General features: G+C 63.8%; 53 protein-coding genes (1 of these 53 only partly in view). 29 read left to right on the top strand and 24 right to left on the bottom strand.

Going from position 1 to position 55329, the window contains the following annotated elements; translation table 11 throughout:
• Positions 1-460, bottom strand: partial view of a penicillin acylase family protein gene (locus HU750_RS24605; RefSeq protein WP_186682877.1) — the start only. 1904 nt of this gene lie to the left of the window's left edge; 460 of the gene's 2364 nt are visible here — the first part of the coding sequence; its start codon is at positions 458-460; the stop codon falls past the left edge of the window.
• An 86-nt stretch (positions 461-546) separates the two neighbouring features.
• On the opposite strand from HU750_RS24605, the gene HU750_RS24600 reads away from it, so the two are divergent.
• On the top strand, positions 547-1113 hold the full coding sequence (locus tag HU750_RS24600) for a sugar O-acetyltransferase (RefSeq protein ID WP_027592276.1): 567 nt from the start codon (positions 547-549) through the stop codon (positions 1111-1113).
• Here HU750_RS24600 and HU750_RS24595 read toward each other — a convergent pair.
• Positions 1092-1661 carry a DUF6436 domain-containing protein gene (locus HU750_RS24595; protein WP_099455657.1) on the bottom strand — a complete coding sequence of 190 codons (570 nt, stop codon included), beginning with the start codon at positions 1659-1661 and terminating at the stop codon, positions 1092-1094. The two genes, HU750_RS24600 and HU750_RS24595, sit on opposite strands and share 22 nt — an antisense overlap.
• 143 nt (positions 1662-1804) lie before the next feature.
• Between HU750_RS24595 and bipL the strand changes: the two genes are divergently transcribed.
• On the top strand, positions 1805-2731 hold the full coding sequence (gene bipL / locus HU750_RS24590; protein WP_186682876.1) for a phospholipase BipL: 927 nt from the start codon (positions 1805-1807) through the stop codon (positions 2729-2731).
• Here bipL and HU750_RS24585 read toward each other — a convergent pair whose 3' ends face one another.
• The gene (locus HU750_RS24585) at positions 2732-3484 is read right to left on the bottom strand and encodes a DUF2059 domain-containing protein (protein WP_027592279.1); all 753 of its coding nucleotides are present in this window, start codon (positions 3482-3484) and stop codon (positions 2732-2734) included. It abuts the gene before it with no gap.
• A 113-nt stretch (positions 3485-3597) separates the two neighbouring features.
• Here HU750_RS24585 and HU750_RS24580 point away from each other — a divergent pair, with 113 nt between their 5' ends.
• Positions 3598-4230: a 2OG-Fe(II) oxygenase gene (locus HU750_RS24580; protein ID WP_027592280.1), complete on the top strand. Its 633-nt coding sequence runs from the start codon at positions 3598-3600 to the stop codon at positions 4228-4230.
• The gene (locus HU750_RS24575; protein ID WP_186682874.1) at positions 4217-4720 is read left to right on the top strand and encodes a 2-thiouracil desulfurase family protein; all 504 of its coding nucleotides are present in this window, start codon (positions 4217-4219) and stop codon (positions 4718-4720) included. Before HU750_RS24580 ends, HU750_RS24575 begins: the two co-directional genes overlap by 14 nt.
• 123 nt (positions 4721-4843) lie before the next feature.
• On the opposite strand, the gene HU750_RS24570 is transcribed toward HU750_RS24575, so the two are convergent.
• Positions 4844-5320, bottom strand: coding sequence for a transporter substrate-binding domain-containing protein (locus tag HU750_RS24570; RefSeq protein ID WP_186682872.1), 477 nt, complete (start codon positions 5318-5320; stop codon positions 4844-4846).
• A gap of 199 nt (positions 5321-5519) precedes the next feature.
• Between HU750_RS24570 and HU750_RS24565 the strand changes: the two genes are divergently transcribed.
• The gene (locus HU750_RS24565; RefSeq protein ID WP_099455655.1) at positions 5520-5996 is read left to right on the top strand and encodes a DUF4399 domain-containing protein; all 477 of its coding nucleotides are present in this window, start codon (positions 5520-5522) and stop codon (positions 5994-5996) included.
• 56 nt (positions 5997-6052) lie between these two features.
• Here the strand turns inward: HU750_RS24565 and serA are convergent, their stop codons facing one another.
• Positions 6053-7282 (bottom strand): phosphoglycerate dehydrogenase, encoded by a 1230-nt coding sequence (gene serA, locus HU750_RS24560; RefSeq protein WP_027592284.1) that lies wholly within the window; start codon positions 7280-7282, stop codon positions 6053-6055.
• Positions 7283-7453: 171 nt separating this feature from the next.
• On the opposite strand from serA, the gene HU750_RS24555 reads away from it, so the two are divergent.
• From HU750_RS24555 to HU750_RS24540, 4 genes are all read left to right on the top strand, one after another.
• Positions 7454-8851 carry a D-2-hydroxyglutarate dehydrogenase gene (locus tag HU750_RS24555; protein ID WP_186682870.1) on the top strand — a complete coding sequence of 466 codons (1398 nt, stop codon included), beginning with the start codon at positions 7454-7456 and terminating at the stop codon, positions 8849-8851.
• Between the two features lie 25 nt (positions 8852-8876).
• Positions 8877-9542, top strand: a complete 666-nt coding sequence (locus tag HU750_RS24550; protein ID WP_099430720.1) for a fumarylacetoacetate hydrolase family protein — start codon at positions 8877-8879, stop codon at positions 9540-9542.
• Positions 9543-9697: 155 nt separating this feature from the next.
• Positions 9698-10618: an SdiA-regulated domain-containing protein gene (locus tag HU750_RS24545; protein WP_027592287.1), complete on the top strand. Its 921-nt coding sequence runs from the start codon at positions 9698-9700 to the stop codon at positions 10616-10618.
• A 92-nt stretch (positions 10619-10710) separates the two neighbouring features.
• Positions 10711-11613, top strand: coding sequence for an SdiA-regulated domain-containing protein (locus tag HU750_RS24540; protein WP_099455652.1), 903 nt, complete (start codon positions 10711-10713; stop codon positions 11611-11613).
• Between the two features lie 155 nt (positions 11614-11768).
• Here HU750_RS24540 and rpiA read toward each other — a convergent pair whose 3' ends face one another.
• Entirely contained in the window at positions 11769-12443 is a 675-nt protein-coding gene (rpiA, locus tag HU750_RS24535) for a ribose-5-phosphate isomerase RpiA (RefSeq protein ID WP_027592289.1), read from the bottom strand.
• Positions 12444-12593: 150 nt separating this feature from the next.
• On the opposite strand from rpiA, the gene ilvA reads away from it, so the two are divergent.
• Complete coding sequence (gene ilvA, locus HU750_RS24530) at positions 12594-14108, top strand: threonine ammonia-lyase, biosynthetic (protein ID WP_027592290.1); 1515 nt, start codon at positions 12594-12596, stop codon at positions 14106-14108.
• A gap of 38 nt (positions 14109-14146) precedes the next feature.
• Positions 14147-14572 carry a DUF2269 family protein gene (locus tag HU750_RS24525; protein ID WP_186682869.1) on the top strand — a complete coding sequence of 142 codons (426 nt, stop codon included), beginning with the start codon at positions 14147-14149 and terminating at the stop codon, positions 14570-14572.
• A 129-nt stretch (positions 14573-14701) separates the two neighbouring features.
• Here HU750_RS24525 and HU750_RS24520 read toward each other — a convergent pair whose 3' ends face one another.
• The gene (locus tag HU750_RS24520) at positions 14702-15358 is read right to left on the bottom strand and encodes a histidinol-phosphatase (RefSeq protein WP_027592292.1); all 657 of its coding nucleotides are present in this window, start codon (positions 15356-15358) and stop codon (positions 14702-14704) included.
• A 141-nt stretch (positions 15359-15499) separates the two neighbouring features.
• On the opposite strand from HU750_RS24520, the gene HU750_RS24515 reads away from it, so the two are divergent.
• Together HU750_RS24515 and ptsP are read left to right on the top strand one after the other, a co-directional pair.
• Positions 15500-15979: an RNA pyrophosphohydrolase gene (locus tag HU750_RS24515; protein ID WP_003249017.1), complete on the top strand. Its 480-nt coding sequence runs from the start codon at positions 15500-15502 to the stop codon at positions 15977-15979.
• A 22-nt stretch (positions 15980-16001) separates the two neighbouring features.
• On the top strand, positions 16002-18281 hold the full coding sequence (gene ptsP / locus HU750_RS24510) for a phosphoenolpyruvate--protein phosphotransferase (RefSeq protein ID WP_027592293.1): 2280 nt from the start codon (positions 16002-16004) through the stop codon (positions 18279-18281).
• A 106-nt stretch (positions 18282-18387) separates the two neighbouring features.
• On the opposite strand, the gene HU750_RS24505 is transcribed toward ptsP, so the two are convergent.
• Entirely contained in the window at positions 18388-19134 is a 747-nt protein-coding gene (locus tag HU750_RS24505) for an NRDE family protein (protein ID WP_186682867.1), read from the bottom strand.
• Between the two features lie 130 nt (positions 19135-19264).
• Here HU750_RS24505 and HU750_RS24500 point away from each other — a divergent pair, with 130 nt between their 5' ends.
• The 3 genes from HU750_RS24500 to HU750_RS24490 are packed head-to-tail and all read left to right on the top strand — an operon-like array spanning position 19265 to position 21907.
• Positions 19265-20047 (top strand): sulfite exporter TauE/SafE family protein, encoded by a 783-nt coding sequence (locus tag HU750_RS24500; protein WP_027592295.1) that lies wholly within the window; start codon positions 19265-19267, stop codon positions 20045-20047.
• Positions 20048-20076: 29 nt separating this feature from the next.
• Entirely contained in the window at positions 20077-20886 is an 810-nt protein-coding gene (gene lgt / locus HU750_RS24495; protein WP_027592296.1) for a prolipoprotein diacylglyceryl transferase, read from the top strand.
• Between the two features lie 49 nt (positions 20887-20935).
• Positions 20936-21907: a thymidylate synthase gene (locus HU750_RS24490; RefSeq protein ID WP_186682856.1), complete on the top strand. Its 972-nt coding sequence runs from the start codon at positions 20936-20938 to the stop codon at positions 21905-21907.
• A 185-nt stretch (positions 21908-22092) separates the two neighbouring features.
• Here HU750_RS24490 and cadR read toward each other — a convergent pair whose 3' ends face one another.
• Entirely contained in the window at positions 22093-22536 is a 444-nt protein-coding gene (gene cadR / locus HU750_RS24485; RefSeq protein ID WP_099455646.1) for a cadmium resistance transcriptional regulator CadR, read from the bottom strand.
• A gap of 83 nt (positions 22537-22619) precedes the next feature.
• On the opposite strand from cadR, the gene HU750_RS24480 reads away from it, so the two are divergent.
• The 5 genes from HU750_RS24480 to HU750_RS24460 all read left to right on the top strand — a co-directional run bounded on the left by HU750_RS24480 (position 22620) and on the right by HU750_RS24460 (position 29772).
• Positions 22620-24833 carry a heavy metal translocating P-type ATPase gene (locus tag HU750_RS24480; protein ID WP_186682854.1) on the top strand — a complete coding sequence of 738 codons (2214 nt, stop codon included), beginning with the start codon at positions 22620-22622 and terminating at the stop codon, positions 24831-24833.
• A 9-nt stretch (positions 24834-24842) separates the two neighbouring features.
• The gene (locus HU750_RS24475; RefSeq protein ID WP_186682853.1) at positions 24843-25712 is read left to right on the top strand and encodes a LysR family transcriptional regulator; all 870 of its coding nucleotides are present in this window, start codon (positions 24843-24845) and stop codon (positions 25710-25712) included.
• 231 nt (positions 25713-25943) lie between these two features.
• Positions 25944-27002, top strand: a complete 1059-nt coding sequence (locus HU750_RS24470) for a putative 2-aminoethylphosphonate ABC transporter ATP-binding protein (RefSeq protein ID WP_186682851.1) — start codon at positions 25944-25946, stop codon at positions 27000-27002.
• A 1-nt stretch (position 27003) separates the two neighbouring features.
• Complete coding sequence (locus HU750_RS24465; protein ID WP_186682849.1) at positions 27004-28728, top strand: putative 2-aminoethylphosphonate ABC transporter permease subunit; 1725 nt, start codon at positions 27004-27006, stop codon at positions 28726-28728.
• Between the two features lie 18 nt (positions 28729-28746).
• The gene (locus HU750_RS24460; RefSeq protein ID WP_085272223.1) at positions 28747-29772 is read left to right on the top strand and encodes a putative 2-aminoethylphosphonate ABC transporter substrate-binding protein; all 1026 of its coding nucleotides are present in this window, start codon (positions 28747-28749) and stop codon (positions 29770-29772) included.
• A 341-nt stretch (positions 29773-30113) separates the two neighbouring features.
• On the opposite strand, the gene HU750_RS24455 is transcribed toward HU750_RS24460, so the two are convergent.
• Together HU750_RS24455 and HU750_RS24450 are read right to left on the bottom strand one after the other, a co-directional pair.
• Positions 30114-31478: a GTPase/DUF3482 domain-containing protein gene (locus tag HU750_RS24455; protein ID WP_186682847.1), complete on the bottom strand. Its 1365-nt coding sequence runs from the start codon at positions 31476-31478 to the stop codon at positions 30114-30116.
• Positions 31471-32862, bottom strand: coding sequence for a DUF2868 domain-containing protein (locus tag HU750_RS24450; RefSeq protein ID WP_186682845.1), 1392 nt, complete (start codon positions 32860-32862; stop codon positions 31471-31473). The genes HU750_RS24455 and HU750_RS24450 overlap by 8 nt, the downstream gene beginning before the upstream one ends.
• Before the next feature lie 54 nt (positions 32863-32916).
• On the opposite strand from HU750_RS24450, the gene HU750_RS24445 reads away from it, so the two are divergent.
• Positions 32917-33435 carry a dihydrofolate reductase gene (locus tag HU750_RS24445; RefSeq protein WP_027592306.1) on the top strand — a complete coding sequence of 173 codons (519 nt, stop codon included), beginning with the start codon at positions 32917-32919 and terminating at the stop codon, positions 33433-33435.
• Between the two features lie 89 nt (positions 33436-33524).
• On the opposite strand, the gene HU750_RS24440 is transcribed toward HU750_RS24445, so the two are convergent.
• Positions 33525-34916 carry an L-cystine transporter gene (locus HU750_RS24440; protein ID WP_027592307.1) on the bottom strand — a complete coding sequence of 464 codons (1392 nt, stop codon included), beginning with the start codon at positions 34914-34916 and terminating at the stop codon, positions 33525-33527.
• A gap of 241 nt (positions 34917-35157) precedes the next feature.
• Here HU750_RS24440 and HU750_RS24435 point away from each other — a divergent pair, with 241 nt between their 5' ends.
• Positions 35158-36213, top strand: a complete 1056-nt coding sequence (locus HU750_RS24435) for an HAD family hydrolase (protein WP_186682843.1) — start codon at positions 35158-35160, stop codon at positions 36211-36213.
• Positions 36214-36224: 11 nt separating this feature from the next.
• On the opposite strand, the gene HU750_RS24430 is transcribed toward HU750_RS24435, so the two are convergent.
• The gene (locus HU750_RS24430; RefSeq protein ID WP_186682841.1) at positions 36225-36893 is read right to left on the bottom strand and encodes an FMN-dependent NADH-azoreductase; all 669 of its coding nucleotides are present in this window, start codon (positions 36891-36893) and stop codon (positions 36225-36227) included.
• Positions 36894-37028: 135 nt separating this feature from the next.
• On the opposite strand from HU750_RS24430, the gene HU750_RS24425 reads away from it, so the two are divergent.
• Positions 37029-37886: a LysR family transcriptional regulator gene (locus tag HU750_RS24425; RefSeq protein WP_186682839.1), complete on the top strand. Its 858-nt coding sequence runs from the start codon at positions 37029-37031 to the stop codon at positions 37884-37886.
• Between the two features lie 143 nt (positions 37887-38029).
• Here the strand turns inward: HU750_RS24425 and ilvD are convergent, their stop codons facing one another.
• Complete coding sequence (ilvD, locus tag HU750_RS24420; RefSeq protein WP_085272229.1) at positions 38030-39871, bottom strand: dihydroxy-acid dehydratase; 1842 nt, start codon at positions 39869-39871, stop codon at positions 38030-38032.
• Between the two features lie 478 nt (positions 39872-40349).
• Between ilvD and mgtE the strand changes: the two genes are divergently transcribed.
• Positions 40350-41405: a magnesium transporter gene (gene mgtE / locus HU750_RS24415; protein ID WP_186682837.1), complete on the top strand. Its 1056-nt coding sequence runs from the start codon at positions 40350-40352 to the stop codon at positions 41403-41405.
• Positions 41406-41525: 120 nt separating this feature from the next.
• Here the strand turns inward: mgtE and HU750_RS24410 are convergent, their stop codons facing one another.
• Entirely contained in the window at positions 41526-42722 is a 1197-nt protein-coding gene (locus HU750_RS24410; RefSeq protein ID WP_027592312.1) for a class I SAM-dependent rRNA methyltransferase, read from the bottom strand.
• A gap of 191 nt (positions 42723-42913) precedes the next feature.
• Between HU750_RS24410 and HU750_RS24405 the strand changes: the two genes are divergently transcribed.
• Positions 42914-43732 (top strand): HDOD domain-containing protein, encoded by an 819-nt coding sequence (locus HU750_RS24405; RefSeq protein WP_172961418.1) that lies wholly within the window; start codon positions 42914-42916, stop codon positions 43730-43732.
• Positions 43733-43735: 3 nt separating this feature from the next.
• Positions 43736-44548: a bifunctional DNA-formamidopyrimidine glycosylase/DNA-(apurinic or apyrimidinic site) lyase gene (gene mutM, locus HU750_RS24400; RefSeq protein ID WP_186682835.1), complete on the top strand. Its 813-nt coding sequence runs from the start codon at positions 43736-43738 to the stop codon at positions 44546-44548.
• Positions 44549-44706: 158 nt separating this feature from the next.
• On the opposite strand, the gene HU750_RS24395 is transcribed toward mutM, so the two are convergent.
• The 5 genes from HU750_RS24395 to HU750_RS24375 all read right to left on the bottom strand — a co-directional run bounded on the left by HU750_RS24395 (position 44707) and on the right by HU750_RS24375 (position 49203).
• Complete coding sequence (locus HU750_RS24395) at positions 44707-44958, bottom strand: YfhL family 4Fe-4S dicluster ferredoxin (RefSeq protein ID WP_027592315.1); 252 nt, start codon at positions 44956-44958, stop codon at positions 44707-44709.
• Between the two features lie 108 nt (positions 44959-45066).
• The gene (coaD, locus tag HU750_RS24390) at positions 45067-45546 is read right to left on the bottom strand and encodes a pantetheine-phosphate adenylyltransferase (protein ID WP_016393341.1); all 480 of its coding nucleotides are present in this window, start codon (positions 45544-45546) and stop codon (positions 45067-45069) included.
• 111 nt (positions 45547-45657) lie between these two features.
• On the bottom strand, positions 45658-47256 hold the full coding sequence (locus HU750_RS24385; RefSeq protein ID WP_186682833.1) for a GMC family oxidoreductase: 1599 nt from the start codon (positions 47254-47256) through the stop codon (positions 45658-45660).
• Positions 47257-47276: 20 nt separating this feature from the next.
• Positions 47277-47762, bottom strand: a complete 486-nt coding sequence (locus tag HU750_RS24380; protein WP_186682831.1) for a twin-arginine translocation pathway signal protein — start codon at positions 47760-47762, stop codon at positions 47277-47279.
• 10 nt (positions 47763-47772) lie between these two features.
• On the bottom strand, positions 47773-49203 hold the full coding sequence (locus HU750_RS24375) for a coniferyl aldehyde dehydrogenase (RefSeq protein ID WP_186682829.1): 1431 nt from the start codon (positions 49201-49203) through the stop codon (positions 47773-47775).
• 150 nt (positions 49204-49353) lie between these two features.
• Between HU750_RS24375 and HU750_RS24370 the strand changes: the two genes are divergently transcribed.
• On the top strand, positions 49354-50019 hold the full coding sequence (locus HU750_RS24370; RefSeq protein WP_027592319.1) for a TetR/AcrR family transcriptional regulator: 666 nt from the start codon (positions 49354-49356) through the stop codon (positions 50017-50019).
• 35 nt (positions 50020-50054) lie between these two features.
• Complete coding sequence (locus HU750_RS24365) at positions 50055-50909, top strand: sulfurtransferase (protein ID WP_186682827.1); 855 nt, start codon at positions 50055-50057, stop codon at positions 50907-50909.
• 12 nt (positions 50910-50921) lie between these two features.
• On the opposite strand, the gene HU750_RS24360 is transcribed toward HU750_RS24365, so the two are convergent.
• The 4 genes from HU750_RS24360 to rsmD form a co-directional block, all read right to left on the bottom strand.
• Complete coding sequence (locus HU750_RS24360; RefSeq protein ID WP_186682825.1) at positions 50922-51914, bottom strand: hydrolase; 993 nt, start codon at positions 51912-51914, stop codon at positions 50922-50924.
• 60 nt (positions 51915-51974) lie between these two features.
• Complete coding sequence (locus HU750_RS24355; protein ID WP_186682823.1) at positions 51975-53336, bottom strand: M16 family metallopeptidase; 1362 nt, start codon at positions 53334-53336, stop codon at positions 51975-51977.
• Positions 53329-54621: a M16 family metallopeptidase gene (locus tag HU750_RS24350; protein WP_186682821.1), complete on the bottom strand. Its 1293-nt coding sequence runs from the start codon at positions 54619-54621 to the stop codon at positions 53329-53331. The genes HU750_RS24355 and HU750_RS24350 overlap by 8 nt, the downstream gene beginning before the upstream one ends.
• A 120-nt stretch (positions 54622-54741) precedes the next feature.
• On the bottom strand, positions 54742-55329 hold a 588-nt coding region (gene rsmD, locus HU750_RS24345), incomplete at its 5' end, for a 16S rRNA (guanine(966)-N(2))-methyltransferase RsmD (protein ID WP_238217684.1).

Here is a 55329-nt window from a genome sequence, read left to right as displayed (position 1 = left end):
GCAGGTCGAACTCGATCGGCTTGGGATGGCTGGCCTGCCAGCTGTTGATGCCCTCCAGGTAGGCTTGCAGGGCCTGCCAGGCGGGTGATTGGCGGTCCTGCCGCTGCACCATCAGCGCCGCTTGGTCGCGAATACGCAAGCTGCGGAACAGGGTGTCGGTGGGCACGAGTTTTTCGCCCAGCACTTCGGCCAACTCACCGCGCGCCAGGCGGCGCATGATCTCCATCTGGAACAACCGGTCCTGGGCGTGCACATAGCCGAGGGCGCGGTACAGGTCCTGTTCGTTCTGTGCCTGCAGGTGCGGAACGCCGCGGCTGTCATAGCGCACGCTGACCGGCGCCTGCAGGCCGGCGATCGCCACTTCGCCTTCGCGTTGCGGCAGCTTGCCGTGCACGTACCCGTATCCGGCGCCAGCGGCCACGGCGATTACCACGGCCAACAGGGTCAGTCTGCGCTTCATCGAAACTCCTTGTGCATTCGAACGGAAACTGTGGTCCGATCATCGACGGATTCGCGCACAGAGCATAGCCCTCGATAGGAGTTTCCATGTCCCTCAGCGAAAAACAGAAAATGCTCGCAGGCCAGCTCTACCATGCCGGCTGCCCCGAGCTGCAGGCCGAGCAAATTGCCAACAAGCACTGGATGCAGCGCTACAACAGCAGTTTCGAGCTGCTCAACGACGCACGTCACGGCCTGCTCGCCGAGCACTTCGGCCAGGCCGGCGAAGGCACGGTGATCCGCCCGCCGTTCTATTGCGACTATGGCTACAACATCAGCATTGGCCGCAACACCTTCATCAACTTCAACTGCGTGATCCTCGACGTGCTGCCGGTGCGCATCGGCGACGATTGCCAGATTGGCCCGGCGGTGCAGATCTACACCGCCGACCACCCACTCGACCCTGAGCTGCGGCGCACCGGGCTGGAAAGCGGCCGGCCGGTGAGTATTGGCAACAATGTGTGGATTGGTGGCGGGGCGATCATCCTGCCGGGGGTGACCCTTGGCGACAACGCGGTGGTCGGCGCGGGCAGTGTGGTCACCCGTGATGTGCCGGCGGGTGCGGTGGTGGTCGGTAACCCGGCGCGGGTGCGTCAGCCGGCCCAAGGGCAGTAGCAACCCACCGCCAAGGTGTTGGAGGCCGTCACCTGGCGGTTGTCGATCAACGCCTTGAGGATCGGTTCGATGAAACTGTTGCTGGCGTTGCACACCGCCCCTTCACTGTAAGGCCCGAAGTAGGCGAGGTGGCCTTGTCGGTCCCAGATGGCCACGGCCGGAGAGGCGGGCAGGTGTTCGCTGCCGGGCAGGCTGGCGAGGGGCTTGAGGGCGCTGAGGTTCGCGGGCAACTGGCCGCGGCTGCCGGGTTTTTGCAGCACATGGAAGCTGACGCCGTCGCCTGCGAAGTGGCTGACCAGGTCGGCCAGGTGCTGCTGGTTGCCGACATTGCACGGGCAGGCCGGGTCCCAGAAGTGCACCACACGGATCGGGCCGGGGCCGGCCAGTTCTGCGGGCAGGCGCAGTTGGCTGCCGTCGAACAGGGTGGCCTGGTTGTCGAACGGGCGCAGGTAGCGGGACTGGAAGGTGGTGTAGGCCTGCCAGAGAATGCCAACGCCAACCAGTAGGGCGATTGCCGTGCACGATGTTTTGATGATTCGGCTATTCATGAGGAGTCATTGGCCCTTTCGCGACACAAGGCCGCTCCCACAATTTGATAGGTGTTGGTTGTTCGAGGGTGAGCAAGCTTGCCACGACGCCAGCTAGAGCTGAATATCACAGATCAATACTCGCTTCGCTCTGGATGTACCCGATGCCCGCCGCTTTGCTCCCCGACCTTCTGCGTGCCAGCCTTGCGCCCTTGACCGATCGCCAGCCGTTGTCGGCGCAGGGGCGCGATTACCAGCATTTTTATGGCCTGGACCTGCCCGTGCACAGTTGGCTGGGTGGTTTTCAAGCGGCCGGGTTCGCGTTGGTCGGGCAAGTCTGGCTGCCGCCGCAGCCGGTGGCCACGCTGTTCCTGCTGCATGGCTATTACGACCACATGGGCCTTTACCGGCATGTGATCGAGTGGGCACTGGGCCAGGGTTATACAGTGATCAGCTGTGACCTGCCCGGCCACGGCCTTTCCAGCGGTGAGCGGGCCAGCATCAGCGACTTTTCGCTGTATCAGCAGGTGCTCGATGCACTCTTCGAGCAAGCGCGCAGGCTGGGCCTGCCGCGGCCTTGGCATTTGTGCGGGCAAAGCACGGGCGGCGCCATCGTGGTCGACCACCTGTTGCACCGGGGCGAGCAAAGCCCGGCCGATGGGCAGGTGATCCTGCTCGCGCCGCTGGTACGGCCCTGCTCCTGGCGTTGGTCGAAGCTCAGCTATTGCGTGCTGCGCCATTTCGTCAACGGCATCGAACGGCGCTTCAGCGAAAACACCAACGACCCGGCCTTCCTAGCGTTTCTGGAGGCCGACCCCCTGCAACCGCGTCGTTTACCCACGGCCTGGGTTGGCGCACTGATCGCCTGGGTCAAGCGCATAGAAGCCGCGCCACGCAGCACGCGGCGGCCCCTGATCGTACAGGGTGAGGCGGACGGCACGGTGGACTGGCCCTACAACCTCGAGGTGCTCAAGGCCAAGTTCACTGAGCCGCAAATACTCATGCTGCCCGAGGCGCGGCACCACTTGGCCAATGAACTGCCCGGCATTCGCCAGCGCTACTTCACCTTCATCGACCAGCGCCTGGGCTGATCACTTGAGGTCGGCAGCACTCTGGCCGACCGCCAGCCCCGCGCGTACGGCAGCCAGTGCCGCCTGGTAATACGCCTTGCCCTCAGGTGATTCGGCGAAGTTGGCGAATTGTTCCAGCTCGGCGTCGGACAGGTCGCGGTACACGTACAGCAGCGTATTGTTGAGGTCCTCACCGATCTGGCCCATCAGGCGTTGGCGCTGGCCATCGAGCAGGCTCTGGGCCTGGCCGCCGCCGAACAGGCCGGGGATCATCGAACTGAGGCTGTCGGCGGCGACGCCGGCAATCGCCAGGCTGACCTCGGCACCGGCCTCGCGGGCGGGCAACGCCTGGGCCAAGTGGCCGATAAGCAACAGGCGGTCGTCACTGGCCTGGACCTTCGGCAGGCCTTTGGCGTTTTTGGCCAACTGGTCCTTGCGTGTGGCCTGCAGTTCGGCAGCCACCACCTTGCGGCCCAGCGGCGACTGGAAGAAGGCCAGCGCTGGCGCAGGGTTGCTCAGGGTTGCGCGCAGTTTCGCCTGGGCACGACGGTCCACGGCCTGGGCCTGGAAGCGCTGATTGCTGTTGTTGACCAGCGCTTGGTAGACGGCAGGCGGCAGGCTGTTGCGATAGCGTTCCTGGGCGGCACTCAGGGCATCGTTGAAGTGGGCGCGCTGGTCGGGCCAGCCGGCGGCCTTGTACAGTTGATCCAGGCTGTCTGCCCAGACAGGCATGGTGCAGATCATCAGCAGAATCAGGGAAAACAGACGGCGCATTCAGGACTCCTGTCGGCAGGCTGCCATTGTCCTTGGCCCGGCGTCGGTTTGTCGAGATATCAGCGCGCTTCTCGGCCAAGTGGCGCTGTGCGAGTGCAAGGCTAATGGATATGATGCGCGCCATGCACATCTCCCCTGAACACCCGATGCTTGCGGCCGTCGTTGACGATCTGGCCACCCATGGCTGGTCCCAGCAGGCGCTCTTTTTGCCTGGCGACCTGGTGCGCGCGCTGGCGGCCGAGTGCCGGCGCCGTGACGCCGAAGGCGAGCTCAACCCGGCAGGGGTTGGGCGCGGGGCTTCACAGGAGATCCGCGAGGCGATCCGCGGTGATCAGATCCAGTGGATCGACCCCGGCCAGGCCGCTGCCTGCGATCAGTACCTGGCGGCCATGGACCAGCTGCGCCTGGCCATCAACCAGGGGCTGTTCCTGGGCCTTGAAGATTTCGAATGCCATTTTGCCCTGTACCCGCCGGGCGCGTTCTATCGCCGCCATCTGGACCGCTTTCGTGACGATGACCGGCGCATGGTTTCGGCAGTGCTCTATTTGAACGAAGACTGGCAGCCACAGGATGGCGGCCAGCTGCGCATGTTCCTGGCGCAGGGTGTCGAGCACGATGTGCAGCCCGTGGCCGGATGCCTGGTGGTGTTCCTGTCGGGCGATGTGCCCCATGAGGTATTGCCGGCCGGGCGTGAGCGCCTGTCGTTGACTGGCTGGTTCCGGCGCCGTGGCAATGACCTGTTCTGAGTTGCCCAAGGTGCTGGTCAGCGCATGCCTGCTGGGGCAGCCGGTGCGCTATGACGGCCGTGCCAGTGGCCACCCGGGTGTGTTGCAAGCCTGGCAGGCGGCAGGGCGGGTAGTGCCCTTGTGCCCGGAAGTGGCCGGTGGCTTGCCTACACCGCGACCGCCTGCGGAGATACCAGGCGGGCAGGGCAGCGCGGTGCTCGATGGCCAGGCACAGGTGCTGACGGTGACGGGTGAGGACGTCAGCGACGCGTTTCTGGCCGGTGCTCAGCTGGCGTTGGCGCTGGTGCGCCGGCACGGGATTCGCGTCGCGGTGCTCAAGTCTGGCAGCCCTTCGTGTGGTAATCGCCTGACCTACGATGGCACCTTCAGCGGGGTGAAGGTGCCGGGGGAGGGCGTGACCACGGCGCTGCTGCGCCGGGAAGGGGTGCTGGTGTTCAGCGAGCTTGAGCTGGATGAAGCACAACAAGCGCTGGCTGGGCTTTCAACTTAATCCTGCCCCGGCCTCTTCGCGGGGCAAGCCCGCTCTCACAGGTACTGCACAGTTCTCAAGACCGGTGAAAAACCTGTGGGAGCGGGCTTGCCCCGCGAAGAGGCCGGGGCAGGCAATAAACATCTACTGGCCTGCAGCCGTCTCCTGGGTACCCTTGAACCACTTCTGCTCCAGCTCTGCCAGGCGCCCATCGTCCTTGATCCGTTGCAGGGCGTTGTTCACCGCGCTCTCGAACGCCGGGTTGTCTTTCTGGAACGGAATGACCTGTTTCTTCTCACCATAAGGCTGGCTCACGTCCAACTGATCACTGGTGTTCTGTTCATTCAAAGTGATGTCGTACTTGCCACTCTCCACGCCCGGCAGCACTTCTTCAGCTGGCGTTTCAATGAATTCAGCCCGCAGGTCCAGTTCCTTGGCCAGGATTTGCCCGAACTCGATCTCGAAACCCGTGAGGTGATCGTTTTCCTTGAATACATAGGGCGGTGTATCGGACTGCACGGCAATGCGCAGTTCGCCGCGGTCGTTGATTTCGTCTATCAGCTCGGCTTGGGCCAATGGACTGATCAGTACTGCAAGCAGTACGCCTAGGGTCGAACGCATGAATGCCCCTTTTTTATTCGGCAGATGAATTTCATTCGCCACGGCTTTCTTCCTCGTCGTGGTCGAGCGCAGCCTATGACCTTGAAGCCTTGGCGAGGTTTAACCCTAACTGAAATATTTCTCTTTGTGGGCTATGGTGAACTACCGCTGTCGCACGTTTTAACGGCAGTGGTCTTTAAGTGAATCACAGGAGAAGTGAATGAACAGCCTATTTTCGCGTGCTGCCGTAGCCGGTCTGCTGATGGGGGCCTCGGTGTTCGCCAGTGCCGCGGATGCCCTGAAGAGCCAGGAGCCGCCCAAGGATGCCAAGGTCGTCATCGTTTCCCCCGCCGATGGCGCAACGGTCGACAAGACCTTCACCGTCAAGTTCGGCATCGAGGGCATGGAGCTCAAGCCTGCGGGTGATCAGACCCCGCATAGCGGGCATCACCACCTGCTGGTGGACGTCGACAAAGAGCCGGTGGCTGACATGCCCCTGCCAACCAGCCTGATGCCTGAGAACAACGCGCCGCTGCCGGCCGGCCCGCAAGTGCTGCACTTCGGCAAGGCACAAACCGAGGCGACCATTACCCTGACCCCAGGCAAGCACACCTTGCAGTTGGTATTGGGCGACAAGTACCACGTGCCGTTCAAACCGAGCGTCGAATCGAAAAAGATCACCGTCGAGGTGAAGTAAGCACCCACGAAAAAGGGAGGCCACCAGGGCCTCCCTTTTTCATGCCGCCCTGAAACTTAGAACAGAACGCGGGAGCGGATAGTGCCCTTCACGTGCTGCAGTTTCTCTTGCGCCAAGTCCGAGTACTCGGCGTCAACGTCGATCACCACGTAACCCACTTTCTCGTTGGTCTGCAGGAACTGACCGGAGATGTTGATGCCGTTCTCGGCGAAGACTTTGTTGATCTCGCTGAGCACGCCAGGGATGTTTTCGTGGATGTGCAGCAGGCGGTGTTTGCCTGGGTGCGCCGGCAGGGCAACTTCCGGGAAGTTGACCGAAGACACCGAGGTACCGTTGTCACTGTACTTGACCAGCTTCTCGGCAACTTCCAGGCCGATGTTGGCCTGGGCCTCGGCGGTGGAACCACCGATGTGCGGGGTCAGGATGACGTTGTCCAGGCCGCGCAGCGGGCTTTCGAACTCTTCGTCGTTGGAGCGCGGCTCGACCGGGAACACGTCGATGGCGGCGCCGATCAGGTGCTTGTCCTTGATCGCGGCAGCCAGGTGATCCAGCTCGACCACGGTACCGCGGGCGGCGTTGATCAGGATCGAGCCCTTCTTCATCGCGCGGATTTCCTTCTCGCCGATCATCCACTGGGTGGATGGCAGCTCAGGCACATGCAGCGAGACGATGTCGGCCAAGCCCAGCAGCTCGTGCAGGCTGGCGACCTGGACGGCGTTGCCCAACGGCAGCTTGGTCAGCGGGTCGAAGAAGTACACCTGCATGCCTAGGTTTTCAGCCAGCACCGACAGTTGGGTGCCGATCGAGCCGTAGCCGACGATGCCCAGCTTCTTGCCGCGGATCTCGAAGGAGTTGGCCGCGCTCTTGATCCAGCCACCACGGTGGCACGAAGCGTTCTTCTCGGGGATGCCGCGCAGCAGCAGGATGGCCTCGGCCAGCACCAGTTCGGCGACCGAACGGGTGTTCGAGTACGGGGCGTTGAACACGGCGATACCGCGCTCGCGGGCCGCTTCCAGGTCGACCTGGTTGGTACCGATGCAGAAGCAGCCGACCGCAACCAGCTTCTTCGCGCAGTCGAAGATCTCTTCAGTCAGTTGCGTGCGCGAGCGGATGCCGATGAAGTGGGCATCGGCGATCTTTTCCTTCAGCTCGGCTTCCGGCAACGAACCAGTGAGGTATTCGATGTTGGTGTAGCCGGCAGCCTTGAGGGTATCGACCGCGTTCTGGTGCACACCTTCAAGAAGAAGGAACCGGATCTTGCTCTTGTCGAGAGAAGTCTTGCTCATCTGCGTAAACCTGTATCCCGGAGAAAAAATGGCGAGGGGTGATGCTAGGCGCGGCGTCGGCCTTAGCATGAACAGCGGGAGGGCTATGCTAGCATACGCGACACAATCTGAGCTTATCCCGACAGGTGAAGAGTGCTCAGGGTGACTATGAATAAGTCGAGAGTTCCAGCGATGACCCACCCCGCTGTTATTGATGAACTGATGACCCTTGTCGACCCTGGCAAGGTCCTGACTGACGCCGTTTCCCTCGAAGCCTACGGCAAGGACTGGACCAAGCATTACCCGCCAGCGCCCACGGCCATCGTGTTCCCCAAGAGCATCGCGCAGGTGCAGGCCATCGTTGCCTGGGCCAACCGCCATCAGGTCGCGCTGGTGCCGTCCGGTGGGCGTACCGGGCTGTCGGGCGGTGCCGTGGCGGCCAATGGCGAGGTTGTGGTCGCGTTCGACTACATGAACCAGATTCTCGATTTCAACGCGTTCGACCGTACGGTGGTGTGCCAGCCGGGGGTGATTACCCGGCAATTGCAGGCGTACGCCGAGGAGCAAGGCCTGTATTACCCGGTGGACTTCGCCTCCAGCGGCTCCAGCCAGATTGGCGGCAACATCGGCACCAACGCCGGCGGCATCAAGGTGATTCGCTACGGCATGACCCGCAACTGGGTTGCCGGGCTGAAAGTGGTTACCGGTAAGGGCGAGCTGCTGGAGCTGAACAAAGACCTGATCAAGAACGCCACCGGCTACGATCTGCGCCAGCTGTTCATTGGTGCCGAGGGCACGCTGGGCTTTGTGGTCGAAGCGACCATGCGCTTGGACCGCGCCCCGCGCAACCTCACCGCGATGGTGCTGGGCACGCCGGATTTCGACTCGATCATGCCGGTGCTGCATGCCTTCCAGGCCAAGCTCGACCTGACGGCCTTCGAGTTCTTTTCCGACAAGGGCCTGGCCAAGATCATGGGCCGTGGCGATGTGCCGGCGCCTTTCGTGACCGATTGCCCGTTCTATGCCCTGCTGGAGTTCGAAGCCAGCACCGAAGAGGTCGCCAACGAAGCCTTGGCCACCTTCGAGCACTGTGTCGAGCAGGGCTGGGTGCTGGACGGGGTGATGAGCCAGAGCGAAACCCAGCTGAAAAACCTGTGGAAGCTGCGTGAGTACCTGTCCGAAACCATCTCCCACTGGACCCCGTACAAAAACGACATTTCTGTCACCGTCTCCAAGGTGCCGGCGTTTTTGCGCGACATCGATGCCATCGTCGGCGAGCATTACCCGGACTACGAGGTGGTCTGGTACGGCCATATCGGCGATGGCAACCTGCACCTGAACATCCTCAAGCCCGACACCATGAGCAAAGATGACTTCTTTGCCTCCTGCGCCAAGGTCAACAAGTGGGTGTTCGAAATCGTCCAGCGCTACAACGGCTCGATCTCGGCCGAGCATGGCGTGGGCATGACCAAGCGTGACTACCTCGGCTACAGCCGCTCGGCCGAAGAAATCGCCTGCATGAAGGCAATAAAGGCCGTCTTCGACCCTAACGGCATCATGAATCCGGGTAAGATCTTCGCTCCTGAATAATAAGCAGTATGCAGAGGAGTCGGCCATGAGTTACCAGCACCAGTACGTAGACGGCACGCGCATCCACTTCCCATTGGGCAAGGTGGTGTGCATCGGCCGTAACTATGCCGAGCATGCCAAGGAACTGGACAACCCGATCCCCAGCGAGCCGTTGCTGTTCATCAAGCCGGGCAGTTGCGTGGTGCCGCTGGAAGGTGGTTTCAAGATCCCGACCGACCGTGGCGTTGTGCATTACGAGGCCGAGATTGCTGTGCTGCTGGGCAAGCCGTTGTCCACCAAGCCAACCGAAGAAGAGGTGCTGGACGCCATCTCCGGTTACGCCCCGGCGCTCGACCTGACCCTGCGCGACGTGCAGGCCAAGCTCAAGGAAAAGGGCCTGCCTTGGGAGCTGTGCAAGAGCTTTGATGGCGCCTGCGTGCTGCCGCCGTTCGTTTCGGCGGCCAGTTTCGAGGATGTGACCGACATCCCGGTGCGCCTGACCCTCAACGGCCAAGTGGTGCAGGACGGCAACAGCGCGTTGATGCTCAACCCGATCGTGCCGATGATCCAGTACATGGCGGCGCATTTCTCGTTGCAGGCGGGCGATGTGATCTTGACCGGTACCCCGGCGGGCGTAGGGCCGTTCAATGTGGGTGATGAGCTGGTGATTGAGTTGCCGGGTGTGAGCCGCTTCGAAAGCCGGGTGCTCTGAGGTAAAACCCTCCCACAGGGTCTGCACAAGACTTGAACATTGTGAAATGCCTGTGGGAGCGGGCTTGCCCGCGAAGAGGCCGGCACTATTTACCGATTTTTCACACCTTATCTGGATAATGCGCGGACCTACGCCCATTTTCCCAGGATCCACGTATGCCATCTCGCTCCAGCGCCCCGGCAACTCCCAAGCGTCGCTTTTACCTGCGCTGGCCGTTCGGCCTGGCAGTTGCAGCGGTGATCGGCTATGGCGTATCCGTGGCCATGCACTGGGATGACCGCGGGGCACTGTGGGTGAAGGAAAGCTTTGAAAGCACCGCCGAGCAAAGCGAGAGCGTCTGGCTGCCGGCCTATCAGGCCGATATCGACGCCAAACCGCTGCCCGGCATGGACGATGACGAAGCCTCGGACGTGGCCTTCAACCCGCAAACCCGCACCTTGTTCGCCGTCATGGGCAAGAACCCGTTCCTGGTCGAGCTCAGCCTGGACGGTAACGTGCTGCGCCAGATTCCATTAAAGGGCTGGAACAACCCGGAAGGGCTGGCGGTGATGGAGGACGGGCACCTGGCGATCGTCGACGAACGGCTGCACGACCTGACTGTGGTCAAGGTGGATGCGCACACCACGTCGCTTAACCATGACGACTTCCCGAGCTACGACCTGGGCAAGTCGGTGAAGAGCAACAAGGGCTTCGAGGCCGTGGCCTGGGACCCGATGCGTCAACGCCTGGTGATCGGCGAAGAGCGCCCGCCCAAGCTGTACACCTGGAGCACCGATGGCCGTAGCCCGCTGAAGGGCGACAAGCAGTTGCTGCCCAATGATGAGCTCGACCTGCGCAACCTGTCGGCCCTCGGCGTCGACCCGCGCACCGGGCACCTGTTGGCATTGTCGGCGGACTCCAACATGCTGTTGGAGCTGGATGAGCAGGGCCAGCAAGTCAGCTTCATGACCTTGCTGGGCGGTTTCAATGGCCTTGAGCGCACCATCCCACGTGCCGAAGGCGTGGCCATGGATGACCAGGGCAACCTGTACATGGTCAGCGAGCCGGCGCTTTTCTATCGTTTCAAGAAAAACTGACAGCAACATCAGATTTGTCGGATGCTGGCATTAAGCTTTGATTCAGTTGTTCATGGTTAGATTCGCCACCCTTACGTCGAGTCTGCCCCCAAATGCGTCGCTATCTTCGCCTGTCACTGATTCCGGCCTTGATTGGCCTCCTCTTGCTCGGCTGGGCCGGGCAGGAGTTTCGCCTGTTCGAGCGCGGCTGGTTCAACCTCAAGACGTGGTGGCAGCCAGCCGAGCAGGGCATTGGCCTGGACCGTTATCGGGTGGTGGTCGAGGCGCAGCCTGTCGAGGGGCTGGACGATGACATTTCCGCGCTGACCTACGACCCAGACCGCAAGACCCTGTTCACCGTGACCAATGCACGTTCGGAGCTGATCGAGCTGTCGCTGGACGGGCGCATCCTGCGGCGCGTGCCACTGACCGGCTTTGGCGACCCGGAGGCAGTGGAATACGTGGGCCCCAATAGCTATGTGATCACCGACGAGCGCCAGCAACGGCTGATACGCGTGCGCCTGGACGATGACACGCTGTTCCTCGATGCTGGCGATGCCGAGCAGTTGACCCTGGGCATTGGCCTGAACGGCAACAAGGGGTTCGAGGGGCTGGCGTACGACTCGGCCGGCAAGCGCCTGTTCGTGGCCAAGGAGCGCGACCCGATGCTGATCTACGAGGTGCATGGCTTCCCGCATGACAACCCCGAGCAGCCTTATGCCGTGCATGTGGTGCAGGACCGCAAGCGTGACTCGCGTTTGTTTGTGCGGGACCTGTCGAGTTTGCAGTTCGACGAGCGCAGCGGCCATTTGTTGGCGCTGTCGGATGAATCGCGGCTAGTGCTGGAACTGGATGTGAAGGGCAAGCCGCTCAGTACCTTGTCGCTGCGCAAGGGGTACCAGGGGTTGAAGGCGACGGTGCCGCAGGCGGAAGGAATTGCGATGGATGAGGCGGGGACCATTTACCTGGTCAGTGAGCCGAACCTGTTTTACGTGTTCAAACAGCCGGCAGATTAAATGCGGCCCTGCGCGATCCGGGTAGGAGCAGCCTTGTGCTGCGAAGAGGCCGGCAACAGCAGCAGAGATTCACTGTGTAGCCACTGGCCTCTTCGCAGCACAAGGCTGCTCCTACCTGGATCGCGCAGGGCTAGAACAACGCTTATAGGCCTGGGTTACTCGGCCTTGAGGGTTTTCACACCTTCAGCGGTCCCGAGCAGCAGCAAGTCCGCCGGGCGTGCCGCGAACAGGCCATTGGTCACCACGCCGACGATCGCATTGATCTGCGCCTCGAGCTCGACCGGGTTGGTGATCTGCAGGTTGTACACGTCCAGGATCACGTTACCGTTGTCGGTCAGCACACCCTCGCGGTACACCGGGTCACCGCCCAGCTTGACCAGCTGGCGTGCCACGTGGCTGCGGGCCATCGGGATCACTTCGACGGGCAGCGGGAAGGCGCCCAGCACCGGTACCAGCTTGCTCGCATCGGCGATGCAGATGAAGGTCTTGGCCACGGCCGCGACGATTTTCTCGCGGGTCAGGGCCGCGCCACCGCCCTTGATCAGGTTCAGGTGCGCGTCGCTCTCGTCGGCGCCGTCCACATAGAACTCCAGCTCGCTGACGCTGTTCAGCTCGTAGACCGGGATGCCATGACCCTTCAGACGCTGGGCGGTGGCCTCGGAGCTGGCGACTGCGCCATCGAAGGCGGTCTTGTGCTGAGCCAGGGCGTCGATGAAGAAGTTGGCGGTCGAACCGGTACCGACGCCGACGACGCTCTTTTCATCCAGCTTGGGCAGAATGAAGTCGACAGCGGCCTGGGCGACGGCCTGTTTGAGTTGGTCCTGGGTCATGCGGGCTCCGAGAGGGGCGGGGAGGGTTTCAAAGGGGGCTGGGTTTCAAAGGGGCTTAGTATAGCGGCTTGCGCGGCTTTGCTGTGGTCGCCCGACGTAGCGCTGGGTTAGACTCGCAGCCCTTGTCCCGCGGCCAGTGATGCTTTCCCGATGCTCGAACAGTACGTCAAGAAGATCCTCACCTCGCGCGTCTATGACGTCGCCGTCGAAACGCCGCTGCAGAGCGCCGGGCAGCTGAGCAAACGCCTCGGCAACCAGATCTTGCTCAAGCGCGAAGACCTGCAGCCGGTGTTCTCGTTCAAGATTCGCGGGGCGTACAACAAGCTGGCGCAACTGACACCAGAAGAGCTGGCCCGCGGTGTGGTCACCGCCTCGGCCGGCAACCATGCCCAGGGCCTGGCGCTGGCGGCGCGTGAGCTGGGGATCAAGGCAACCATCGTGATGCCCAAGACCACCCCGGAGATCAAGATCGAAGGCGTGCGTTCGCGGGGCGGCAAGGTGGTATTGCACGGCGACACCTTCCCCGAGGCGCTGGCCTATTCGCTCAAGCTGGTCGATGAGAAGGGCTTCGTCTATATCCACCCCTACGACGACCCGCACACCATCGCCGGGCAAGGCACGGTAGCCATGGAGATCCTGCGTCAGCACCCGGGCCGGCTGGACGCGATCTTCGTGCCGGTCGGCGGCGGCGGCCTGATCGCCGGCATCGCGGCCTACGTGAAGTACCTGCGCCCGGAAATCAAAGTGATCGGCGTCGAGCCGGACGACTCCAACTGCCTGCAGGCCGCCATGGCCGCGGGGGAGCGCGTGGTGTTGCCACAGGTCGGGCTGTTCGCCGACGGCGTGGCGGTGGCGCAGATTGGCCAGCACACCTTCGACATCTGCCGCCTGCATGTGGATGAGGTAATCACTGTCAGTACTGACGAGATCTGTGCAGCCATCAAGGATATCTACGACGATACCCGCTCGATCACCGAACCTGCTGGCGCGCTGGGGGTTGCCGGCATCAAGAAGTATGTCGAGCTGTATGGCGTGACCGGCCAGACCCTGGTTGCCATCGATTCAGGCGCCAACGTCAACTTCGACCGCCTGCGCCATGTGGCCGAGCGTGCCGAGCTGGGTGAAAAACGCGAAGCCATCATCGCCGTTACCATCCCCGAGCGCCCGGGCAGCTTCAAGGCGTTCTGCGAGGCGATCGGCAAGCGCCAGATCACCGAATTCAACTACCGCAAGCACACCTCCGACGAGGCGCACATCTTCGTCGGCGTGCAGACCCACCCAGAGAACGACCCGCGTGCGGTGTTGGTGCAGCAACTGACCGAGCAGGGCTTCCCGGTTACCGACCTGACCGACAACGAACTGGCCAAGCTGCACATTCGTCACATGGTGGGTGGCCATTCGGCCGGCGCCAGTGATGAGATCGTGCTGCGCTTCGAGTTCCCCGAGCGGCCGGGTGCGTTGTTCAACTTCCTCAACAAGCTGGGCGGGCGCTGGAATATCTCGATGTTCCACTACCGCAACCACGGCGCTGCCGACGGGCGCGTGGTGGCGGGCTTGCAGGTACCGGAAGACGAACGCCACCTGGTGCCAGCGGCGCTGGCCAAGATCGGTTACCCGTACTGGGACGAGACCGATAACCCCGCTTACCGGTTGTTTTTGGGTTGAGCGACTAAGCTTGGCTCATCGCGCATGGATATGAAGACATGGAACACCTGACGATGCTCAAGGCCTTGCACATCACCGCCACTGCGCTGCTGCTTCTGGGCGCGCTGGGCTTGGTGATCTGGACAATTCGCGCCCGCCGGCTGGGCGATGCCGAGGCCTACGGCAAATTGCTGCGCCGGCCGCTGGTGTTCGTCTGGTTGGTCATGGGCGTGTGCCTGGTGAGCATGCCGGTCACCGGCTGGTGGCTGGTGCACCTGGTCGGCTGGCCACTGGGGCAGACCTGGGTGCTGGCGTCCAGCATCATCTATACGCTGGGTGCGTTTGCCGTGTGGTGGCTGCTGGTGCGCTTGAACCGGCTGCGCAAGGCGCAGGTGGTGGGGCTGCGGTTTACCTTGGCGTTGGCGGTGTTCAGCGGGGTTTGCTTCTTGTCCATTGCCGGCCTGATGGGTGCCAAGCCAGTCTGACGGCCTTGTGCTGTCCATGCCGGCCTCTTCGCGGGGCAAGCCCGCTCCCACAGAATTATCACATCCCTCAGGCTTGTGGTGGCCCTGTGGGAGCGGGCTTGCCCCGCGAAGAGGCCGGAACAGGAATACTCAATCCCTCAGCGAAATCACCGGCCACCCACGCTGCTCGGCTTCCGCCCGCAAGTTCGGATCCGGGTCCACCGCCACCGCATGCGTCACCTGTTGCAGCAACGGCAGGTCATTCATCGAATCGCTGTAGAAATAGCTGTCTTCAAGGTCGTAGCCGTTTTCCAGCATCCAGCGCTGCAACCTCGTCACTTTCCCTTCACGGAAACACGCTATATCGGTACTACGCCCGGTGTAGCGGCCATCTTCGGTCTCGCATTCGGTCGCCAGCAGGGTACGCACGCCCAAACGGCGGGCGATTGGCGCGGTCACGAAACGGTTGGTGGCGGTGATGATCACCAGTTTGTCGCCCGCCTCGCGGTGCTGCTGCAGCAACGCCAGGGCCTTAGGCAGGATGATCGGCTCGATGCAGTCCCGCATGAAATCGCGGTGCCACGCGTCGAGCTGGGCCATAGGCGTTGCCGCCAGAATCTCCATGGAAAAGGCCAGGTAGGCCTGCAAGTCCAGGGTGCCGTTCAGGTAGTGCTGGTAGAAGGCATCGTTGCGTTGTTTGTAGGCGACCGGGTCGAGGATGCCGCGCTCGCACAGATAGTCACCCCAGGCATGGTCGCTGTCGCCACCGAGGAGGGTATTGTCCAGGTCGAATAAAGCCAGGCGCATCGCGTTCACTCGCATCAGCTACAAGGTAGGCCCGCAGAATACGGAGTTTTCACCTCGCTGCACATAAGCTTGGCGGGCGCGTTGCTGCGCTCGCAGGCTTTGTGGAACAATGCGGTGACATGCGTTTGCGAGGTTGCTGCCGTGATCGACCCGGATGGTTTTCGCCCCAATGTCGGGATCATTCTCACGAATGATGCCGGGCAGGTGCTATGGGCTCGACGGATCAACCAGGATGCCTGGCAATTTCCCCAGGGTGGCATCAACCCTGACGAGACGCCGGAAGATGCCCTGTACCGCGAGCTGAACGAAGAAGTTGGCCTTGAACGCGACGATGTGGAAATTCTTGCCTGCACGCGTGGCTGGTTGCGTTATCGTTTACCCCAGCGTCTGGTGCGTACGCACAGCCAGCCGCTGTGCATTGGCCAGAAGCAGAAGTGGTTCCTGCTGCGTCTGGTAAGCAACGAACAAAGGGTGCGGATGGACCTGACGGGCAAGCCGGAGTTCGACGGCTGGCGCTGGGTCAGCTATTGGTACCCGCTGGGCCAGGTTGTGACATTCAAGCGCGAGGTCTACCGTCGCGCCCTGAAAGAGCTAGCACCGCGTCTTCTGACGCGCGACTGACGACGGAGTTCGACCCCGAGCCATGCTCAATACGCTGCGCAAGATCGTCCAGGAAGTGAACTCCGCCAAAGATCTCAAGACGGCGTTGGGGATCATTGTCTTGCGCGTCAAGGAGGCCATGGGCAGCCAGGTCTGCTCCGTCTACCTGCTTGACCCGGAAACCAACCGCTTCGTGCTGATGGCCACCGAGGGCCTGAACAAGCGTTCGATCGGCAAGGTCAGCATGGCCCCCAACGAGGGCCTGGTCGGCCTGGTCGGTACCCGGGAAGAGCCGCTGAACCTGGAAAACGCCGCCGATCACCCGCGTTATCGCTACTTCGCCGAAACCGGTGAAGAAAAATTCGCCTCCTTCCTGGGTGCGCCGATCATTCACCACCGTCGGGTGGTCGGGGTGCTGGTCATTCAGCAGAAGGAACGCCGCCAGTTCGATGAGGGCGAAGAAGCCTTCCTGGTCACCATGAGTGCCCAGCTGGCCGGGGTTATCGCGCATGCCGAGGCGACCGGCTCGATCCGTGGCCTTGGCCGCCAGGGCAAGGGTATCCAGGAGGCTCGCTTCGTCGGCGTGCCGGGCTCGCCAGGCGCCGCCGTTGGCCGCGCAGTGGTGATGTTGCCGCCGGCCGACCTCGAAGTGGTGCCGGACAAGACTGTCGAAGACATCGACGCCGAACTCAAACTGTTCCAGAACGCCCTTGAAGGCGTGCGCGCCGACATGCGCAAGCTGTCGGCCAAGCTGGCCACCCAGCTGCGGCCCGAAGAGCGCGCGTTGTTCGACGTGTACCTGATGATGCTCGAAGACGCCGCCCTGGGCGGCGAGGTGACCGAGGTCATCAAGACCGGCCAGTGGGCCCAGGGCGCTTTGCGCCAAGTGGTCGGCGAGCATGTCAACCGCTTCGAGCTGATGGACGATGACTACCTGCGTGAGCGCGCTTCGGACGTCAAGGACCTTGGCCGCCGGCTGCTCGCCTACCTGCAGGAGGCTCGCTCGCAATCGCTGGTGTACGCCGACAATACCATCCTGGTCAGCGAAGAACTGACGCCAGCGATGCTGGGCGAAGTGCCGGAGGGCAAGCTGGTCGGCCTGGTGTCGGTATTGGGTTCGGGCAACTCACACGTCGCTATACTGGCCCGCGCCATGGGTATTCCGACGGTGATGGGCCTGGTCGACCTGCCGTATTCCAAGGTCGATGGCATCGAGCTGATCGTCGACGGCTACAAGGGCGAGGTGTTCACCAACCCCAGCGACGTGTTGCGCAAGCAGTACAGCGAAGTGGTCGAGGAGGAGCGCCAGCTGGCGCAAGGCCTGGATGCGCTGCGCGAGCTGCCCTGCGTCACCCCGGATGGCCACCGCATGCCGCTGTGGGTCAACACCGGCCTGCTGGCCGACGTCGCCCGTGCCCAGCAGCGTGGCGCCGAAGGGGTAGGCCTGTACCGCACCGAAGTGCCGTTCATGATCAACCAGCGCTTCCCCAGCGAGAAAGAGCAGCTGGCGATCTACCGCGAACAGCTGGCGGCCTTCCACCCGCTGCCCGTGACCATGCGTACCCTGGATATCGGCGGGGACAAGGCGCTGTCGTACTTCCCGATCAAGGAAGAAAACCCCTTCCTGGGTTGGCGCGGCATTCGCGTTACCCTCGACCACCCGGAAATCTTCCTGGTCCAGACCCGCGCCATGCTCAAGGCCAGCGAAGGCTTGAATAACCTGCGCATCCTGCTGCCGATGATTTCTGGCATTCACGAGCTGGAAGAGGCACTGCACCTGATCCACCGCGCGTGGGGCGAGGTGCGTGACGAAGGCACCGATGTGCCGATGCCGCCGGTTGGCGTGATGGTCGAGATCCCTGCGGCGGTGTACCAGACCAAGGAGCTGGCGCGGCAGGTGGACTTCCTGTCGGTCGGTTCCAACGACCTGACCCAGTACCTGCTGGCGGTCGACCGCAACAACCCACGGGTCGCCGACCTGTACGATTACCTGCACCCGGCCGTGCTGCAAGCCTTGAACACGGTGGTGCGCGATGCCCATGGCGAGGGCAAGCCGGTGAGTATTTGCGGCGAGATGGCCGGTGACCCGGCGGCAGCGGTGCTGTTGATGGCGATGGGCTTCGACAGTTTGTCGATGAACGCCACCAACCTGCCCAAGGTGAAGTGGATGCTGCGCCAGATCAACATGAGCAAGGCCAAGGAGCTGCTGACCGAAGCCATGAGCCATGACAACCCGCAGGTTATCCACAGCTCGCTGCAATTGGCGCTGAAGAACCTAGGGTTGGCGCGGATGATCGGGCCTGGGGCGAACAAGACCCTGTGATACCTGTACTGGCCTCTTCGCAGCACAAGGCTGCTCCTACAAGGTAACGCGATCCCCTGTAGGAGCAGCCTTGTGCTGCGAAGGGCTGCAAAGCAGCCCCTGGCCCTCAAGCCATAATCTCAACTTCCCCCAAATGCCCCCCAAACGGCCCGAAACTGCGCTCAACCAGCCGTCTTCTCCCCTGATCATCCACGATCAGCACAGTACTCGCCCGCGTCCCATAATTCTGGCTGGCAATAAACACACTTGACAACAGCTTCTCGGTCGCCAACCCCACGCCCGTTTCTGGCAACTCACTCTCGGCTGCCGGCTCACCATCTGCCAGCAACGACAGCAAGCGCTGCGGGTCTGCTGACTCAAGCGACCCCTCCAGCCCGCTACGCGCCTTGACCAGCTTCGGCCAAGGCGTATCCAACCCAGCATTGGATAACCCATAGACCCCAGGCCCCAGCAACCGCGGCGCGGCGTCTCGGGCGTGCAGAAAGCCTAATTGCGCCCCATCGCCCACCAGCAAGTTGAACCCCGAATACTGGCGGCTGCGGCTGGCGACTTGGTCAAGATAGGCTTCCACGCCAAGCTCACCCTGCAGAAACCCCGCCACCAACTCCCCGCGCGAGCGCACGCCCAAGGCTTGCCCAGGGTCGCGAATGTTGGTTAGCGCGGCAAAGCGCCCCTGCGGCCCCACGCCCAGCCAGGTACCGCCAGCCTCCAGGTCACGCCCGGCATAGACGCCAGGGGCATCCTCCCAGGCGGTCAGGGCCTGCGTGGGTCGGGCATAGAACTCGTCGCGGTTGGCCGCCACGATCAGCGGCAGGGCATGCCCCGGCCGCCAGGCGAATACGATCAGGCACATCGGTTGGGCCTCTGTGTTTTTTGCCACTCTACCCACTGCGGCGGTGCTGATCCATCCTGTCACGAAGTTCACTAGAGCCTCAGGGCCGGCTTCCGTTACCATGCCGGATTGATTTTCTCAGGGGCAACGAATGGAGTTCGTACTCTATCTGCTGTTAGGTGCATGTGCCGGCGTGCTGGCCGGGCTGTTCGGCGTGGGCGGTGGCATCATCATCGTGCCGGTGCTGGTGTTCAGCTTCACCTTGCAGGGCTTCGACCCCTCGGTATTGACCCACCTGGCTGTCGGCACGTCGTTGGCAACCATCATCTTCACCTCGATCAACGCGGTGCTCGAACACCATCGCCGGGGTGCGGTGCAGTGGCCGATCTTCGCCTGGATGACCCTGGGCATCCTGATTGGCGCTGGTATCGGCGCCAAGACCGCCTCGTTGATCCAGGGCCCGCTGCTGCAGAAGATCATCGGTGTGTTCGCCCTGATCATCGCCGCGCAAATGGCCCTGGACCTCAAGCCCAAGGCCAGCCGTGGCATCCCTGGCAAGCCCGCGTTGACCGCAGCAGGTGGGGTGATTGGCTGGGCTTCGGCGATTTTCGGTATTGGTGGCGGCTCGCTGACCGTGCCGTTCCTGACCTGGCGCAGCCTGCCCATGCAGCAGGCGGTGGCAACGTCCTCGGCCTGTGGCCTACCCATTGCCGTGGCCAGTGCCCTGAGCTTCATGTGGCTTGGCTGGCACGAAGAACACTTGCCGGCCCACAGCCTGGGCTACGTGTACTTGCCTGCGCTGGTCGGCATTGCCGTGACCAGCATGTTTTTCGCCCGCTTCGGCGCGCGCCTGGCGCACAAACTGTCGCCACGCCTGCTCAAGCGTCTGTTCGCCGCGCTGCTGTTCTGCGTCGGCCTCAGCTTTTTGATTTAGCTCGCTGATTTGAAACTAGAGGAATATCCATGCTGCCTTACCCGCAGATAGACCCCGTGGCCGTGGCCCTCGGGCCGCTGAAAATCCACTGGTACGGCCTGATGTACCTGGTCGGCATCGGCGGCGCCTGGCTGCTCGCCTCGCGTCGCCTGAACCGCTTCGACCCCACCTGGTCCCGTGAAAAGCTGTCCGACCTGGTGTTCTGGCTATCGATGGGGGTGATCGTCGGGGGCCGCTTGGGTTACGTGCTGTTTTACGACCTGCACGCCTACCTGGCCAACCCGACGCTGATTTTCGAGGTGTGGAAGGGCGGCATGTCGTTCCACGGCGGCTTCATCGGCGTGATGTTGGCGGCGGTATGGTTCGGCAAGCGCAACAACAAGTCGTTCTTCGAGCTGATGGACTTCGTCGCGCCAATGGTGCCGATCGGCCTGGGTGCCGGGCGTATCGGCAACTTCATCAATGCCGAGCTGTGGGGCAAGGCGACCGACGTGCCGTGGGCGATGGTGTTCCCACCGTTCAGCGACCCCGCCCAGCTGCCGCGCCACCCCTCGCAGCTGTATCAGTTCGCCCTGGAAGGCGTGGCGCTGTTCCTGATCCTGTGGCTGTACTCGCGCAAGCCACGCCCGACCATGGCGGTATCCGGCATGTTCGCGCTGTTCTACGGGATCTTCCGCTTCATCGTCGAGTTCGTCCGCGTGCCGGATGCCCAGTTGGGCTACATTGCCTGGGGTTGGCTGACCATGGGTCAGATACTCTGCATCCCGATGATTCTGGCCGGCCTCGGATTGATCTGGTGGGCTTATAATCGCAAACCTACGGCGAAACCCGCCATCTGACTCCCAACGGCAGGGGTGATCCCTCTGCCGTTCTTGCTACAGGTAAGCCATGAAACAGTATCTGGACCTGGTCCGTGACGTCATCGAAAACGGCACCCTTCAGGAAAACCGTACCGGCATCCGCACCATCAGCCTGCCGGGCGCCATGCTGCGTTTCGACCTGCAGAAGGGCTTTCCGGCCATCACCACGCGCAAGCTGGCCTTCAAGTCGGCCATCGGCGAGATGGTCGGTTTTCTGCGGGGCGTGAAAAACGCGGGTGAATTCCGTGAGCTGGGCTGCAAGGTCTGGGACCAGAACGCCAACGAAAACGCCCAATGGTTGGCCAACCCGTTCCGCCAGGGGCATGACGACCTGGGCGAGATCTACGGCGTTCAGTGGCGCCAATGGCCGGGCTACAAACGCATCCCGCTGAGCAACCCGGCGGCCATTGAGATGGCCGAGAAACAGGGTTTCCGCAAGATTGCCCAGGACGAGGAAGACGGCCAGGCCTTTGTCATCCTGTACAAGGCCATCGACCAGGTGCGCCAGTGCCTGGACACCATCGTCAATGACCCGGGCAGCCGGCGCATCCTGTTCCATGGCTGGAACTGCGCCCAGCTGGATGAAATGGCCCTGCCGCCGTGCCACCTGCTGTACCAGTTCCACCCGAATGCCGAGACTCGGGAAATTTCCCTGACCCTGTACATTCGCTCCAACGACTTGGGCTTGGGCACGCCGTTCAACCTCACCGAGGGCGCGGCCTTGCTGTCGCTGTTCGGCCGCCTGACCGGCTACACCCCGCGCTGGTTCACGTATTTCATTGGCGATGCCCATGTGTACGAAAACCACCTGGACATGCTCAACGAGCAGCTCAAGCGCGAACCGCTCGAGGCGCCGAAGCTGGTGATCAGCGATCGCGTGCCGGCGTTTGCCGACACCGGCAAGTATGAGCCGGAGTGGCTGGAGAAGATCGAGCCGAGTGATTTCAGCCTGGAAGGGTATGAGCATCATGCGCCGATGACGGCGCCGATGGCGGTGTGATCCTTAAGATTGCTGGGGCTGCTTTGCAGCCCATCGCCGGCAAGCCAGCTCCCACCCGAACTGTGTAGCCTCCAATTCTAGCGCCGCACCTGTGGGAGCTGGCTTGCCAGCGATGAGGCCAAACAAGTTGCTCCCACAGGGTTCGGCGTTGCTGTGGCTGGAGTAGGCGCAGCAACCCACCAAGTTCAATGTCCGTGGCTTCGTCCTACATGCGAATGCTCACCTTCTGGCACCGATACCGCCCCGTTCACCTCCAGTTGCTGCAAGATCGCGCATTCACTCCCCGGCGCGCTGCACCTCTGTCGCAGCTCCACCAGCTGCTCCTGCAACGCCACCAAACCATCGATACGCGCCTGTACATGGACGATATGCTCGTCGATCAACGCATTGACGCTGCCGCACGACCCTTCGGGGCTGTCGCGCAGGCGTAGCAGGCTGCGGATTTCGTCCAGGGTCATGTCCAAGGTCCGGCAGTTGCGGATGAAGGTCAGCCGCTCGACGTGGGCCTGGGTGTAGAGCCGGTAGTTGCCGTCGCTGCGCGCCGGCTCCGGCAACAGTTGCTCGCGCTCGTAATAGCGGATGGTCTCCACGGCGCAATCGGTGGCTTTTGCCAGTTCTCCAATCTTCATCGCGAAATCTCCAGCGGATGGCTTGACCCTATAGTGGCTACAGGGTGTTCACTTGGCAACAGGCTCACTTTAAGGATGACCCAATGAACCAGCCTGCCAGCCCCCACCACAAGCATGACCACCACGCCCACAGCTGCTGCGGCAGCGCGGCCGCCCCGGCGTTGGTGCAGTTGAGCGAAAAAGCCAGCGGCGACGCACAGCTCAGCCGCTTCCGTATCGAGGCCATGGACTGCCCCACCGAGCAAACGCTGATCCAGGACAAGCTGGGCAAGCTGGCGGGCATCGAGCAGTTGGAGTTCAACCTGATCAACCGCGTGCTTGGCGTGCGCCACACGCTGGCCGGTACCGCCGAGATCGAGCGGGCCATCGACAGCCTGGGCATGAAGGCCGAGCCCCTCATCGAAGGGGACGACGCCGCCGCGAATGCTGCCCCGCCCAGCAAGGCCCGCTGGTGGCCGCTGGCGTTATCCGGTATCGCGGCCATCGCTGCCGAAATCGTGCATTTCACCGGGCTTGCACCTGAATGGCTGGTGGCGGCCCTGGCCTTGGCGGCGATCCTGGGTTGCGGCCTGGGCACCTACAAGAAGGGCTGGATTGCCCTGAAAAACCGCAACCTCAACATCAACGCGCTGATGAGCATTGCCGTGACTGGCGCTGTGCTGATTGGCCAGTGGCCGGAAGCGGCCATGGTGATGGTGCTGTTCACGGTCGCCGAACTGATCGAAGCGCGCTCCCTGGACCGCGCACGCAATGCCATCAGCGGCCTGATGCAGCTCACCCCTGACAGGGCGACAGTGCTGCAAGCCGATGGCCAGTGGCGCGAAGTGGAAGTGCGCGAAGTGGCCATCGGTGCCTTGGTGCGGGTACGGCCGGGCGAGCGCATCGGCCTGGATGGCGAAGTGAGCAGTGGCCAATCCAGCGTCGATCAGGCGCCGATCACCGGTGAAAGCCTGCCAGTGGAAAAAGCCGTGGGCGACAAGCTGTTCGCCGGCACCATCAACCAGGCCGGTGCGCTGGAGTTTCGCGTCACTGCCGGCGCTGGGCAATCGACCCTGGCGCGCATCATCAAGGCCGTCGAAGAGGCCCAAGGTGCCCGGGCGCCGACTCAGCGTTTTGTCGACCGATTCTCGCGCATCTACACACCCGTGGTGTTCGCTGTGGCCTTGGCGGTGGCGGTCATCCCGCCGCTGTTCATGGCAGGCGCCTGGTTCGACTGGGTCTACCGCGCCCTGGTGCTGTTGGTGGTGGCCTGCCCGTGCGCCTTGGTCATTTCAACCCCGGTGACCATCGTCAGTGGCCTGGCTGCAGCCGCGCGCAAGGGCATCCTGATCAAGGGTGGGGTCTACCTGGAAGGCGGGCGCAAGCTGGACTTCCTGGCCCTCGACAAGACCGGCACCCTGACCCACGGCAAGCCAGTGCAGACCGATGCGAAGGTGTTGGACCCCCTGTTCGAAGGCCGGGCACAGGCGTTGGCTGCCAGCTTGGCCGAGCGCTCGGACCACCCGGTCTCACGTGCCATCGCCCAATTCGGCAAGGCGCAAGGTTTGGCCTTGAGCGCAGTCGACGACTTCGCCGCATTGGCCGGTCGCGGTGTGCGGGGGGGGATCGAGGGTGAGCTTTACCACCTGGGCAATCACCGCCTGGTCGAGGAACTGGGCCTGTGCTCGCCCGAGTTGGAGGCGCAACTGGATGCGCTGGAGCGTCAAGGCAAAACCGTGGTCCTGCTGCTCGACCGCAGTGGCCCGCTGGCCCTGTTCGCCGTGGCCGACACGCTCAAGCAGAGCAGCCGCCAGGCGATTGCCGAATTGCATGAACTGGGTATCAAGACGGTCATGCTTACCGGCGACAATCCCCATACTGCTGAGGCCATCGCCGCCCAGGTCGGCATTGATCGCGCCGAAGGCAACCTGCTGCCGGCCGACAAGCTGAAGACCATCGAGGCCCTGTATGCCCAAGGCCATCGGGTGGGCATGGTTGGCGACGGTATCAACGACGCACCGGCCCTCGCCCGTGCCGAGATCGGCTTTGCCATGGCGGCCGCGGGCACCGACACGGCCATCGAGACGGCCGACGTGGCGTTGATGGACGACGACTTGCGCAAAATCCCGGCCTTCGTCAGGCTGTCGCGCCAAAGTGCGGCGATTCTCAGGCAGAACATCATTCTGGCCCTGGGCATCAAGGCGATATTCCTGGCGATCACCTTTGCCGGCATGGCGACCATGTGGATGGCGGTGTTCGCCGACATGGGCGTGAGCCTGCTGGTGGTGTTCAACGGCTTGCGCCTTTTGCGCAAATAGAGGACGTGCATGCTGAGTTCTGAGCTCAAAGCCTTCTACATGGTGGCCCGCCTGGGCAGCATCACCCTGGCGGCGAAGAAGCTCGGGCTCAGCCAACCCACCGTGACCACGCAGATCCGCCACCTGGAAAGCCAGTACGCAGTAGAGCTGTTCTACCGTGGCGGGCGGCGCCTGGTGTTGAGCGAGGAGGGCGTGCGCCTGCTGCCGAGGGTCAAGGCGCTGCTGCAGCAGGAGGCCGACATCGAGTTCGAACTGCGCAACAGTGGCCAGGCCCAGGGCAGCCTGCGCATTGCGGCCACCGCGCCTTATTACATCCTCGATCTGGTGAAGGTCTTCCGCGAGCGCCTGCCCCAGGTCGACGTTGCAGTGGAGATCGGTAACTCGCAGCAGGTGCTGGAAATGCTCGAGGACTACCGGGTCGATATCGCCGCTTCGTCGCAACTGGTGGAGGATGCCCGGTTGGTGCGCCGGGTATTGGGCACCGACCCGTTGGTGGTGGCCGTGCACCGCAACCATCCCTTGGCGCATCGTCAGGTGGTGTCCATCGACGTGGTGGCCGGGCATTGCCTGTTGATGCGCGAGCCGGGGTCGACCACACGCAAGCTGACCGAGCAGATGCTGCAGGAGGCCGGTGTGAAGGCCGGCACGTTGCTGGAGATTGGTAGCCGTGAGTCGATTCGCGAAGCGGTCCAGCGCAACATTGGCATCAGTGTGATTGCCCGCCATGAAGTGCCGCATAACCCCGAATTACGGGTGCTGGCGCTGGAGGATGCACCGGTGATGCATGAGTACCTGTATTGCCTGAAGGAGCGGCGCCAGGCGCGTTTGCCGGCGGCGTTTCTGGGGGTTGCGCAGGAAGTGGCCGGTTCACAGTTCTGAATCATCCCTTGTAGGAGCAGCCTTGTGCTGCGAAGAGGCCCTGATCGGCGATGCACATGTATAGGGTGCACCGGCCTCTTCGCAGCACAAGGCTGCTCCTACAAGAACCGTGGTGGCAGGTGGGGCACTACAAAATCTGCCTATACCACTATCGCGCGCTTTTGCCTGAAAGCCACAGAACCGTCGCACAGCCTTCCTAGCATGGCCCCATCTCTTCGATGAGGCCTTGCCATGAACAACGCCACCCCCGGCGCACAGATGAAAGTGCGCAACATCCACAAACGCTTCGGCGCCTTCACAGCGCTCAACGATGTCTCCCTGGACATCGCCGCCGGCGAGCTGGTGTGCTTGCTCGGCCCGTCCGGGTGCGGCAAGACCACGCTGTTGCGCTGCATCGCAGGCCTCGAACGCCAGGACCGCGGTGAGCTGTACATCGGCGAGCGTGACGTCTCGGAGCTGCCACCCCAGGCCCGCGACTACGGCATTCTGTTCCAGTCTTACGCGCTGTTCCCCAACCTGACCGTCGAAGCCAACATCGCCTATGGCCTGACCGGCAGCGGCCGCGAACAGGCCCGCCAGCGGGTCGTCGAAATGCTCCAGCTGGTCGGCTTGTCCGGTAGCGAGAAAAAGTACCCCGGGCAGCTTTCCGGTGGCCAGCAGCAGCGTGTGGCCCTGGCCCGCGCGCTGGCGCCGGCGCCTTCGCTGCTGCTGCTCGACGAGCCGATGTCGGCGCTGGACGCCCGGGTTCGCGAGCACCTGTGCACCGAACTGCGCCAGCTGCAACGCCAGCTGGGTATCACCACCTTGATGGTTACCCACAACCAGGACGAGGCCATGCTGATGGCCGACCGCATTGCCGTGATGAACAACGGCCAGGTCGAGCAGTACGCCACGCCGCAGGCTATCTACGACCAGCCAGCCACGCCCTTCGTTGCCGAGTTCGTTGGCCAGGGTAACTGGCTGCCGTTCCAGCGCAGCGGTGACAGCCAGGCCCAGGTCGGCGGCATGAGCATGCGTTTGTCGCCTGGCTCGGCGCGGGCCAGCAGCGGCCGCTTGTTCTGCCGCCCCGAAGCGATCACGGTCAACCCGCCGGTGCATGAAGAAAACCTGTTTCCAGCCAAGGTCCGCGAGATCACCTTCCTCGGCAATCGCTGCCGCATGAGCTTCGAGTTCAAAGCCTTGCCGGGCCATGCCTTGCTGGCCGAACTGGCCCCCGAGGCCATGCCGCGGCTGGGCTCGCAGGACATCTGGGTGGCGCTGCCACCGCAGAGCCTGCAGGTGTTTGCCTGAGATGGCCGCGCCAATGTCCCTGCCGCTGAACCCGGCCAAGGCCACCTCGCGCCACGGCGTTGCCTTGGGTGACCGGCTGTTCGTCGTCGGTGGGAAGTGGTTGCTGTTGATGCTGTTGGTACTGGCGGTGCTGATGCCGCTGCTGGCGATCTTCTGGCGTGGTTTCAGCGGTGACGCCGGCCAGGGCGGCGGCCTGGCGGCTGCCCGGGCGCTGTTCGCCAGCGAGAACTTCCACTGGCTGCTCGGCAATAGCTTGTCGGTGGCACTCACCGTCGCGGCCATCGTCATCCCACTGGCTTACCTGTTCGCCTATGCGTTGCAACGCACGCTGATCCCGGCCAAGGGCCTGTGGCGGGGCATCTCGTTGCTGCCCCTGCTGGCGCCGTCGATGCTGCCGGCGATCGCGCTGGTCTACCTGTTCGGTAACCAGGGCCTGCTGCGCGGGCTGCTGAGCGACAACATCTACGGCTTCTGGGGGATCGTGCTCGGCGAGGCCATTTACACCTTCCCGCATGCATTGATGATTCTGCTGTCGGCCCTGTCGCTGGCCGATGCGCGCCTGTTCGATGCTGCGTCGAGCATGGGCGCCGGGCCGTGGCGGGCGTTTTCCAGCATTACCTGGCCTGCCACGCGCCAGGCGGTATTCGCCGCCTTCTGCCTGGTGTTTACCCTGACCATCACTGACTTCGGCGTCCCGGTTGTGGTCGGGGGGGATTATCAGGTGTTGGCCCTGGAAGCTTACAAGGCCGTGGTTGGCCAGCAGCAATTTGGCCGCGGCGCCCTGATCGGTATGGTCTTGCTGGTGCCGGCACTGCTTAGTTTTGCTGTCGATGCCTGGTTGCGTCGCCGCCAGGGCGAGGCCATGAGTGGGCGGGCGCAGGTGTTCGAGCCCAAGCCCTCGCGCCGTCGCGATGCCTGCTTCCTGGCGGTCGTGTTGGTGGTCTGCGCGGTGCTGTTGCTGGTGATCGGCATGGCCGTGTATTCGTCGCTGGTCACCTTCTGGCCCTACAACCTGTCGCTGTCGCTCAAGCACTACCTGTTCGAGGACACCGCCGGCGGAGGCTGGCTGGCGTACCGCAATAGCGTGACCATGGCGATCGGCACGGCGCTGATCGGCAGCGTGGTGATTTTCTGCGGTGCCTACCTGATGGAAAAGACCCAGGGCCAACGCCTGCTCAACCAGTCGCTGCGCCTGCTCAGCTTCATCCCCATGGCGGTGCCGGGCCTCGTGCTGGGCCTGGGCTATGTGTTCTTCTTCAACCTCAACGGCAACCCGTTGCATGTGCTGTACGGCAGCATGGGCTTGTTGGTCATCTGCACCATTGCCCATTACCTGACCACTGCGCAGATGACCGCCACCACCGCACTGCGCCAGCTCGACGGCGAGTTCGAGGCCGCTGCGTTGTCGCTCAAGGCGCCGCTGTATCGGCACTTCCTGCGGGTAACCGTGCCGATCTGCCTACCGGCGCTGCTGGACATCATCCGCTACCTGTTCGTCTCGGCGATGACCACCGTGTCGGCGGCGATCTTCCTCTACAGCCCCGACACCATCCTCGCCGCCGTTGCCGTGCTGAACATGGACGACGCGGGCAACGTTGGCGGTGCCGCCGCCATGTCGACTTTGATTCTGCTGACCAGCGCCAGCGCCTCATTGCTGCTGGCTGCAGCCTCACGCGGCCTGTTGCGCCGCTCCCAAGCCTGGCGCCAACGCGCCGCGGCTGCCTGACCTGTAAGGAACCCCACCATGTTCAAGCACCTTGCACTTGCTGCTGCCGTTTCTGCCGTGTTCAGCCTGCAGGCTTCGGCCGCTGGCACTCAGCTGACGGTTTACACCGCGCTAGAAGCCGAGCAGCTCAAGACCTACAAGCAGGCCTTCGAAAAGGCCAACCCAGACATCGAGATCAAGTGGGTGCGCGATTCCACGGGCATCATTACCGCCAAACTGCTGGCTGAAAAAGACCGCCCGCAAGCCGATGCGGTGTGGGGGTTGGCGGCCTCCAGCCTGGCCGTGCTTGACCAGCACGGCATGCTCGAAGCCTATGCGCCCAAGGACCTGGGCAAAATCTCGGCGAACTACCGCGACGCAGCCAACCCACCGGCTTGGGTGGGCATGGACGTCTGGGCCGCGACCATTTGCTTCAACACCATCGAGGCCGAGAAGCAGGGCCTGAGCAAGCCGGTGAGCTGGCAAGACCTGACCAAGCCCGAGTACAAGGGCAAGATCGTCATGCCCAACCCGGCCTCGTCCGGCACGGGCTTCCTGGATGTCAGTGCCTGGCTGCAGACCTTTGGCGAGCCTCAGGGCTGGGCCTACATGGACGCCTTGCACCAGAACATCGGCCAGTACGTTCACTCCGGCTCCAAGCCGTGCAAGCTGGCGGCGGCGGGCGAGTTCCCGATCGGTATCTCGTTCGAATACCCCGCTGTGCAGCTCAAGCGCCAAGGCGCGCCGCTGGACATCGTGCTGCCCAAGGAGGGCCTGGGCTGGGAGATCGAGGCGACGGCGGTGATCAAAGGCACGCCAAAGGCCGATGCGGCCAAGCGTTTGGCAGACTTTTCGGCCAGCCCTGCGGCGATGGCGTTGTACAAGGAAAACTTCGCGGTGCTTGCCGCGCCGGGTATCGCCAAGCCGCAGACCGAGTTGCCGGCTGATTATGAGCAGCGGTTGATCAAGAACGACTTTGCCTGGGCCTCGAAGCACCGTGACGAGATTCTGGCCGAGTGGCGCAAGCGGTATGACGGTAAGTCGGAGAAGGTGGCGCAGCAGTGAAGGGGCGCTGGGCTGGGGTTGGGTTTGTGGTTGAGAGGTGCATGCCTTGAGGGGTGTGGCGCCTGGGAGATCGAGCGCCGCCCGCGCGGCGCATCGCGAGCAACGCTCGCTCCTACGTTTGTTTTTGGCCAGTAACGCCTGTGACAGGCGCGCGCGACCGCCTTGTTTGTTCGACGCGATATCGCGTCATGCGCCAAGGCGGTCGCGCGCGAATGCCCCAGGAATATTGGCCCGAAACAAACGTAGGAGCGAGCGTTGCTCGCGATGCGCCGCGCGGGCGGCGCTCGGTCCCCCAGGCGCCGCCCCCCTAAAGGCGAACACCTACCAGCCCCCACACAAACTCAAATCTGCAACACCAACGCCTCCAACTGCTCCTGCCGCTCCGCCTGATTCACCCGCGCCCCGGGGTTGAGCGTCGACCACTGCGGATGCGCCCGCGCCTTGACCAACGCCTCAGGCAACTTGCCCTCGCGCCAGGCCTTCTCGTCCAGCTCGCCCAAGCGAATGCTGTCTTGCGCGGCGTGCCCGCGATTATCCAGGGCCACCATCAACTGCTGCTGGCGCAACGCCAACAGCCGCAACACCGTATCGTCCACCGTCAGCTCACGCTGCCCTTTGAGCTTGCCCATCAACCGCGACCCGTAATTGCGTGCCGTCTGCAGCGCGCCGCCCGCGATTGCGCCGGCCAAGGCCGCCGCGCCCAGGGTCAGGCCACCGACCAACAGATCGACCCCGGCCCCCGCCGCAGCGCCCGCCGCCACGCCACTGCCCAGGCGTACGCCCAGCAGCTTCAAGGTCTCGGGGTTGAACAGGTCATCGCCCCAACGACCGTCCAGCAACGGCAAATCACTGGCATGGGCGTCTTCGCGGCGGAAGGCATACAGCTTGAGCAGCGCTTCGACACAGCGCTGTTCGCGTTGCCGCACATCCTGGCGCAACGCTTCGATGGCCTTGGCTTCGGCGGCGGGCTCGGCCACCACGCTGCGCCGGCAGGCGGCGCAGTCGAGCAGCAGCTCGGCGATCAGGCGTTTACCGCTTTGATGGCGGGCTTGGCGTTGCGCCTGCTGGTCGTCGATCAGCCGTTGCAGGGCAGGGCGGGCGTCTTCCAGCAGCAGGGCCAGGCTTTCGTACAGGCGGCGCTCGCCGTCTTCCGGCGGGGCCACGCTGTCGAACCGCACCAAGGCGTGAAGGCCAAGCCGGGCAAGGGCTTCACGCCATTCGGGCTCTCGGTGCTGGCTGCTGGCGACGAAGTTGAGCACGGGTAGCAGCGGCTTGCCGCAACTGGCCAGCACCTCCAGTTCGTCGCGGTACTTGGCCAGCACCGGCTCGCGGGCGTCGATCACGTACAGGCCGGCATTGCTGGCCTGCAACTGGCGCAGCACCTTGGCTTCCTGCTCGAAGCGTTGGCGTGCCTCACTGCCTTGGAGGAAGCGTGCCAGCCGGGCCGGGCCGTCCAGGCGCTCACCCGGGCGCTCCAGCCGCTCGAGGTAGTCGAGCAGGGCAATGGCGTCTTCCAGGCCAGGGGTGTCATACAGCTCCAGCAGGGGCTCGCCGTCCACCGACAGGCGTGCGCCCTCCACATGGCGGGTGGTGCTGGGGCGATGGGACACCTCGCCAAAGCTCACGTCGCGGGTCAAGGTGCGCAGTAGCGAAGTCTTGCCGACATTGGTGTGGCCGACCACGGCCAGTTTAAGCGGCTCAGTCATGGCCATGCTCCAACCAGGTCAGGGGCGAGGTGTCGGCGTGGGGCAGGCCGAGGCGGTCCAGCGCTTCGTGCCAGTCGCCCAGGCGCTCGGCGTCCAGGGCCTGGCCTGGGGCCGCCTGCAGCAGCCAGATACGGGTGGCGCCGGCATTGCGTGCCAGCTCGGCCAGCAACGCCAGGCTGCCGCGATCGGGCGAGCGGCGTGGGTCGCAGGCGATAGCCAGGCGCGCCGGGGGGAAGCGGCTGAGTTGTTCGAGCAGCCGGTTGCGTGATTCACGGCTATCGAGCACGCCGGCATCGGTCACGCTTTTGGGCAGGGCGGGCGGCCAGGGGCGCTGGTCATCCAGCTCCAGGCCGACCAGTAAGGCACCGCTGCTGCCGCTTTCCAGTTGCCCGGCAGCGAAGTGGGGCAAGGTGTCGGGCGCGGCGTCCTGCACACCGATGCGCTCGCTGCGTGGCATAAGGCTTTCGCGCAATGCCGCGTAGCCTGGCAGGCTGAGGTCCAGCGCCAGGCGTGCGCGGCCTTGGCGCCAGCGCCACAGGCATAGTGCGGCCAAGAGCAGGCGTGGTAGCAGGCCATAGACCAGCACCACGCCGAGCAACCAGCTGGCCCAGGCCTGGCGGGCCAGGTCCAGGGCCGGCAGCGTGTCGCCGCTGGCGCGGATCATGGCTTCGTCCGGCACGGCAAAGCCCAGCAGCGAAGGCAGAGCGCCGAGCGCCTGGGTCATGTGGATGAACGGCTCGGCGGCAAGCAGGGTGGTTTCCCAGACAAAGCCATAGCGCCGTGTGGCCAGCAACGCCAAGAGCATCGCCAACGCGGTCATCATCGCCAGCAGCCACAGCCCGTGCACCAGCACGCCAAGCAGCCAGCGATTCAGGCGCTGGCGCTGCAGCAGCACCAGCAACGCGGGCGCAAGGTGCGCGGCCTTGGCATCGCGGGCAAAGCGTTCGCTCAGCCACAACCAAAGCCGGCCCAGCCCAGCGCCGTGTTCGCCGCTCAGGCTGAAGCCGATCGCCCAGCCCAGCAGCATTAACAGGTTCAACCCCAGCAGGCTGCCCAGTGCCCAGAACACATTCACCGGGCGTTGGCCATCGCCCAGCGCCGCGAAGGCCAGGCCCGCGCCGCTGAAGGCGGCCATGATCAACAGGGCCAGCAGTGCCAGGCGCGCGCCCTGCTTCCAGTGGCGCAGGGCGGCTGTCATGCCGTCGCGTTCGGCCAGGAACAGCGCGCGCGTTTCGATACGGGTCGCCAGGTCGCCGCCGGCCTGGCGGGCGTGGCGGTTGGCTTCCTGGTCTTCCAGGGGGCCGGCATGTTCCTCGCGCAGGCGTACTGCTTCGGTGAGCCAGCGTTTGTCCAGTGGCGTCGGTCCAGTCACAAGGTCTTCCATTGCACAGGTCAGGGCAGAAGCATAACCCACGGCGGGTTTGCTATCCTCGCTGGCATGACTAGCACACTCCCCCTCAGCCTGATCGCGGCCCTCGCCGAGAACCGCGTGATCGGCATCGACAATTCCATGCCCTGGCACCTGCCGGGGGATTTCAAGTACTTCAAGGCCACGACCCTGGGCAAGCCTATCATCATGGGGCGCAAGACCTGGGACTCGCTGGGCCGGCCTTTGCCGGGGCGGCTGAATATCGTGGTCAGCCGCCAGCCGGGGCTGGCGCTGGCCGGTGCCGAGGTGTTCGCCTCGCTGGAAGCTGCGCTGGTGCGCGCCGAACAGTGGGCGCGTGAGCAGGGCGTCGATGAGCTGATGCTGATTGGCGGGGCGCAGCTGTATGGGCAGGCGCTGGAGAAGGGGCTGGTGAGCCGCATGTACCTGACCCGGGTCGAGCTGTCGCCTGAGGGCGATGCGTGGTTCCCGGCGTTCGACGAGGCGCAGTGGCGCCGGGTGAGCAGTGAGCCGCAAGCGCCTGAAGGGGCTGGGCCGGCGTATCACTTCGATGTCTGGGACAAGGTTTGAGATTGTTGGTGGGCGCTCGCGCCCCATCGCGACGCAAGGCCGCTCCTACAAAAAGACCGCGTCTTCTGTGCAGGGGCGGCCTTGGCGTATCAGCTATGACTCAGCGTTGCATGCTGGTCATCTGCTAACACGTCCTGGTCAGTCTCTTTCAACAGCTGGCTGGTCACCACCCCGGCCGTCATCGAGCCATTCACGTTCAGTGCCGTGCGGCCCATGTCGATCAACGGCTCTACCGAAATCAGCAGTGCTACCAGTTCAACCGGCAAGCCCATGGCCGGCAGCACGATCAGGGCTGCGAAGGTCGCGCCACCGCCCACTCCGGCTACCCCAGCCGAGCTCAGGGTGACGATGGCGACCAGGGTCGCGATCCACAGCGGGTCGAAGGTGTCGATGCCCACTGCCGGGGCAACCATCACGGCCAGCATCGCCGGGTACAGGCCGGCGCAACCGTTCTGACCAATCGTCGTGCCGAACGAGGCGCTGAAGCTGGCGATCGACTGCGGCACACCCAGGCGACGGGTTTGCGCTTCGATGTTCAGCGGGATGCTCGCGGCGCTGGAGCGGCTGGTGAAGGCAAAGGTCAGCACTGGCCACACCTTGCGGAAGAAGCGCAGCGGGCTGACGCCGGTCGCCGCCAGGATGACGGCATGCACCACGAACATCAGCCCCAGGCCGATGTACGAAACGACGACGAAGCTGCCCAGCTTGAGGATGTCGTCCAGGTTGGAGCTGGCGACCACCTTGGTCATCAGGGCCAGCACACCATAAGGGGTGAGCTTCATCACCACGCGCACCAGGCGCATGACCCAGGCTTGCAGGGTGTCGATGGCCGACAGGGCGCGCGCGCCTTTCTCGGCGTCGTCCTTGATCAGTTGCAGGGCGGCCAGGCCGACGAACACGGCGAAGATCACCACGCTGATGATCGAGGTTGGCTTGGCCCGCGCCAGGTCGCCTACCGGGTTGCTGGGGATGAACGACAGCAGCAGTTGCGGGATGTTGAGGTCGGCGACCTTGCCGGCGTAGTCGCTGTGGATCGCTTGCAGCCGCGCGCTTTCCTGCACGCCAGCCACCAGGCCGTCGGCGGTCAGGCCGAACAGGTTGGTCAAGACGATGCCGATCAATGCGGCGATGGCAGTGGTGAGCAGCAAGGTGCCGATGCTCAGCACGCTGATGCGGCCAAGCGAGGAAGCATTGTGCAAGCGTGCCACGGCGCTGAGGATCGAGGCGAAGATCAGCGGCATGACGATCATCTGCAGCAAGCCGACATAGCCGTTGCCGACCAGGTCGAGCCAGGCGATGGTGGCTTTCAATACCGGGTGGCCAGCGCCATAGATCGTGTGCAGGACCAGGCCGAACACCACACCCAGCACCAGGCCCAGCAAGACCTTCTTGGCCAGGCTCCAGTCGGTGCGGCGAGTTTGTGCCAGGCCCAGCAGCAAGGCCAGGAACGCCAGCAGGTTGAGAGACAGCGGCAGGTTCATTGAAGCTCCAACAAAAAACAGAAGAGGCATCGCCTCTGTGAGCGATTGCGAACGGAAATGCTAACAGCCTGAAAACAAACGAATTTATACCCAAATGGAATGTGCATAGTCGTTTATGGAATAACGGAATGTCGCGGATAGCAATGAACAGGGCGTTTCAAGCTGCTTCAACGTCGTTGTCAGGGCTTGCTGGGCCGGTAGGTTGGACTAGCGTTTCCCGGTCATTTCAGGAGATTCGCACATGAAGTTCGCTCCGAAAGCCCTCGCCCTGGGTCTGTCCCTGCTGTTCGGGGCCCAAACCTGGGCCACCGAACTCAAGCATTGGCCTGCCGAGGCCGCCAAACAGCTCGACAGCATGATCGCCGCCAATGCCAACAAAGGTAACTACGCGGTGTTCGACATGGACAACACCAGCTACCGCTACGACCTTGAAGAGGCACTGCTGCCGTTCATGGAGAACCAGGGGCTGCTGACCCGCGACAAGCTCGACCCTTCGTTGAAGCTGATCCCCTTCAAAGACACGGCCGAGCACAAGGAAAGTCTGTTCAGTTACTACTACCGCCTGTGCGAAATCGACGACATGGTCTGCTACCCCTGGGTGGCGCAGGTGTTCTCGGGCTTCACCCTGAAGGAACTGAAGGCCCAGGTCGACGCCTTGATGGCTTCCGGCAAGCCCGTGCCCAGCACGTATTTCGAGGGTGACCAGGTCAAGGCCATCGATGTGCAGCCGCCCAAGGTCTTTGCCGGCCAGGCCGAGCTGTTCAACAAACTGATGGAAAACGGCATTGAGGTGTATGTCATTTCTGCCGCGTCCGAAGAATTGGTGCGCATGGTCGCGTCCGACCCCAAGTACGGCTACAACGTCAAACCGCAGAACGTGATTGGCGTCAGCCTGCTACTGAAGGACCGCAGCAACGGCCAGCTGACCACGGCGCGCAAGCAGATCAGCGCCGGCAGCTATGACCCCAAGGCAAACGAAGGCCTGGAATTGACGCCTTACCTGTGGACCCCGGCGACCTGGATGGCGGGCAAGCAGGCGGCGATCCTCACCTACATCGACGAGTGGAAGCGGCCGGTGCTGGTGGGCGGCGATACGCCCACCAGTGATGGCTACATGCAGTTCCACGGGGTGGACGTGGGCAAGGGGGGCATCCACCTGTGGATAAACCGCAAGGCCAAGTACATGGACCAGCTCAACGGCATGATCGCCAAGCACGCGGCCGCGCAGGCCAAGGAAGGGCTGCCGGTGACGGCCGACAAGAACTGGGTGATCGTCACGCCAGAGCAGATCCAGTAGCCCGGTGCAGGTCAGCCGCTTCGGCCGACAATGAGCGTTCTGGCTTGTTGTTGGTCGAAGTTCTGCGCCAGCATGGCCACGGCTTCCATGGCGCTTGAGCGGACGCTGGCACCCTCTGCGCCAAGCGTCTGTTCGGCCACGATGCTGTGCACCTGGTTGATCCCGACGAAGCGGAACCACGCATCGAGGAAGGGTTTTTCCAGGCCGAACGCCTGGTCAGGCGTCTGGGAGTCGGGGCCATAACCCAGCCCGCGGGTGTAGATGGCCACCGCCCGGCGCCCACCCAGCATGCCGTTCAACCCCTGTTCATCGAAGGTGAACAACACGCCCTTGTGCGAAATGGCGTCGATCAAGTGCTTGAGTTTGTAGGGGATGCCGAAATTCCACAGCGGGACGCTGAACACCACTGTATCTGCCCGGTGGAAGCGTTTGGCGAGGGTTTTGATCTGTGCCCAGGCGGCGTTTTGCGCGGGTGAAAGCGGGGCATCGGTAAGCCCGGCGTACTTGGCCGCCAGCAGGTCGCCATCCACTTCAGGCAGCTCGCATTCCCAAGGGTCCAGGCGGTCAACCTCCACGGTTTTGCGCTCGGCCAACGCGGCCAGGAACACTTCGGCAATCTGAGCGGAAACCGAGCGTTCGCCTCTCGGCGATGCACACACATAAAGAACACGTTCAACCACGGGGCTACTCCTGTCAGCGTCGATGGCATTTCCCCTGGCGAGGCATGGCCAGGGGGAGCGCAGAGTCTGATTCAGGACGATCCATTATAGAAATCACGTATGATCGCCTCATTCAGTTTAATAGGTGATCAATCCGTGTTCGATAGCGTCCTTCTGCGTAGCTTGCTGGCCGTTGCCGACAGCGGGGGCTTCACGCGTGCGGCAGAGCGCCTGCACCTCACGCAATCGGCAATCAGCGCGCACATTCGGCGGCTCGAGGCTGAGGCCGGGCACAAGCTGCTGGAGCGCACCACGCGCTCGGTCAGCCTGACCCCAGCAGGCACGCGGCTAGCAGGCTATGCCCGCACCATCCTGGCACTGCACGATGATGCCCGCGCGAGCCTTGGCGTCGGCAGGCGGGTTTGCGGAACGGTGTCCGTGGGGTTGAGCGAGGAGATGGTCAAAGCCCCGATCATCGATTGCCTGCGTCGGTTTTCCGTGGCGCACCCCGATGCCGAGGTTACCCTGCAAGTCGGCTTGACCGGCGAGTTGCTCGCACTCATGCACGCGGGTGGGCTGGATATTGTGCTAGGGAGCCGCTGCGGCGGTGATGAGCGTGGCGAGGTGCTCTGGTCCGAGCCGTTGGTCTGGGCGAGAGGGCCGCTGGCGCTGGCCACCGATGATGCGACCTCACCTGTACCTTTGGCGGTATTTTCCGATCAATGCCCCTACCGAGCGGCGGCCATCGAAGCGTTGGCGCGTGCAGGGCGACAATGGCGGATCGTTTGCCAGAGCCCCAGTGCCGGGGGGCTGATGACTGCCGTAAGCGGCGGGCTTGGGGTAACCCCGGTCACCCGCTCATGCGCACTGGCCGCAGGCCTGCAGGAAGTGACGACACTGCCCGCACTGCCTCACGCGCAGTTCATGCTGACCTCGATGGCAAAGCCGAAGCGCTCGGCGGCCTTGTTGCTGGCGCAGTTGCGCCAATGCGCTTCGCGTGGGGAAGATAGTTGAAAGCGCTGGGGCCGCTCGGCGGCCCATCGCCGGCAAGCCGGCTCCCACCCGAACTGTGTAGCCTCCAAGGCTAGCGCCGCACCTGTGGGAGCCGGCTTGCCGGCGATGGGCTGCAAAGCAGCCCCAATACACTCATCAGAGCCTTACAGCCCGTCGAGCATCGCTTTGTTACGCACCGCACCTTTGTCGGCACTGGTCGCCAGCAGGGCGTAGGCCTTGAGCGCGGTGGTCACTTTGCGCGGGCGCACTTCGGCGGGCTTCCAGCCTTTCTTGTCCTGCTCGACCCGGCGCTCGGCCAGCTCTTCGTCGCTGACCAGCAGGTTGATCGAACGGTTGGGGATGTCGATCAACACCTTGTCGCCGTCGCGCACCAGGCCAATGGCGCCGCCTGCAGCGGCTTCCGGCGAAGCGTGGCCGATCGACAGGCCCGAGGTACCGCCCGAGAAGCGGCCGTCGGTGAGCAGGGCGCAGGCCTTGCCCAGGCCTTTGGATTTCAAGTACGAGGTCGGGTAGAGCATCTCTTGCATGCCCGGGCCGCCCTTCGGGCCTTCGTAACGGATGATGACGATGTCACCGGCCTTCACTTCGTCGGCGAGGATGCCGCGCACGGCGCTGTCCTGGCTTTCGAAGATTTTCGCGCTGCCTTCGAACACATGGATCGACTCGTCGACACCGGCGGTCTTCACCACACAACCGTCGAGGGCGATGTTGCCGTACAGCACCGCCAGGCCACCCTCTTGCGAGTAGGCGTGTTCGAAGCTGCGGATACAGCCGTTTTCACGGTCGTCGTCGAGGGTTTCCCAACGGGTCGACTGGCTGAATGCGGTTTGGGTCGGGATGCCTGCCGGGCCGGCTTTGAAGAAGGTGTGCACCGCTTCGTCATCGGTCTGGGTGATGTCCCACTTGGCGATGGCTTCTTCCATGCTGCGGCTGTGCACGGTCGGCAGGTCGGTGTGCAGCAGGCCGCCACGGGCCAGCGAGCCGAGGATGCTGAAGATGCCGCCGGCGCGGTGCACGTCTTCCATGTGGTACTTCTGGATGTTCGGCGCCACCTTGCACAGCTGCGGCACTTTGCGCGACAAGCGGTCGATGTCCCGCAGGTCGAACGCCACCTCGCCTTCCTGGGCCGCGGCCAGCAGGTGCAGGATGGTGTTGGTCGAACCGCCCATGGCGATGTCCAGCATCATGGCGTTTTCGAACGCCTTGAAGTTGGCGATGCTACGTGGCAGGACCGACTCGTCGTTCTCGCCGTAGTAGCGCTTGCACAGCTCGACGATGGTGCGGCCGGCAGTGAGGAACAGCTGCTCGCGGTCGGAGTGGGTGGCCAGGGTCGAGCCGTTGCCCGGCAGGGCCAGGCCCAGGGCTTCGGTCAGGCAGTTCATCGAGTTGGCGGTGAACATGCCAGAGCACGAACCGCAGGTCGGGCAGGCGCTGCGCTCGTATTCGGCAACCTTCTCGTCGGAGGCCGTGGAGTCAGCCGCGATGACCATCGCGTCGACCAGGTCCAGGCCGTGGCTGGCCAGCTTGGTCTTGCCGGCTTCCATCGGGCCGCCGGAGACGAAGATCACCGGGATGTTCAGGCGCAGGGCGGCCATCAGCATGCCGGGGGTGATCTTGTCGCAGTTGGAGATGCAGACAATGGCGTCGGCACAGTGGGCGTTGACCATGTACTCCACGGCGTCGGCGATGATCTCGCGGCTTGGCAGCGAATACAGCATGCCGTCGTGGCCCATGGCGATGCCGTCGTCGACCGCGATGGTGTTGAATTCCTTGGCCACGCCACCGGCGCGCTCGATCTCACGGGCAACCAGCTGGCCCAGGTCCTTCAGGTGCACGTGGCCCGGGACGAACTGGGTGAACGAGTTGGCGATGGCGATGATCGGTTTCTTGAAATCTTCGTCCTTCATCCCGGTGGCGCGCCACAGGGCTCGGGCGCCAGCCATGTTGCGGCCTTGGGTGGAAGTCTTGGAACGATAATCAGGCATGAAGCACTCCTGGCGGCTTAATCAGGTCACAAAAAGGGGAGTGAGCTTCTCTTGTCCTATGCGCCTTAGGCCGGTTGCCACTGGCACGGATGGGGCCGAAGACACTACGGGATCGCCGCGTGCTCGACCAGAGCTCATAAACCCGCCGGGGATGACTGGCGATGAATAGGCCGATTCTACACCGCTGGCGCTGTGAGGGAATGGCGATGTGTCTGGGCGGTGGCTTTCGCCTCATGACCGGTCGCTTGTAGGACGCTTCCGAAACGCCGGTTCAGGGGCTGACCTGCCCGCCCAAGCTGACTATGATCCGCCCGCCGCATGTGCGGCTTCACGAGATACACCCTCAATGGACCTTCCCAGTTTCAGTTCATACCGAACTCGCAAATTGGCACTGAGCGCGTCGTCGCCAGGGCTTCCGAAGGCTTGAGCCCGTGTGGCTGAGGTGTGCGGGTGCCTGCGTCGGCGCCTGGAGAACCTCATGCAGCACACCTCCGATACGCTCGTTTCACCCCTTGACCTGCGCCAGGCCGCCCAGGCCCGTCGTGACGACCTGCTTCACCCGCAAGGCTACCCCGAAGGCACGGCCGGTTACCTGATGACCAGTGAGTACTCGTGCCTGGATGCCGGCCTCAGCGCCAGCCAGGCCATCGACATGCTGCGCCGGGAGGCCGCCGATGCCGAAACCATCTACCAGTCCTATGTGCTCGACGGGCAGCGCAACCTGCTTGGGACCTTGTCCTTGCGCGAGTTGATCCTCGCGGCGCCTGAGGCGATGATTGATCACATCATGGTGCACAAGGTCATTTGCGTCTGTACCACGACCCGTCAGGAAGACGTGGCCCGCTTGATCCGCCAACACGACCTGCTGGCTGTGCCGGTGCTGGACGAGGCCGGGCGGCTGGTAGGCCTGGTGACCTGCGACGATGCACTTGATGTGGTGGTCGATGAGGCCACCGAGGACTTCCACAAAGGCGCCTCCATCACCAACCACGTGGGCAATCTGCGCGATGCCACCGTCAGCCTGCTGTACCGCAAACGGGTGCTGTGGCTGGTGTTGCTGGTCTTTGGCAACCTGTTCTCGGGGGCGGGGATTGCGGCGTTCGAGGAAACCATTGCCGCGCACATCGTGCTGGTGTTCTTCCTGCCGCTGCTGGTGGACAGCGGGGGCAATGCCGGGGCGCAGTCGGCGACGTTGATGGTGCGGGGCCTGGCGACGGGCGAAGTGTACATGCGTGATTGGCTGCGCATGCTAGGGCGCGAGTGTGGGGTTGCGCTGGCGCTGGGGGCGACCATGGCCGTGGCGGTGGCATCGCTGGGCGTGCTGCGCGGTGGGGTGGACATTGCCCTGATCGTTGCCAGCAGCATGCTGGTGATCGTGTTGCTGGGTAGCCTGATCGGCATGAGCCTGCCGTTCATGTTCACCAAGCTGAAGCTCGACCCGGCGACGGCCAGTGGCCCGCTGGTGACCTCGATTGCCGATGCGGCGGGGGTGCTGGTGTACTTTGGGATCGCGTCGTACGTGCTGGATATCTGAGGTGGATTCGGGGCTGCTTTGCAGCCCATCGCGGGCAAGCCCGCTCCTACAGGGGGTTGCGTACCTGTGTGGGAGCGGGCTTGCCCGCGATGGGCCGCAAAGCGGCCCCAAGGCGTTGAATCAGCTGTTAGGCAGCAACCGGCAGGTAATGCTCTTGATGTAGCGGGTTTCGGCAATGGCCGGGTGCACCGGGTGGTCCGGGCCTTGGCCGCCGCGCTCGAGCAGTTGCATGTTGCGGTCCAGGTGGCGGGCGCTGGTCAGCAGGATGTTGTTCAGGTCATCCTCGGGCAGGTGCATCGAGCACGAGGCGCTGACCAGAATGCCGTCCTTGTTGAGCATGCGCATGGCCTGTTCGTTGAGGCGACGGTAGGCCGCTTCGCCGTTTTTCAGGTCTTTCTTGCGCTTGATGAAGGCGGGTGGGTCGGCAATGATCACGTCGAAGCGTTCTTCGGCGGCCTTCAGCTCGCGCAGCGCTTCAAATACGTCACCTTCGATGCAGGTCAGCTTCTCGCTGATGCCGTTGAGCGCGGCATTGCGCTCGACGCCGTCCAGGGCAAAAGCCGACGCATCGACACAGAACACTTCGCTGGCGCCAAACGCGCCGGCTTGCACACCCCAGCCACCGATGTAGCTGAACAGGTCGAGCACGCGCTTGCCTTTGACGTAGGGCGCCAGGCGTGCGCGGTTCATGCGGTGGTCGTAGAACCAGCCGGTTTTCTGGCCTTCACGTACCGGTGCTTCGAACTTGACGCCGTTTTCTTCCAGCGGGACCCAGTCCGGCACTTCGCCGTAGACGGTTTCGACGTAGCGCTGCAGGCCTTCGGCATCACGCGCGGCGGAATCGTTCTTGAACAAGATGCCGCTTGGCTTGAGCACTTGCACCAGGGCGGCGATCACGTCGTCCTTGTGTAGTTCCATGGTGGCCGACGCCAGTTGGACCACGAGGATGTCGAAGAAACGGTCGACCACCAGGCCTGGCAGCAGGTCGGAGTCGCCGTAGACCAGGCGGTAGCACGGCTTGTCGAACAGGCGCTCACGCAGCGACAGGGCGACGTTGAGGCGGTGTACCAGCAGCGACTTGTCCAGCGGCAGCTTGATGTCGCGCGACAGCAGGCGCGCGCAGATCAGGTTGTTCGGGCTCAGCGCCACGATGCCCAGCGGCTTGCCGTTGGCAGCCTCGAGGATCGCTTGCTGGCCGGCCTGGAAACCTTGCAGCGGGGTCGCGGCGACGTCGACTTCATTGCTGTAGACCCACAGGTGGCCGGCGCGCAGGCGGCGGTCGGCATTGGCTTTGAGGCGTAGGCTGGGCAGGGACATGACGTCGCTCCGGGAAAAAAGAGCGGGAGTATACCGTGTTGGCCTTCGCTTCGGGGTCAGGCGCGACAAAGTGCTGGCCAGGGCTAAAGCCAGCCGATCCGGTGTTAGAATTCGCCGTCCTCAACGAGTGTGTACGCATGTCCCAAGAACTCAGCGCCGAACAGATCCAGCAAGCCTTGCAAGGCATCACCATCCCGCCGCAACCGCAGATCATGGTCGACCTGCAGTTCGAGCAGTACATGCCCGACCCAGACCTGGAAACCATCGCCAAGCTGATTTCCCAGGACCCGGGCTTGTCCGGCGCGTTGCTCAAGTTGGTCAACTCCCCGCATTTCGGCCTCTCCAACAAGATCGGCTCGATCCAACGGGCGGTGAACCTGCTGGGTAGTCGTTCGATCATCAACCTGATCAACGCCCAGTCGATCAAAGGCGAAATGAGCGACGAGACCATCGTCACCCTGAACCGCTTCTGGGACACCGCGCAGGATGTGGCCATGACCTGCCTGACCTTGGCCAAGCGCACCGGCATGCAGACGGCTGACGAGGCCTACACCCTCGGGCTGTTCCATGATTGCGGTGTGCCGCTGATGCTCAAGCGCTTCCCCAACTACATGGAGGTGCTGGAAGAGGCCTATGCCGAGGCCAGCGCCGAAACGCGGGTGGTCGATACGGAAAACCGCGCGTTCAACACCAACCACTCGGTGGTGGGGTACTTCACCGCCAAGTCCTGGCGCCTGCCCGAGCACCTTACAGCGGCCATCGCCAACCACCACAATGCCTTGGCCGTGTTCCGCGACGAGTCTTCGCGCAATACCCAGAGCCAGCTGAAGAACCTGCTGGCGGTGCTGAAGATGGCCGAGCACATCTGCGCGTCCTACCGGGTACTGGGCAGCCAGAGTGTCGACCACGAATGGGAAGTGGTCGGGCCACTGGTGCTCGACTACATTGGCTTGTCGGACTACGACTTCGAAAACCTCAAACAGAATATTCGAGAGCTGGGCGGGCACTGACACATGCCGGAACTACCCGAAGTAGAAACCACCCGGCGCGGCATTGCGCCTCATCTGGAAGGCCAGCGGGTCAGCCGGGTGGTGGTGCGTGACCGGCGCCTGCGCTGGCCGATCCCCGAAGACCTGGACGTGCGCTTGTCGGGGCAGCGTATCGTCGGCGTCGAGCGGCGGGCCAAGTACCTGCTGATCAATGCCGAGGTCGGTACCTTGATCAGCCATTTGGGCATGTCGGGCAATTTGCGCCTGGTCGAGCTCGGCCTGCCGGCGGCCAAGCACGAGCACGTGGATATCGAGCTGGAGTCGGGGCTGATGCTGCGCTACACCGACCCGCGCCGTTTCGGCGCCATGCTCTGGAGCCTCGACCCGCTCAACCACGAACTGCTGCTGCGTCTGGGGCCAGAGCCGTTGACCGACCTGTTCGATGGCGAGCGTTTGTTCCAGCTGTCGCGTGGGCGCTCGATGGCGGTCAAGCCGTTCATCATGGATAACGCCATCGTCGTGGGGGTGGGCAACATCTACGCCACCGAAGCGTTGTTTGCTGCGGGCATCGACCCACGCCGCGAGGCGGGCGGTATCTCGCGGGCGCGGTACCTGAAGCTGGCCATCGAGATCAAACGCGTGCTGGCAGCGGCCATCGAGCAGGGCGGCACGACCTTGCGTGATTTCATCGGTGGGGACGGGCAGCCGGGCTACTTCCAGCAGGAACTGTTCGTTTACGGGCGGGGCGGGATGCCGTGCAAACTGTGTGGCACGACCTTGCGCGAGGTGAAGCTCGGCCAGCGGGCAAGCGTGTTCTGCCCACGCTGCCAGCGCTGAAGTGTTTCGCTGTGCCTTGTAGGAGCGGCCTTGCGTCGCGATGGGGCGCAAAGCGGCCCCAGATTTTCAGCGTCGCAGCATAAATTGCCGGGGCCGCTTCGCGGCCCTTTCGCGACACAAGGCCGCTCCTACAGAGGGGCGCGTAAGTGCAGGTGGGCTTAGGCCTTGCCAGTAATCAGGCGGTATTTGGCCATCAGCTGCTCTTCGGTCTCTGGGTGCGCTTCATCCAGGGGGATGCAGTCGACCGGGCAGACCTGCTGGCACTGGGGCTCGTCGTAATGACCCACGCACTGGGTGCACAGGTTAGGGTCGATCACGTAGATCTCTTCGCCTTGGGAGATGGCCTCGTTCGGGCACTCGGGTTCGCAGACGTCGCAGTTGATGCAATCGTCGGTGATGATCAGGGACATGGGGACTCCGGCCGGGGCTCTCAGCCCGGGCATGTTCAACGCTGTGGGCACAATTGTGCCGCATTCGCGCCCGCAGTGCACGCGGGCGCGATGATCAGGCGTGCAGGCTTACTTCTTGAATCGTTCGGTCAGCGCCTCAGCCACTATGGGGTGGACGAATTTGCTGATATCCCCCCCCAATGCCGCGATTTCCCGGACCAACGTCGAGGAAATGAACGAATAACGCTCCGACGGCGTCAGGAACAGGCTCTCGACATCGGGTGCCAGTTGCCGGTTCATGTTCGCCAGCTGGAACTCGTACTCGAAGTCGGAGACCGCGCGCAGGCCACGCAGGAAGACGTTGGCGCCCTGTTCCTTGGCAAAATGCGCCAACAGGGAAGAGAAGCCGATGACTTCGACATTGGGCAGGTGCTTGGTGACCTCACGGGCCAGCGCAACCCGTTGTTCCAGCGGGAACAGGGGGTTTTTCTTCGGGCTGGCCGCCACTGCGATAATCACATGGTCGAAGAGCCGCGAGGCGCGCTCGACCAAGTCGCCATGGCCTTTGGTAATGGGGTCGAAAGTACCCGGGTACAACACTCGGTTCATCGCGTCATCCTGGCTGGAGTGCGTTGGGGAGTCGGATGGTAGCGCAGCGATAGCGCCCGGCCAAGTCATGCGGCCGGCTGATGGCACTATAGACAGTGGGTGCATTCGTTGTCATGCGTTGTGTGCCAGGCGGGCGATCAGGGCCTCGGTGAGCTTGGCGCTGATGGCGTACACCGACAATTGCGGGTTGGCGCCGATGCTGGTGGGGAACAGCGAGCCGTCGTGAATCGACAGGTTTTCCAGCTGATGGTGCTGGCCCAGGCTGTTGCACACCGCGTGTCGAGGGTCTTCACCCAGGGCACAGCCGCCCATCACGTGGGCGCTGCCCAGGCGTGTGCGGAACGGCGCCAGTGGCAGGCCGTCGATCATCGCCAGGGCTTCGCCAAGGTTGTTGGCGTAGCGGGCATCACTGTGCACCGGCATCACCTGCTCGGCCCCGGCGGCAAACTGGATCTGCGCCATGCTGCGGTAGGCGCGGCGCAAACCGTCGCGTAGGTAGTCATTGACCGGGTAATCCAGCACGGGCGAGCCATCGCCACGCAGCTCGACCGTGCCACCCTGGCTTTCTGGGTGGAAGCCATCGCGCAGCAACGCCAGCATCACGTGGGTATGCGGCAGCTCGGCCATGCGCTGCGCATTTTCGCTGCCATGCCCGCCCAGCAGGGTGCTGGCCAGGGCCGGGTGCAGCGGAGGCACTTCCAGTTTGTAGCCGACCGGGCCGCCGCTGCCGCCCAGCCATTGGAAGTGATCGCTGTAGATGGACTGCGGAGCACCGTAATAGGGGTCGATGCGCGCCTTGAACCGTGCCGCGCTGAAGTTGACCAGGTGCAGGAAGGTGCGTTTGCCCAGGCGGGCGTGTGGGTCGGGGGCGTTGGAGCGCAGCAGCAGGGCTGGGCTGTTGATACCGCCCCCGGCGAGGATGTAGTGGCGGGCGTGCACGCTGATCTGCCGGCCGGTGGGGTTTATCCCTTGGGCATCCAGGGCCGTGCACTGCAACTGGGTAATGCGCTCGCCGTTGTGCTCGAAGCGCTCGGCACGCGCAAGATAGAGCAGCTCGCCGCCCTGGTCGAGGGTGGCTGGAATAGTCGTCACCAGCATCGATTGCTTGGCGTTGACCGGGCAGCCCATGCCGCAATAGCCAAGGTTCCAGCAACCCCGCACGTTGCGCGGGATTACCGCCCAGCGATAGCCGAGTTGTTCGCAGCCACGGCGCAGGACCTCGTTGTTGGCGTTGGGTGGCAAGGCCCAAGGGCTGATGCCCAGCTGCTGTTCGATGCGCTCGAACCAGGGGCCTAGCGCCTCGTTGCCCAAGCCATTGACCTGGTGCTCCCGGGCCCAATGGGCCAGGGTCTGTGGCGGCGTGCGAAAGCTCGAGGTCCAATTCACCAGTGTGGTGCCGCCCACGGCGCGGCCTTGCAGAATGGTGATGGCGCCGTCCTTGCTCATGCGGCCGAGGCCTTCCTGGTAGAGGCTGGCGTAGGCCTCGCTTTCCAGCAGGTGGAAGTCGCTGCTGGTCTTCAGGGGGCCTTCTTCGATTAGCAGCACCTTGAACCCCGCGGCGCTGAGCAACTGCGCGCTGGTGGCGCCGCCAGCCCCGCTGCCGATCACGGCGATATCGGCCTGCAGGGCCAGGTCATGCGCCAGGCGCGAGCCGTCGTGGGTGATCCAGCCGCGTTCGAGGCCTTGGCGAAACGGGTCGATGACAGGCATTGGCAAGGCTCTTGTGGTGGTCAGATCTTCGGTGGCCCTGGGTAGCCGCAGGCTGCCCAGGCTTCCGGCCGTTCATACCAGGCCATCTGCAGCAATTGCAGCAACGAGGCGTGGCCCATGCGCAGCAGGTTCAGCGAACTGTCCTGCCAGCGTTGCAGAAACGCGTTGATCTGCTCGCTGCTGGCCTGCTCCCAGGCGCCCCACACACCAGTCAGCGGGCCACGGGTCAGCGGCAGGCTGAGCACGTCGAACAGTTGCCGGGTGAGCTTGAGCATTTCTGGCGACAGCGCCGCCAGTTTGTGATCGAGGCTGTGCAGCACCAGCGCCTCGACGGCCTGGGTCCCGGCCAGCACCACCGGGATCAGCGCGCTCAACAGGGGCAGGTCGTCATCACGCAGTCTGTTGTAACCGGGCGCGGCCGACTGTGCCGTGCAGCCGACCAGGCTGGTGGTGGCGAGGAAGGCGCTGGCGCCCAGGCTGAAGCGGAGCAAGTCGCGACGCTGCATGGGCTTGGGCTCAGCGGATGAACAGCTTGTAGACCAGGCGCTGCAAGGCCTTGCCATACGGTGGGTAAATCAGGCGTGCAGCGTTCAGGCGCTGTTTGGCCAGCACGGCCTTGGCCTTGCTGAAGGTCAGAAAACCCTCGTGGCCGTGGTAGTGGCCCATGCCGGAAGGCCCGATGCCGCCAAAGGGCAGGTCGTCCTGAGCCACATGCAGCAGGGTGTCGTTCAGGCAAACACCGCCGGAGTGGCTGTGGCGCAGCACGTGTTCCTGTTCGCTGCGGTCGTAGCCGAAGTAGTAAAGGGCCAGTGGGCGAGGGCGCTGGTTGATGTAGGCCAATGCCTGGTCGAGGCTGTCGTAGGGCACCAGCGGCAGCAGCGGGCCGAAGATTTCGTCCTGCATCACCTGCATCTCGTCGTTCACGTCCAGCAGCAGGTGAGGGGGCAGGCGTCGTCCCTGGCGCGGCTCGCCTGGGTAGAGGTCGAGCACCTGGGCGCCTTGGTCACGGGCGTCGTCCAGCAGGTGCTGCAGGCGCTGCAACTGCCGCGGGTTGATGATGGCGGTGTAGTCGGGGTTGTCGGCGATACGCGGGAACAGGCGGTGGACGGCGGACTGGTAAGCGTCACTGAAGGCCCCCAGCCGCTCGCGCGGTACCAGCACGTAGTCGGGGGCCACGCAGGTTTGGCCGGCGTTCAGGGTTTTGCCGAAGGCGATGCGCTCGGCCGCGCTGTCCAGGGGTACGCTGGCCGAGACGATGGCCGGGGATTTGCCGCCCAGCTCCAGGGTGACCGGGGTCAGGTTGTGCGCCGCGGCCAGCATCACCTGGCGGCCGACGCTGGTTGCACCCGTGAACAGCAGGTGATCGAACGGCAGCCGGGCAAAGGCCTGGGCAACCTCGACCTCACCCAGCACCACGCTGACCAGGTCTTCGGGGAACACGCGCGCCAGCAACTGCTGGAGGGCCAGGGCGCTGGCGGGCGTTGCTTCGCTCAGCTTGAGCATGACCCGGTTGCCGGCGGCCAGGGCACAGGTCAGCGGGCCAATGGCGAGAAACAGCGGGTAGTTCCACGGCACGATGATGCCGACCACGCCCAGCGGTTGATAGCGCACCTGCGCGCTGGCGGGCTGGAAGGCCAGGCCGACGCGGCGTCGGCTGGCCCGCATCCAGCGTCGCAGGTGCTTTTCGGCGTGGCGCAGGCCCTGGACCGAGGGCAGCAATTCCGCCAGCAAGGTTTCATCGGCGCTGCGCCCGTCAAAGTCTTGATCGATGGCTTCGATCAGCTGCGTTTGCTCGGCCAGCAGTGCCTCGCGCAGGCTCTTCAGCCATTGCCGGCGCTGGGCTGCCGGGGGGGCGGGGTTACCCGCAAAAGCCAGGCGTTGGGCGGCGAACCTCGCCGTCAGGTCGAGGTCGGAATGCACAGGAGGCACGTCAACGGGCGAGGTCATATCGGCTCGAATCCGGGCAGGAAGTCCCTAGAGCCTATACTCTAATCCGAACGATCGTGCGAATTTTTCGCTGGCGTCGAGCGGTGTATTCCACACCGGATACGCCTTAAGATGGCCCTTTGATCAAGGCCCGCAGACTGGGAGCTGAGCATGGCCCCGCGCATGAAGACCCGAGAGCGCATCGTGCAGAACAGCCTGGAGCTGTTCAACCAGCAGGGCGAACGTAGCGTCAGTACCAACCACATTGCCGCGCACATGGAAATTTCGCCCGGCAACCTGTATTACCACTTCCCCAACAAGCAGGCGATCATCGCCCTGTTGTTCAGCCAGTACGAAGAGCTGGTGGACAGCTTCTTGCGCCCGCCTCAAGGGCGTTGCGCCACCGTGGAAGACAAACGTTTCTACCTCAAGGCCCTGCTCGCGGCGATGTGGAACTACCGCTTCCTGCACCGCGACCTGGAGCACCTGCTGGACAGCGACCCCGAGCTGGCCGCCCGTTACCGGCGGTTTTCCGAGCGCTGCCTGCGTCAGGGCCAAGCGATTTACCGTGGCTTCGTCGACGCCGGGATCCTGGCCATGGCGCCGGCGCAGATCGAGTCGCTGACCATCAATGCCTGGATCGTCCTGACCTCATGGGTGCGCTTTCTCAGCACCACGCGCGAGCATTCCGCGCACCTGGGTGAAGAAGCCTTCAAGCGGGGCGTCTATCAGGTATTGGTGCTGGAGCTCGGCTTTGTCACCGCAGATGCCCGCAGCGCCGTGGACGCGCTGTGCCAGGAATTCCACGTACCCTTCAACCAGGCCTTGGAACTGTAAACCAGGGCTCGAGTGCTATCGATCAGGAGATTGTCATGCCCCTCGCGCAATTGATCACCCCGCAAGCGTTGGCCGAGCGTCTGGGCTCGCCCGATTTGGTGATCCTCGACTGCCGCTTTGCCCTCGAGGATGTGGATTATGGCCAACGCAGCTATGCCGAGGGGCATATTGCCGGGGCGCACTTCGCTGACCTGGAGCGCGACCTCAGTGGCCCGATAAGCAAGGGGCGCACGGGGCGCCACCCTTTGCCCGATGCGGCGCGGTTGGTCGAGCGTCTGCGTGAGTGGGGCGTGGACAATGACAGCGAGGTGGTGCTGTACGACGACGGCCCGGGTGCGTTTGCTGCTCGTGCCTGGTGGTTGCTGGCCTGGCTGGGCAAGCGCAGCGGCGTGTCGATTCTCGATGGCGGGCTCAAGGCATGGCATGCGGCGCACCTGCCGCTGAGCCTGGACCCACCGCTCAAACGCGAAGGGACCTTCAAGGGCGAACCGGACAGCAAGCTGCTGATCGATGCCGAGCACCTGGCCAAGCACCTGGGCGATGCCGAGCTGACGTTGATCGACGCCCGCGCGCTGCCGCGCTTCCGGGGTGAAGTCGAGCCGATCGACCCGGTCGCTGGGCACATCCCTGGCGCGCAGTGCGCGGCATTCACCGACAACCTGGGGGCCGACGGGCGTTTTCTGCCGGCCGAAGCGCTCAAACAACGGTTCGCAGAAAAACTGGCCGGGCGCTCGCCGGAGCACCTGGTGGCCTACTGCGGGTCGGGCGTGACCGCTTGCCACAACCTGTTTGCTTTGGCGCTGGCGGGCTATCCCCTGGGGCGGCTGTATGCGGGGTCGTGGAGCGAATGGATCAACAACCCGGCGCACGGGGTGGCTACCGGGGATTGACCCAGGCCGTCTCTAAGCGCCCTCTACCAGCCACTGCGGAATCCGCCGCTCCAGGTAATACCCCGGGTTGCGCAGGCTGCCATCGACAAAGCCCACATGGCCGCCGCGGTTGTGCAGTTCAAAGTGCGTCTGCGGCGCCAGTTCGCTGGCCAGGGGCAAGCTGTGGCTGGAGACGAACGGGTCGTCGCTGGCGTGGATGATCAGGGTTGGGGTGCGATTCTCACCCAGGAAGAAGCGGCTCGATGAGCGCCGGTAATAGTCGTGTGCATCGTTGAACCCGTTCAGCGGCGCGGTGACCTTACCGTCGAAGTCCCAGAAGGTACGCAGGTTGGTCAGCGGCCCCAGCCGTTGCAGTGCCGCCAGCCGCTCATGCTGGCCCTTCTCATGAAAATGCCGCTGCTTGAGCTGTACATAGGCCAACATCTCGCGCATGAAGTGCGCCTGGTAGACCTTGGAAAAGCCTTGGCCGATGCGGTCGGCACACTGGTCCAGACGAAATGGCACCGACACCGCCACCGCCGCTTCCAGCTGGCTGGCCGATCCACTTTCGCCCAGGTACTTGAGCAACACATTGCCACCCAACGAATAACCCACCGCGTAAAGCGGCGCCAATGGGCGCTGGACGCGCAGGTGGGCGACGATTTCTGCCAGGTCTTCGCTGGCGCCGGAGTGGTAGCTGCGCGGCAGCAGGTTCGGCTCGCCCGAGCAACCGCGCCAGTTCACCGCAACACTGGCCCAGCCGCGGCCCTGCAGGGCTTGCTGCAAGCCTTTGACATAGGGCGAGTGGGAGGAACCGGTGAGGCCATGCAGGACCAGCACCAACGGTGCATCCGGTTGGTGCGGCCCGTGCCAGTCGAGGTCGATGAAATCGCCATCGGCCAGCCACAGCCGCTCGCGGTCGCGTTGCAGTTCGGGCAGCTTGCGCCAGAGCGGCCCCCACAAGGTTTGCAGATGGGGGTTGGACAGGCCGACGGCAGGGCGAAACGTAGCAGTGAAACTGGGCATGCTGGGCGACTCGTGATGTGCCTGCCTAGAGTGCCATGAAACGCCGCCGCTGTACCTGCGCTATTGGTCGGAGGCCGGCAGCGGTTGCTGATCGGCAACCGGGCCGACGCTGACAAGTACCCTGCGCGTCAGGTCGAACCTGCGTTGCATGACGTCGCGGACCGCCTCTGGGGTCAGCTCGGCCAAGCGCTCGTTATACGTGTTCAGGTGATCGGCAGGTTGGCCTTGCTGGGTGGTTTCGGTGAGCAACTCGGCCAGGCGCTTGTTCTGCGCAACCGTGCGCAACAACTCCCCAGCCAGCTGTTGGCAGGCCAGTTGCAGCTCGGCCTCGGTCGGCCCGTGCAGCACCAAGTCGCGAAGCAAGGCCTCTACCAGGGCTTGCGAGCTTTTAACGTAGGGTGGGGCGATTTCCCACTCGATCGCGAAGAGCCCTCCAACGCGCTTGGGCACCAGCTGGCTGTAGATGCCGTAGGTCAAGCCCTGGCGTTGGCGCAGCGCTTTCATCAAGCGGGAGTCGGAACCCACACTCAGCACCTCGCAGGCCAACTTCACGGCAAGGAACTCAGGGTCGTTGGCCGGTACGTCGATCGGCAGCGCAAGAAGAATCGCGTTGCCGGCCCCGGCCTGCTCGATGTTGATTGTGGTGCCCGACGTTTGTGGCGCAGCTGGCAGCTCAGCGGCAGCCCAGCCTTGGGGCAATGCCTGGCTGATACGCTGTGCCATGGCCTGCGCCTCGATGCGGGACAGATCCCCGACCACGACCATTTCCAGGTTGGTGGCGGAGTAGGCGCGTCGGTGAAACGCTCTCAGGTCAGCGGGCGTGACTGCGTCGAGCACTTGCGTAGTGCTTTCCTGTGGCTGGCCGTAGGGGTGATCGTAGAAGAGGTGGCGATAGGCTTCGCTGCGTGCTCTGAGTACTGGCTGCCTGGCGCGGGCTGCGTCATGCAGCACCAGCTGGCGTTTGATCTTCTCCAGGGCGGGGGCTGGAAATGCTGGTTGTGCGACGAGGCTGGTGAACAGCTCGATGGCAGGGTCGAGCAGTGCTTTGGTACTGACACTGCGCAGGCTCAGCGTGGCGTGATCGTGGCGTACCTGCTTTTCAACCACCGCACCCAGCCGCTCGATACGTTGCGCATGTTCGGCGGCATTGAAGCGCAGGCTGCCCTCGTCGAGCATGTACAGCGTCAGGGCCGCCAGGCTGGGTGAGTCAACCGAGGCGGTACCGGCGTTAAAGCGCAGCACTACATCGACGATAGGCAAGCCGCGGGCTTCGACGAACGTGACGCCTGTTCCCGCGTCGGTTCTCCAGGTGTGTACCTTGGTGCGGATGACCTCGCGCTGTTGCAGGTCCAGCCCTTGGGCGGAGAGTAGGCCGCCGTAGATGCCATGTGCCGCCGGAGGGGGCGATGTCCTGTCATTCATGGGCGCGCTCCTTGTCGTGCATGTAGGTGATCGCTGTGCGAGGCGCTGTCAGGTAGGCGACGGCGGCCTGGTGCACCTGCTCGGCCGTCACGGCTTCGAGGGTGGCTCGTTCATCATCCAGCGCGATGGGGTCCAGCCCGCAAACCGCCTGCCTGCCGATGGCATGTGCTTGCTCAGCGATGGCGTCCCGGGCAAACAGCTGCCTGGCGAGGAGGCGTGCCTTGGCGCGCTGAAGCGCCTCGATGCTGGGCGGCTGCTGACGAAAGCGTTCGATTTCAGCCAACAGCCTGTCGGCTGCAGCCTCGGGCGTGATGTGCGCACTACAGAAGGCGTAGAGCGTCAGCAGGCTGTCGCCCCGCCGATACGGTTGGTACGTCGCCTTCAGGGCTTGCAGCACCTGTTCGTCTATCACCAGCAGGCGGCGGAGGGTAGCGGCGTGGCCTTCGCTGAGGAGATCGGGCAGCAACCGCAACGCATGGGCTTGCGCGTTGGACGTGGCCGTGCGTTGGCTGGGCAGGTTAAAACTGAGGATCACGCCAGGCCTCAGGCCTTGCAGGTGCACTGTTTGAGAGCGGCGCGTCAGTTCGGCATCCTCGACGGGCGTTTGACGGGGTGGCAGGCGATGGGCGGGGATCACGGCAAAGTGCCGCGCTACCAGTGCCTGCAGCGGCTGCAGCCCGATATCGCCGACGACTGACAAGGTCGCGTTGTTTGGGTGATACCAGGTCTGGTACCAGGTGCGCGCCGCTGCGGGCGTCATGGCGTGGAGGTCGGCGGGGTGGCCGATCACCGGTGTTGCATAGCGGCTGTTGCCGTGGGCCAGCAACTGGTGCTGCTCCATGGCGAGGGCCAAGGGGTTGTTGTCGACATCGACGCGCCGCTCGGCCATCACCACTGCCAGTTCGCGGGCGAAGGGTGCATCGCTGAGCGTGGCAGTGGCCATGGTGTCGGCCATCGCTTCCAGTGCAATCTCCAGCCTGCTGACGGGCAAGGTCAGTGGAAAGACCGTGGCGTCTTCCAGCGTGAACGCATTCGGGTTACCGCCGAGGCGGGTCATCAGCGTCGAGTATTGCCCGCTGGCCAGCTTGCTGCTGCCCTCGAACAGCAGATGCTCCAGGGCATGGGACAGGCCGCTGTGGCCGTCAGGCTCGTCGATGGAGCCTACGTGGTACCACAGCTGCACGCTGACCAGCGGGGCGCGACGGTCTTCGCGCAGGTAGACGCGCAGGCCATTGGCGAGGGCAAAGGACTGTACCGACGGTGTCGGTTTTGGCGGTTCGGTCATGGTTGAAGTGCTCCAGCAAGAAACGAAGGAGCAGCTTCAGCCAGGGGGCCGGTTGCTGTGCGGTAGCTAAATACGCCAACGCTTTACGCTGACAATGTACGCCGGCCTGATGTCAGGTGATCAGCCCCGCTGCCAGAGCGCGTAATGCACCTGACCGGTCTTTTTCTCCCGGTGCAGGCGCCAGTTGCCCGGCAGTTGCAAGGCCGAGGGTGCGGTTTCGCTCTCGGTGTAGATCCACGCCTGTTCCCGCAGCCACTGGTTCTGTTCCAGCAGGTTGCAGGTGTTGGCCAGCAGGTCCTGGTGGAACGGTGGGTCGAGGAACACCACGTCGAACTGCTGCTTGGCCGGGTTCTGCAGGTAGCGCAGCGCGTCGGTTTGCAGAATTTGCCCGCGAGGGCAGCGCAGCAGCTCGAGGTTGTCCTTGAGGTTGCTGATGGCGGCGGGGTTGCTGTCCAGTGCCACGGCATCTTCGGCGCCGCGCGACAAGGCTTCCAGCACCAGCGCGCCGCTGCCGGTGAAGGCGTCCAGCACGCGGGCGCCTTCGATGTAGGGCGCGAGCCAGTTGAACACGGTTTCGCGCACGCGATCAGGCGTTGGCCGCAGGCCGTCGCCTTCAGGCACCGCCAGGCGGCGGCTGCGCCACTCGCCGGCGATGATGCGCAGGTGGCCCTGGCCCTTGCTGTGGCCCGGTTGAGGGCGGGCGGGAGG

Origin of the sequence: Pseudomonas sp. SWRI50 (genome assembly GCF_014269095.1) — a bacterium.
GTDB lineage: Bacteria > Pseudomonadota > Gammaproteobacteria > Pseudomonadales > Pseudomonadaceae > Aquipseudomonas > Aquipseudomonas kermanshahensis.
The sequence above is the reverse complement of the archived record's forward strand: the minus strand, read 5'-3'. Positions and strand labels throughout refer to the sequence as shown.

What these genes read in the sequence shown, in the direction of transcription:
- HU750_RS24465 (WP_186682849.1), top strand. Translation starts at nt 27,004, where the DNA reads ATGGCCGCGCCAATGTCCCTGCCGCTGAACCCGGCCAAGGCCACCTCG.
- serA (WP_027592284.1), bottom strand. Translation starts at nt 7,282, where the DNA reads ATGAGCAAGACTTCTCTCGACAAGAGCAAGATCCGGTTCCTTCTTCTT.
- HU750_RS24585 (WP_027592279.1), bottom strand. Translation starts at nt 3,484, where the DNA reads ATGCGCCGTCTGTTTTCCCTGATTCTGCTGATGATCTGCACCATGCCT.
- HU750_RS24360 (WP_186682825.1), bottom strand. Translation starts at nt 51,914, where the DNA reads ATGCCCAGTTTCACTGCTACGTTTCGCCCTGCCGTCGGCCTGTCCAAC.
- bipL (WP_186682876.1), top strand. Translation starts at nt 1,805, where the DNA reads ATGCCCGCCGCTTTGCTCCCCGACCTTCTGCGTGCCAGCCTTGCGCCC.
- HU750_RS24575 (WP_186682874.1), top strand. Translation starts at nt 4,217, where the DNA reads ATGACCTGTTCTGAGTTGCCCAAGGTGCTGGTCAGCGCATGCCTGCTG.
- coaD (WP_016393341.1), bottom strand. Translation starts at nt 45,546, where the DNA reads ATGAACCGAGTGTTGTACCCGGGTACTTTCGACCCCATTACCAAAGGC.
- HU750_RS24365 (WP_186682827.1), top strand. Translation starts at nt 50,055, where the DNA reads ATGCCCCTCGCGCAATTGATCACCCCGCAAGCGTTGGCCGAGCGTCTG.
- HU750_RS24380 (WP_186682831.1), bottom strand. Translation starts at nt 47,762, where the DNA reads ATGCAGCGTCGCGACTTGCTCCGCTTCAGCCTGGGCGCCAGCGCCTTC.
- ptsP (WP_027592293.1), top strand. Translation starts at nt 16,002, where the DNA reads ATGCTCAATACGCTGCGCAAGATCGTCCAGGAAGTGAACTCCGCCAAA.
- cadR (WP_099455646.1), bottom strand. Translation starts at nt 22,536, where the DNA reads ATGAAGATTGGAGAACTGGCAAAAGCCACCGATTGCGCCGTGGAGACC.
- HU750_RS24550 (WP_099430720.1), top strand. Translation starts at nt 8,877, where the DNA reads ATGAGTTACCAGCACCAGTACGTAGACGGCACGCGCATCCACTTCCCA.
- HU750_RS24445 (WP_027592306.1), top strand. Translation starts at nt 32,917, where the DNA reads ATGACTAGCACACTCCCCCTCAGCCTGATCGCGGCCCTCGCCGAGAAC.
- HU750_RS24435 (WP_186682843.1), top strand. Translation starts at nt 35,158, where the DNA reads ATGAAGTTCGCTCCGAAAGCCCTCGCCCTGGGTCTGTCCCTGCTGTTC.
- HU750_RS24545 (WP_027592287.1), top strand. Translation starts at nt 9,698, where the DNA reads ATGCCATCTCGCTCCAGCGCCCCGGCAACTCCCAAGCGTCGCTTTTAC.
- HU750_RS24500 (WP_027592295.1), top strand. Translation starts at nt 19,265, where the DNA reads ATGGAGTTCGTACTCTATCTGCTGTTAGGTGCATGTGCCGGCGTGCTG.
- HU750_RS24385 (WP_186682833.1), bottom strand. Translation starts at nt 47,256, where the DNA reads ATGCCTGTCATCGACCCGTTTCGCCAAGGCCTCGAACGCGGCTGGATC.
- rpiA (WP_027592289.1), bottom strand. Translation starts at nt 12,443, where the DNA reads ATGACCCAGGACCAACTCAAACAGGCCGTCGCCCAGGCCGCTGTCGAC.
- HU750_RS24410 (WP_027592312.1), bottom strand. Translation starts at nt 42,722, where the DNA reads ATGTCCCTGCCCAGCCTACGCCTCAAAGCCAATGCCGACCGCCGCCTG.
- HU750_RS24580 (WP_027592280.1), top strand. Translation starts at nt 3,598, where the DNA reads ATGCGCGCCATGCACATCTCCCCTGAACACCCGATGCTTGCGGCCGTC.
- HU750_RS24565 (WP_099455655.1), top strand. Translation starts at nt 5,520, where the DNA reads ATGAACAGCCTATTTTCGCGTGCTGCCGTAGCCGGTCTGCTGATGGGG.
- ilvD (WP_085272229.1), bottom strand. Translation starts at nt 39,871, where the DNA reads ATGCCTGATTATCGTTCCAAGACTTCCACCCAAGGCCGCAACATGGCT.
- HU750_RS24460 (WP_085272223.1), top strand. Translation starts at nt 28,747, where the DNA reads ATGTTCAAGCACCTTGCACTTGCTGCTGCCGTTTCTGCCGTGTTCAGC.
- HU750_RS24440 (WP_027592307.1), bottom strand. Translation starts at nt 34,916, where the DNA reads ATGAACCTGCCGCTGTCTCTCAACCTGCTGGCGTTCCTGGCCTTGCTG.
- HU750_RS24450 (WP_186682845.1), bottom strand. Translation starts at nt 32,862, where the DNA reads ATGGAAGACCTTGTGACTGGACCGACGCCACTGGACAAACGCTGGCTC.
- HU750_RS24595 (WP_099455657.1), bottom strand. Translation starts at nt 1,661, where the DNA reads ATGAATAGCCGAATCATCAAAACATCGTGCACGGCAATCGCCCTACTG.
- HU750_RS24520 (WP_027592292.1), bottom strand. Translation starts at nt 15,358, where the DNA reads ATGCGCCTGGCTTTATTCGACCTGGACAATACCCTCCTCGGTGGCGAC.
- mutM (WP_186682835.1), top strand. Translation starts at nt 43,736, where the DNA reads ATGCCGGAACTACCCGAAGTAGAAACCACCCGGCGCGGCATTGCGCCT.
- HU750_RS24570 (WP_186682872.1), bottom strand. Translation starts at nt 5,320, where the DNA reads ATGCGTTCGACCCTAGGCGTACTGCTTGCAGTACTGATCAGTCCATTG.
- HU750_RS24375 (WP_186682829.1), bottom strand. Translation starts at nt 49,203, where the DNA reads ATGACCTCGCCCGTTGACGTGCCTCCTGTGCATTCCGACCTCGACCTG.
- lgt (WP_027592296.1), top strand. Translation starts at nt 20,077, where the DNA reads ATGCTGCCTTACCCGCAGATAGACCCCGTGGCCGTGGCCCTCGGGCCG.
- ilvA (WP_027592290.1), top strand. Translation starts at nt 12,594, where the DNA reads ATGCTCGAACAGTACGTCAAGAAGATCCTCACCTCGCGCGTCTATGAC.
- HU750_RS24525 (WP_186682869.1), top strand. Translation starts at nt 14,147, where the DNA reads ATGGAACACCTGACGATGCTCAAGGCCTTGCACATCACCGCCACTGCG.
- HU750_RS24480 (WP_186682854.1), top strand. Translation starts at nt 22,620, where the DNA reads ATGAACCAGCCTGCCAGCCCCCACCACAAGCATGACCACCACGCCCAC.
- HU750_RS24355 (WP_186682823.1), bottom strand. Translation starts at nt 53,336, where the DNA reads ATGAATGACAGGACATCGCCCCCTCCGGCGGCACATGGCATCTACGGC.
- HU750_RS24470 (WP_186682851.1), top strand. Translation starts at nt 25,944, where the DNA reads ATGAACAACGCCACCCCCGGCGCACAGATGAAAGTGCGCAACATCCAC.
- HU750_RS24490 (WP_186682856.1), top strand. Translation starts at nt 20,936, where the DNA reads ATGAAACAGTATCTGGACCTGGTCCGTGACGTCATCGAAAACGGCACC.
- HU750_RS24395 (WP_027592315.1), bottom strand. Translation starts at nt 44,958, where the DNA reads ATGTCCCTGATCATCACCGACGATTGCATCAACTGCGACGTCTGCGAA.
- HU750_RS24370 (WP_027592319.1), top strand. Translation starts at nt 49,354, where the DNA reads ATGGCCCCGCGCATGAAGACCCGAGAGCGCATCGTGCAGAACAGCCTG.
- mgtE (WP_186682837.1), top strand. Translation starts at nt 40,350, where the DNA reads ATGCAGCACACCTCCGATACGCTCGTTTCACCCCTTGACCTGCGCCAG.
- HU750_RS24600 (WP_027592276.1), top strand. Translation starts at nt 547, where the DNA reads ATGTCCCTCAGCGAAAAACAGAAAATGCTCGCAGGCCAGCTCTACCAT.
- HU750_RS24505 (WP_186682867.1), bottom strand. Translation starts at nt 19,134, where the DNA reads ATGTGCCTGATCGTATTCGCCTGGCGGCCGGGGCATGCCCTGCCGCTG.
- HU750_RS24555 (WP_186682870.1), top strand. Translation starts at nt 7,454, where the DNA reads ATGACCCACCCCGCTGTTATTGATGAACTGATGACCCTTGTCGACCCT.
- HU750_RS24350 (WP_186682821.1), bottom strand. Translation starts at nt 54,621, where the DNA reads ATGACCGAACCGCCAAAACCGACACCGTCGGTACAGTCCTTTGCCCTC.
- HU750_RS24455 (WP_186682847.1), bottom strand. Translation starts at nt 31,478, where the DNA reads ATGACTGAGCCGCTTAAACTGGCCGTGGTCGGCCACACCAATGTCGGC.
- HU750_RS24540 (WP_099455652.1), top strand. Translation starts at nt 10,711, where the DNA reads ATGCGTCGCTATCTTCGCCTGTCACTGATTCCGGCCTTGATTGGCCTC.
- HU750_RS24475 (WP_186682853.1), top strand. Translation starts at nt 24,843, where the DNA reads ATGCTGAGTTCTGAGCTCAAAGCCTTCTACATGGTGGCCCGCCTGGGC.